Raw genomic sequence first — 57,671 nt, 5'->3', positions numbered from 1 at the left:
CCCCGCAGCCGATGCGGCGGCGAGTGTTCCGGGCATCGCTTTGGCGCAGTTGGGCGCGCTTATCGACGCGGAAGGCCTTGGCTATAGCGTTGCCGCGGCCAAGCCGGTCGCTGTCCTCGGTCATTCCCAGGGCATCATTGCCGAGCATATGGTCGACGCCATCGAAGCCGCTGGCTCGATTGATGCGGCCAGCGACGCCATCGACGAGATTCTCGCTATCGCGCGTCTGATTGGTGCCGCCGGCACCCGCCAGTCCCGTCTGCTTCCTGTTTCCACGAAATTCGGCGAGGCCACCCCGATGCTTTCCGTGCGTGGTGCTACCAAGCGTCAGATCGAGGTTTTGGTCGATCGCGTGGTCAAGCCGCGCGGCCCGATTGCGTTTGCCGTTACCAACGCCACCGATAATTACGTTCTTTCCGGTCATCCCGAGGATCTTGCGGCCTTTGCCGTCGAGGTCGGCAAGGAGCACCGTCGTCAGGCCAAGCTGCGCGCCGACAAGGTTCGCGGCGGCGAGGTCTTCGACCCGATCCTCGAATATCTCGAGGTCACCGTTCCCTTCCATTCCCCGCTGATGGCCGAGGCCGTCGAATCCACCGTCAAATGGGCGCAGGCTTGCGGCTTGGACGCCGAGCGCGCCCGCACGCTGGCCAGCGAAGTGCTGGTCAATCACGTTGATTGGGCCGCGCGTACCGACGCGTTGCTCAAGAGCAACGATCCCACCAAGCTGTGGATCGTGGACATGGGCCCGGGCAACACCGTCGGCAAGCTCGTCAGCGCTCTGGTGCAGGGCACCGGCGTCGGCGTGGTCGAGGCCGACAGCGAAGAAGCTCGCGCCGCGCTTTCCACTATGGAAGAAGACCCCACCCGTACGCAGGATTGGCGCAAGTTCGCTCCGAAGGTGATTTCCACCCCCGCAGGCGACAAGATCCGCACCAAGTTCAGCGATCTGACCGGCAAGCCGCCGGTGCTTCTGGCTGGTATGACTCCGACCACCGTTAACGCGGACATTGTTTCCGCTGCTGCGAACGCCGGTTACTGGACCGAAATGGCCGGTGGTGGCCAGGTGACCCCGGCCGTCTTCGATCGCAACGTTGCAGCTCTTGACAAGCAGCTCGAAGAGGGCCGCACCATCGAGTTCAACGCGATGTTCATGGATCGTTATCTGTGGAACATGCAGTTCGGCCCCGCCGGCATCGTCGCCAAGAAGCGCGCTTCCGGCACCCCGATCGACGGCGTGGTGATTTCCGCGGGCATCCCCGAACTTGACGAGGCCAAGCAGCTTGTCGCCAACCTCAATGAACAAGGTTTCCCCTACGTTGCCTTCAAGCCCGGCACCGTCGACCAGATTCGTCAGGTCGTGCGCATCGCCAAGGCCGTCGCCCCGGTCTCCATCATCATGGAGGTCGAAGGCGGAGCTGCTGGTGGCCACCATTCCTGGGAATCCCTTGATGTCCTTCTGATGGACACCTATGCCGACGTGCGTGCCTGCAGCAACCTCGTGCTGGTCGCCGGCGGCGGCATCGGCACTCCCGACCGCGCTGCCGACTACATTTCCGGCCAGTGGTCCCGCGTCTATGGCAAGCCTGATATGCCCGTTGACGGCGTCCTGATTGGGACCGCCGCAATGACGGCCAAGGAGGCCCACACCAACCCCGACGTCAAGCGCATGCTGGTCGCGACCCCCGGCATTTCGCCGAAGCCCGACGATTCCGACCCGTTCGCGCCTCTGGGGGAGAACTGGGTTCCGGCCGGACAGGTCGCCAAGGGCGGCGTCGCCAGTGGCCTGAGCCATCTGCATGCCGACATCTACGAGCTCGAAAACGCCTCCGCCCGTTGTGGCCGCCTGCTTGTGCGAGTCATGAAGCACCCGGAGGAGCTGGAAAGCCGTCGTAATGAAATCATCGAGGCTTTGAACAAGACCTCGCGCCCGTACTTCGGCGACCTCGACAAGATGACCTACGTCCAGTGGGTGCAGCGCTTCGCCGAGCTCACCTATCCGTGGGCCGACCCGACCTATGCCGACCGCTTCCTGCACCTCTTGCAGCGCGCCGAAGCCCGCGTCTGCGATCAGGAATCCGGCGAGTTCGCCTCCCTGTTCACTTCGCGCGCCGATGTCGAAAACGACCCGCAGGCCGCCATCGACAAGCTGCAGCGCGCCTATCCGCGTGCCGCCGAGGTCACCGTGACCCCGACCGACGTGGCCTGGTTCCCGACGCTGATCCATGAGTATCACAAGCCGATGCCCTTCGTGCCGCAGATCGACAACGACCTGCTGCGCTGGTGGGGTCAGGACCAGCTTTGGCAGTCCGAGGATCCGCGTTATTCCGCCGATTCCGTGCGTGCCATCCCTGGCCCGATTTCCGTGGCCGGCATCACCACCATCGACGAGCCCGTCGGTTCCATCCTTGGCCGCTTCGAAGCCGCCGCGCTTGAGCGCACCCGTGAGATCAATGGGGGAGTGGAACCGCAGCCAGCCTATGCCGAGCTCGATGCCGCCAGCACCGCTGAGGACTTCATCCGCAAGTCCCCGAACATCTCTTGGGTCGGCCACCTGATGACCAACCCCGCTTTCGGCACGCCGAACGGCGATAAGTATTACGAAATCCGTGAGGTGGGCCAAGAGAACGGCACCCAGATGTTCGATCTCGATATCCACCTCGACACTTTCTGGGACAACGATCCGGACGGCGGGCTTTCCAAGCACGCGGTGCGCGACATCGTCATCCCGCTGAACGTCCGTCCCTCTGAAACCGGGCTTTTCCCGGTGGTTGACCGTGAGCGTCTTCCCAAGCACGTCTACGCGATGCTCGCCGACACCGCCGGCATCGGCAACACCGCCATCACCGGTGACAAGCTCACGGCGATGCCCGAAATCGAAGAGATGAGCGATAAGGTCGCCTTCCCCTACGGCCAGGCACACACCAGCTACACCCTTTCCGCCAACCTCGGTTATGACCATGAAGCAGCCACCGCCGGCAATATGCCAGGCTCCCTGAACGCCTCGCGCATCGCTCCTGACGCCTTGGTCGGCCCGGCTTGGCCTGCGATTTATACGGCGCTTGGCTCGGTTTACGTCCATGGCTATCCGGTTATCGAAGGCCTGTTGAACGCGGTGCACCTCGATCATCAGATGGAACTCGAGGTCACCGAGGATGAGCTTCTGGCCCACACCGGCGAGAAGATTGACCTGGCCAGCTGGGCCGATGCTTACGCCGAGTCCGCTTCTGGCCGCATCGTCACGATTCACGTCACCCACACTGCCATCGACGGCACCGTTCTGGCCCACGAGGTCGAGCGTTTCGCCGTTCGCGGCCGTTCCTATTCCGACGAGCTGCCGGTCGATGTGCCCGATTACGGCGATTACCTGAGCTATCGTGAAGCTCGTACCGGCGCGGGTACGCCGTTCGACAAGGACGAAGACAAGGGCCTTGACCCGGTAGTGGCCACCCCGCGTCGCATGCTGCGTCGCGTCACGTTGACCGCCCCCAGTGAAATGACCGCGTTCGCCCGTACTTCCGGCGATTTCAACCCGATCCACACCTCGCATCGTGGGGCCGCGGTCTCGGGCCTGAAGGCCCCGCTGGTGCACGGCATGTGGCTCTCCGCCGCCGCCCAGCACGTAGTGCAGGCGCGTGACGACAAGGGTGCGCATTATGAGATTGTCGGCTGGACCTACAACATGTATGGCATGGTGCAGCTGGGCGACAAGGTCGAGATCAGTGTCGAGCGCATCGGCAAGCTGCGTCACGGCGGCATGACTCTCGAGGTCACCTGCCGTATCGATGGCAACATCGTCTCCCGTGGCACCGCGGCCGTCCGCGCCCCGCGTTCCGCCTACGTCTACCCGGGCCAGGGCATCCAGCAGCAGGGCATGGTCCTCGACGAGCGCGCCAAGTCGGCAGCCGCCCGCGAGACCTGGGAGCGGGCCGATAAGCTCACCCGCGAAAAGCTCGGCTTCTCGATTCTCGCCATTGTTCGCGATAATCCTAAGACCTTGACCGCCAACGGCGTGACCTACCATCACCCCGACGGTCTGCTGAACCTGACCCAGTTCACCCAGGTGGCGCTCGCCACCGTCGCTTATGCCCAGACCTCCCGCTTGCGCGAGGCTGGAAGCGACATCTGGCCCGCCTACTTCGCCGGCCACTCGCTGGGTGAGTACAACGCGTTGAGTTCCTTCGCCGGCATCATCCCCTTCGAGACGGTGCTTGAGCTGGTCTTCCAGCGCGGTTCCGCGATGAACAGCCTCATCGAGCGTGATGAACAGGGCCGTTCCAACTACCGCATGGCCGCCCTGCGCCCGAACCAGTTCGGCGTGGGCGACGACGGCGTGGACGACTATGTCAAGTCGGTGAGCGAGGCGAGTGGCGAGTTCCTGCAGATCGTCAACTACAACCTCTCCGGCCAGCAGTATGTCATCGCCGGAACGATCAAGGGCCTCGAGGCTCTGAAGGCTGATTCCGCACGCCGTGTCAAGGAATACGGCGGCAAGCCCGCACTCATGTATGTGCCCGGCATTGACGTGCCGTTCCACTCCATGCTGCTGCGCAAGGGTGTGCCCGACTTCCGTAACAAGCTCGACACGCTGCTTCCTCCACATATCGACTACCAGCGCTTGGTTGGCCGTTACATCCCGAATTTGGTTGCGTCCCCGTTCGAGATGACCAAGGAATTCGCGCGTAAGATTGTCGCTGTCGTGCCGTCCACTCGCGTCCAGGAAGCGCTCGATAACCCCGAGATTTGGGATTCGTACGCCGCCGACGAGCAGAAGCTTGGTCGCTTGCTCTTCACGGAGCTTCTGGCCTGGCAGTTCGCCTCCCCGGTTCGTTGGATTGAGACACAGGCCATCATGTTCGGTGACCCGGCTCAGGGTGGCCTCGGCGTTGAGAACTACGTCGAAGTCGGCCTCGGCAACCAGCCGACGCTCGCCAACCTGGCCACCAAGACTTTGCGTTTGCCTGATTTCTCAGGCAGCGAGGTTGCGGTCTACAACCTCGGTCGCGACGAGCAGCGCGTCTATATGACCGATTCGGATTCGTTGGTTCTTGACGACGATGATGACACCGAAGAAGCTTCGGCGTCGGCTCAGCCTGCAGCTGCAGCTTCGGCTCCGGTAGCGCAAGCCGCCGTTCCCGCTGCAGCTTCGGCTCCTGCCGCAGCCCCCGCAGCTCCTGCTGCTCCGGTTGCCGCTTCCGGTGAACGCCCGGCTGACCTGCCTTTCAAGGCTTCCGACGGTATCGCGATGCTTCTGGCGTACGCGGCCAAGGTGCGTCCCGACCAAATCGGCGAAAGCGACACCACCGACACCCTGACCAACGGTGTCTCCTCGCGCCGTAACCAGCTGCTGATGGACATCAGCTCCGAGCTTGGTGTGGCATCGGTCGACGGTGCCGCCGAGGCGTCGATCACCGATCTCTACGCCTTGGTCAACAAGGTGGCCCCGAACTACAAGCCGTTCGGCCCGGTGCTTTCCGACATCGTGCGCGACCGCATCCGTGGCCTCTTTGGCGCTTCCGGCGTCAAGCAGGCTCAGGTCGTCAAGCGCGTCACCGACACTTGGCAGCTGGGCCAGGGTTGGGCTGATTACGTGCTCGGCACGCTGGTCCTCGAAACCCGTGAAGGCAGCTCCTCGCGCGGTGAGGATCTCGCAAGCCTCAGCACCGCCCAGGTCTCCAACGCCAACGATGCCAATGCGCTTATCGACGCGGCCGTACAGAAGGTCGCCGCCGATCACGGCGTTGCCGTGGCGCTTCCGAGCGCCGGTGGTGCCGGAGGTTCGGTGGTTGATTCCGCTGCGCTCGATGCTTTTGCGGAAAAGGTCACCGGTGCTGACGGTGTGCTTGCCAAGACCGCACGTTTCGTGCTCGATGAGCTCGACATCAAGGCTCCCGTAGTCGCACAAGACGAGGACGAGGATGCCGCCGTAGTCGAGGCCGTTGAAGCCGAGCTCGGCAGTGATTGGGTCGATCAGGTCGCCCCTCGCTTCGACGGGCACAAGGCCCTCCTGCTTGATGACCGTTGGGCCACCGCGCGTGAGGATCTCGCCCGTCTCTATTACAACCACGATCAGAAGGTCTCCGCGCTGAGCTTCATCGGTGCAGGCCATGAGGTCGCCGATCAGGCCACTTGGTTCGCTTCCAAGGCCGCCACCGACGGCAATAGCATTCTGGCCTCCACCTTCAACCGCATCGCGGTCGAGGCTCGTAGCAATGCCAAGAATGACCCGAAGGCATCCCGCTTTGCCGGCGATGTCGCCGTGGTCACCGGCGTGGCTCCGAACTCCATCGCAGGCCAGGTCGTCGAAGGCCTGTTGGCTGGGGGAGCCACGGTTATCGCCACCTCTCACAGCTTCAAGCAGTCCGTGAAAGCTTGGGCCGAGCAGGTCTACCGCGAGCACGCGGTCGGTGACGCCAAGCTCTGGCTGGTTCCGGCCAACCTCTCCAGCTATCGCGACGTCGATGCGCTAGTCAAGTGGGTCGGCGGCGTAAGCAAGAAGACCACCGGCGCCACCACCACGATCCTGAAGCCGGCCTACGAGCCCAGTCTCTTCTTCCCGTTCGCGGCACCTCCGGTGCACGGTACCATGTCCGACTCCGGTCAGCTCTTCGAGTCGCAGGCACGTCTGATGCTCTGGGGCGTCGAGCGTGCCATCACCGGCTTCGCAGCCATCGGCGGCGACACCGACGTGCAGCACAAGCTCCACGTCGTCCTGCCCGGTTCCCCGAACCGCGGCGTCTTCGGCGGCGACGGCGCGTACGGCGAGGTCAAGGCCTCGTTCGATGCCATCGTCACCCGTGCCCACGCGGAGAAAGATTGGTCCGGCAGGGTCACCTTCGCCCACCCGCTGATCGGTTGGGTGCGTGGCACCGGTCTGATGGGCGGCAACGACCCGCTGGTCGACGTCGTCGAACGCCACGGCATCCGCACCTATTCCACCGAAGAGATCGCGCGTCAGCTTCTTAATCTGGCCGACGCCGATGCCCGCAAGCAGGCCGAAAAGGCCCCGCTTCGCGCCGATCTGACTGGTGGCTTGGGCAACGAGCCCATCGATATCTCCGCGCTTCGTGCCGAAGCCGAGGCCGACAAGGCCAATTCGGCCGCGGCAAACGCAGACGAAGATGCACAAGCTGATAGCGACAAGAGCAAGGATGGAAAGGCGACGCTCATCAAGGCGCTGCCGACCCCGAATCCGCCGCGTCAGGCCGAGGTCAACCTCGCCGACTGGCGCAACGTCACCGTCAAGCCCGAGGATGAAATCGTCATCGTCTCCATCGGTGAGTTGGGTCCGTGGGGCTCTGGCCGCACCCGCAGCGAGGCCGAGCTCGGGATCCACCCCGACGGCAGCGTCGACCTCTCCGCAGGAGCGGTGCTCGAGCTGGCTTGGAACATGGGTCTGGTCACTTGGCAGGATAGCCCGAACGCCGGCTGGTACGACACCGATGGCAACCTCGTGCCTGAAGCGGACATCGCCGAGCGTTATCACGACGAGGTCGTGGCCCGTTCTGGCCTGCGTCCCTTCGACAACGGCATGGGCAGCGGCGACTATCAGGAAGGAACCGCCAGCGGTGAGGTGGAGATCTACCTCGACCATGAGGTCACCTTCGGCGTGCCGACCGAAGAGATCGCCCAGCAGTACGTCATCATGGACGCCGAGCACACCCAGATCGTGCAGGACGAAGAATCCGGCGAGTGGAGTGTCACCCGCCAGCCCGGTTCGATGATTCGCGTGCCCAAGCGTTTCGCGATGACCCGCACCGTCGGTGGCCAGTTCCCGAAGGGCTTCGACCCGGTCAAGTGGGGCATCCCCGCTTCCATGGTCGGTGAGGTCGACGAGATTGCGCTCTGGAATATCGTCACCACCGTTGACGCTTACCTCTCTGCCGGCTTCAGCCCCTCAGAGGTCTTGCAGACGATTCATCCCTCGATGGTCGCTTCCACGCAAGGCACCGGTTTCGGCGGTATGGCCAGCATGCGCAAGCTCTATCTCGATCGCTTCCTCGGCCACGAGATTCCGACCGACATTCTGCAGGAGGCCCTGCCGAACGTCGTCGCTGCGCACGTCATGCAGTCCTATATCGGCGGCTACGGCAACATGGTTCAGCCGGTTTCGGCCTGCGCCACCGCTGCGGTTTCGCTGGAAGAGGGCGTGGACAAGATTGCCCTGCACAAGGCGGACTTCGTGGTCACCGGTGCGATCGATGACATCGGCGTGGATTCGGTGATCGGCTTCGGCAACATGGGTGCCACCGCCGACGCGAACGTGATGTATGGCAAGGGTATCTCCGACCGCTTCTTCTCCCGTTCCAACGACCGTCGCCGCGACGGCTTCGTGGAATCCGAGGGCGGCGGCACGATGCTCGTCACCCGTGGCGACATCGCGTTGAAGATGGGTCTGCCGGTCGCGGCCGTGGTTGGTTACGTCCACAGCTTCGCTGACGGTGCACATACCTCGATTCCGGCTCCAGGCTTGGGTGCGCTCGCTGCGGCTCAGGGTGGCAAGGATTCTCAGCTGGTTCGCCAGTTGGCACGTCTTGGTGTTGCCCCCGACGACATCGCCGTGGTCTCTAAGCACGACACGTCCACCAACGCCAACGATTCCAACGAATCCGAGCTACACAATTCCATCCAGCACGCCATCGGCCGCAACGATGGAAACCCGCTGTTCGTCATCTCGCAGAAGTCTCTGACCGGTCACGCGATGGGCGGCGCCGCAATCTTCCAGATTGATGGCGTCACGCAGCTCTTCAAGTCCGGCGTCATCCCGGCCAACGCGGCTCTCGACTGCGTCGACCCGAAGATGCGCAAGGACGACCACATGGTCTGGCTCAGGCAGCCGCTCAACATCGGCTCCGTCAAGGCCGGCCTGGTTACCTCGCTCGGTTTTGGCCATGTCTCTGGCTTCGTCGCTCTCGTCAATCCAGGTGCCTTCGAGGCTTCGGTGGCCAACGAGTACGGCCAGGATGCGCTCGACAAGTGGCGTAAGCGTGCCAACGAGCGTCTGGCCCGTGGCGAGCGTCGCCGCTTGATGGGCATGATGGGCGAGGCCCCGCTCTACGAGGAGATCGACAACCGTCGCTTCCACGAAGACACGAAGATTTACGATTCCCACGAGGTCGAAAAGGCGATGCTCCTCAACCCGGACGCACGCCTCGGCTCCGACGGCTACTTCGCGTAACCGATAACTCAAACAAACAAGAGATTCCGTCGCCCTTGTTAAACGAATGGTGACGAAAAGCCCGCCGCTGGTATGCAATCCAGTGGCGGGCTTCTTGCTGTTATGACCGGTATTGGTTATTGAAGACAAGGGCATGATGATGAGAACGGTGACAATTTGGTGGCGTTGAACCATGAGCTGGTTATAGAAGTTGCGAGGGTTGTTCTGAGAAAAGCAAAACCTCAAAGTGAGCAAGACAGCTATGAGCAGTTTGCAGAATTATCGATACGCAAGCTGCTGCTGACGAAAGTGTCGAGATGTATGCCAGATTTGGTTATGCTGTGAGAAAAATTAGCTGATTTGATTTTTGTGTCGAAGGTTTTTACAATTTTATTATGTTACCTTTTGTTAGTTATAATCGCATTATTAAGAAAGGACAGGGGTTCCGGAACTCTTACTCCGACAAGGGTTGTAAGACGAGATATTAAATTTCGGCCTATTTTGTTGTCCTGAGATGGTCGATTTTGTTACTTTTGGTGCTGGGAAAATCGTCGAAAACCGCGTTTTTATAGAAACGTTTGTAGTAATGCATTGTTATACTAATAATTATTACTTGGGAATATTTTCGAGCTGTGTTGTAATAGCGATGGATGAGGTTCGCCGGTTGGAATGGGAACGGCGGATGGCATAAACCGCAGGGAGAGGAAGAGAAGCAATGAAGTCTTGGAACAAAGCGATTGTCGGTATGCTTGCCGCAGCCGCGATGATTGCCACGCCATTCGCTACAGCGTCCGCCAGCGAAAGCGAGCCGCAGTCTGCCGCTGCGCCGTCTGCTCAATCCGCTGAGTCGGCCACTCAAGGCGCCGCGCCGGCAACTTCTCCAGCCCAGCAGAGCAGCAATCCGGTCCAAGCTCCGGCTGCTGGTCAGGGTGCAACCGCAGGCCAGTCTGGTGCGCAATCCGGTACGGCCACACCGTCGTCCGGTGCAACGCAGCAGGGTGCCGCAGCTGGCAAGGAGACCTCGGGCGCTGCGCAGCAAGGCAACAACAACTCGACACAGTCGAAGGCCAGCGAAACCGCGCAGTCCCCTGATCACAAGGCGCAGCCAGCCCCCGCTCCGCAAATTCAGCAAACCCCTCAGATTCCGCAGGTTCAGGATGAGACTTGCCAGGGCAACGGCTCGTGGGGTGTTTACGGTGACTCCAGAGACTCGACATATACGTTCCAGAAAGACTCCGAGGGTGCTTGCACGGTCTATATCCATGGCGGGATTTTCGGTTTCTACAACGTCGCCCCGTTCCGCGACAACGACATGGTGACCCACATCGTCTTTGATGCGCCTGTCACTCCCGCCCAGCCCGATCTTTCTTCTATGTTCGGCGGTTTGCCGACTGTCACCAAAATCGAAGGCCTGCATTACATTTCAGGCGTTACGGGTGGGGCCATGATGTTTTATAAGGATCCCAACCTGGTGAGTGTCGATGCCGCTGGTCTCGATACCTCGGGGATTAAGAATATGACGCAGATGTTCGGCGCGGATCCCAACCTGAAAACCGTCAATGCCACTGGTTGGAACACGTCCAATACCACGAGCATGGCCAGCATGTTCCAAGGAACTTCGTCGCTTCAAGAAGTCATCGGCATTAATGATTGGAACACTTCTCGCGTGACCTCATTAGACAACACGTTTGCTTCTTCGGGCCTGCAGTCCTTGGATTTGTCCAATTGGGACACGGGCAATGTTACAGACATGGAATTGACGTTCAACCGCATGCTAAATCTGGAGAGTCTGGATGTCTCCAACTGGAATGTTTCAAAAGTAGAGGCAATGAGCGTAATGTTCGGCTATGATGCGAAGTTGCGGAATATTGATGTTCATCGATGGAGTACACCTGCGCTGCAGGATATGTCTTGGCTCTTCATCGGAGATGATTTGCTGACAACTCTCGATCTGTCGAATTGGTCTACGCATAATGTCACTGGTTATGTCACTGGGGAGACGGCATTCCCGAGGACGTTGAACAAGCTTATTCTGGGTAGGAAGGCCCTGATGTACCCGGAGTATTTCAGCTATAACACCGAACCGTCCGACGCCGGTGCCACTGACGAGAACGGTTACAGCGGTCATTGGACGAAGGACGACGACAGCTGGGTGAGCGTCAGCAGGGGTGGAGACGATGAATCGTTCTCTGCGATGACCCACGCTTCCACGTTTGCCGGCGGTACTTACGTTTGGCAGGAGTTCGCCGAAGTGAGCTTCGAAGGCAACGCTCCGAGCGATGCGAACCTCACCGGCACCACTGCCACTCAGCGTGTGGAAAAGGCTGACGCGACGCGCATCAGTATTCCGATTTCGCCTTCAGGGTTCTCTTCCACCAAGTACAACTTCAAGAGCTGGAACACGGATCCGAGGGGTAGTGGTACACAATACGTAGGGGGCCAGATAGCCAGTGGCTTCACCCGTAGCAATCACAGCCTCAAGCTCTATGCCCAGTGGGAGCTCAAGTCTCAGCCGCAGACGTCTCAGCATTACGTCATTCGTTATATGGCGAACGCCCCTGAAGGTTCGACGGTCACCGGAACCGTTTCCGATGACAGCTTCAATGTCTCTCCCTCTGCCGGCGTCGATCTGAACAATTATCCGCGTGAAGTCGCGAAGAATGGATATACGATCGCTGGAGGAACTTATACGTTCACTTCTTGGCGCTCCAATCGCGGCGATTACAAGCCGGGAGACATCATCAAGGTGGCACCGGGCACGACTGTGCTCTACGCTCAGTGGAAGGCTTCTGACCCCGTTCCTGGACCTGCTCCGGCTCCGGTGATCCCGCCTGCTCAGCCGAACCCGCCGGTTACTCCTGCGCCTAAGTTGCCAGCTGCTAGGACCCCGTTGCCAGCCGCTAGGACCCCGTTGCCGTCCCCGGCTCCCGCAGCGCGTGCGGCTGCTCCCGCCCCGAGCAATAACGGTGCGGCGCCCACAGCCACTGCCCCTGCCGCTCCGGTCGAGCAGCAGCCCTTGCCGCAGCGCGCCCGTCCGAAGTGCATTCCCGATGACGTCTATCGTAAGATACAGGCTGCCAAGCGCAAAAACAACAGCAATGGCACCCAGCCCGTCGATTTGACCGATATGAGTGATGACACGGCAGATGCCGAGGCTGCGGCTTGGAAGCTCTCCGACTATAATGGTCTGTCGCGTTGTGAGGTTGAGGCTTCGGCCCCGAGCGCCATGGTACGCCACTTCAGCTTCTGGTGGTTGCTCCTCTTCCTGATTCCTCTCTTCCTGTTGCTCCTCGCTTACAGGAACGGCGGATACATCGTCGCGCGCCATCGTGATTTCGATTCCGCCACGATCAAGAAGTAGTTTCCAAAAGTAACGTGGATGGCGCATTAACCGCCTGAAAAGTTACGAAAGCAAAGTGCCTGTCACTGATTCGTTCGGTGACAGGCACTTTCGTTATCACAGTTGAAGAGAGCATTTACTGATTGCATGGCTAAAGTCATGCCCGCGTTTTCTTCACTTTTTACCAGAGGGGTCGAAGAGCGGATTATTTATATTGAGTTTGCTCGGTTTCAGCGCTAGCGTTCCCAAGACTTTCGCTGCTTTCGACGCCTTCGTCAGCATCGCTCGCACCATCGTTGTAGGTTTTGGCTTTGAAAGTAGAGAGACGTGCGTTCAGATGTTGGTTCATTCCTTCGGTGATCGCCCGCGAATAAAGCAAGATTACCAGCCAGGCACAGATATAAAGCACGATAAACAGGACGACGAAAACGAGCATCTCGTCGCTGAACAGATGCGATTTCCCGCCGGTGATATAGACCCACAACACCGAAAGCGCCAGAGTGGAGAACCCTTGCAGCGGAATGATGATGGACCAAGGCAGGTCGCTCCAAAACAGCGCCAACGTCAGCTCTCCCAAGATGACGTCGATGATGAGCATCGTGCCCATGCTCATTCGACCGATGGGCATCCATCCGGGCAGGAACAGTTCGATGACAGCCACCGTCAGTGAGCCGATCATCGGCCCCTTGATGGCGTAGTTCAAAATCATGGCAAACTTCGACTCATTGCGCGAAGGCCGCAACAAAGTGCTGAAACTACCGGCTGGGCTGTGCAATTTCTTCATCGTTATGCTCCAATCACTTCACGAAGACCCGGTACATAGCGTCGACCGACAATCTCTTCCTTGCCGCCGTCGAGGCTTGCGCTCATATTGCCGGAATAACTGAGTTTTAGGGAGCGCAGGTGGCGTATGTTAATCAGCGCCTGGCGCGATATGCGAACGAATTCGGTAGGCAGCCGCGTCATGAAATGGACGAGCGTGTCGTGGGTAGTCAGAGTGGTGATCAGCTGACCTTTTCGTGCGGTGTCGCCTTGGCTGACAAGAATCTGGATGTCGAGCATCTCGCCGTCGACCTCCACGGCGACGATGGCGGCGGTCGGTATGATTTCGTAGCTGCCGTCGGTTTCAATGGCGATGGTAGTCATGTTGCGCCGTTGCAGCGTTTTGATTGACTGCATCAGTTGGACGGTTTCCTCGGTTGCTTCGTTCGCTTCGACAATGATATTCACGCTGCCTTTAGGCAAATCAGGATTCGCGCGGAACGTGATGCTCATATGCTCCACCCAGTCTTTCTTCTGGTCAGTAGGAAGAATCAATCCGCTTATGAAAGGGCATACATTGCCATATCAAAGCTCTCACAAGTACCGTCTCTACAATAATACATAATATGTATGAATAGCTACACAATTTGTCGTAATAACATTGTTTTCACCACTTATTCAATACCGTTTAACCAATGAAACGTGTGATTGGCTTGAGACGATTGCGTGGTCCTCCGGTGTACCGTGGTATCTTTATTGATGGCATAGTTAGCAAGATCCTTGGACACGAAACGTAAGCGAAGAGGGTCTGAATAAAGGAAAGTGAGCTAGTCGAGGGAAACGATGAAGGCGTTGAAGAGGATTCTGATTGGTTTGTGCGTAGCGGCGACTATGGGTGTTGCGCCCGTCGCCGCGAACGCAGCCGTGAATTCCAACGCCGTCGATGCCTACCCGATTGTCGCTGCCGTTCAGGGCGATAGTTTGCACAACATTCCTTCAAATGATGCCGTTTTGCAGAATAATCCTTCTCAGGATGCCACTTCGAAGGTCACTACTTCGCAGCTTTCGCAACAGAATGCTCCCTCGCAGAACAATTCTGCACAGAATACTCCTTCACAGAGTGCTCCCACCACCCCGGTTCCACAAGGCCACAAGGTTCCCGTCACGCCTATCGAAGGCCCTAATGACGGCGATGCCGCGGGTGACAACGCGATTTGCGACCAGAATGAGCATATTGAGGTCCAGCAATGCACGACGGGCCAGGCTCGCAGCGCGATTTCCGCAGACACAGCCTTGCGTTTCAACTGGTCGGTGCTGGCGGTGTTTGCCGTCGTCGTTTTTGCGATTTTGGCCATGACCTACCATCACGAAACCAGCAAAGACAAGCGCAATATGTATGCGCATCATTGCAACGGCCGGTTCGTGGTCAGGTAAGCGGCCAGATTTTTTCAGTTCTTGCGGCGCATATGCTTTCTGTCACTCAAGCGTCTGTTGATGTTGCTGGCGATGAAATTGAAATAGAACAGTATGCCAGCCCAGATCACGACGTACACCACGATGAACCCGACCACGAAAAGGGTGAGCTCCTCGTGGAAGACGTGCCATTGCCAGCCGTTGATATAGATCCAGCCGATGCAGATTAGCAAGGTACAGATCAGGTGCGTGGGGATGATGACGAACAGCGGCAGGTCGGAACGCTGCAAGACGAGTGTGACGATGCCGATCAGTGCGTCGATCAGGAGCATCGTCAGCATTCCCAGCCTGGTGATCGGAATCCAGCCGGGAATGAATATCTCAATCAAGACCGCGCCCGCCGAGCCGAACAGTATGCCTTTGATGGCATAGCTCAGGATGGCGCGCGGCCATGATTCACCCCGCGTCGGCAATCGGTTGGAGTGGCTGTAATGTCCGTCGTGGTCGTTGCATTCGTTGAAATCGAAATCGATGTCGACGGATGGTTGTTTCGTACCGCTGATTCCGGTATCTCCGATATTTTTCGTATCACCATTCAAAAAGTTCTCGGCCGATTTTTCTTGGTATTGCAAGCCTATGCTCCTATTATTTTTCTCAGGTCGGCTACGTATCGTCGTCCTACGGTCTCATCTATCTCGGCGTCAAGGCTGGCTATCATATTGCCGGAATAGCTCAATTTTAATGATCGCAGATGATTGATGTTGATGACGCTCTGGCGCGAAATTCTCACGAATTCGTTGGGCAGACGCCGTAAGAAGTGGGCAAGTGTGTCGCGCGTGGCGATCGTGTTGCTCGGGGCTCGCGGATTTTGCGTCGCAGCTTTGTTCTGTATCAGCCGCAGCAGCAGCATGTCGTCATGTACTTCGACGGCGATGATTGACGCGATGGGTATGAGCTCCAACGATTCTTCGGTGTTGACCACGATTGTGGAGGTGTTCAGCCGGGTTATTTTTCTGATACCCTGCATAAGCTGCATTGCTTCGTCACTGGGCTTCGCCGCCTCGATGATGACGTTTAGTTCGTCGTCCGACAGGTCAGGATTTGCTCGGAACGTGATACTCATAAATGCCTGTTCTTTCCCCGTTATATGCCTGTGTATGAGAAGTCCCCGCTCTTGCTTTCCCCGATTCATACGTAAGACATGTTTATAAATATACACTTACCGGTTAATTAACTCATACTTTGTTTGTTTAAGTAGCCTGATAGGCAGTCCAGACATTCTTGTCATACTTGCGCAATATTTGGGGCCTAAATGCTCCATTGCTGAACAACCACTTCGTTGCTTCATTATATATGCTTTCGCCTCTGTCGGATATTTCCTTGTTGTAAATCGAGCAATAGTTCTTGAATCGTCTATCGTAATTAAAAGGATTGACATGTCTAATAAATAAGGAATCGCATACTTTGCTTATTAAAAATGATGACAGAAATGGCTTTATTGTCGGTAATCTTCGTGGTTTGGCGATGGTGTAATTCTTTTTGCTCATTGTAGTGGGAAGGATAAAGTTGCATGATGGATCTTCATTCATTCCGATACTTTTCGCCCTTATTTTTGTACCTTTTACCTGCAATTTTTGACCGTTTGGCTTGAGGATTTTTAAATACGAATCTGATTAATGTAGCGTTAAACGATGTACATGAATTTAAAGTCAGATTTATTGGCATGGTTTTAGTTTTGCCAATAAATCAGAGTCGTATCACGATGTATAAGAGAAAGAAGGAAATGATGAGATCGTGGAACAAGGCGGTGATTGGTCTGCTTGTCGCCTCGGCAATGGCTCTTGGTACCGGCGTGGTGGCATCTGCCGATGAGGCCAGCTCAAGTACTGCCGACGCACAACCGACCACTCAAGTGGTTCAAAAGTCTCAAAATGATAATGCCGGGCTTTCCACGAACAAGCCCGGTGAAGTGAATATCGAGGCGAAGCAACCGGCCGGTTCCCAGCCGGGAACGACTTCTGCGATGTCGCAGGCAAAGCAGGGCGATTCCGCGACGACGCCGCAGGCTGGCACCCAGCCTACTAAGGCGCAAACCTCGGCAAAGGCCGATACGCAGGCCAAGCAGGCTCCAGCTGTGCAAGCCAGACAGGATCCGGCTCCAGCGACGCAGGATGACCCGGATCCTTCCATTAAGATTCAAGGGGATTTCGGCGGTAACGCCGATGGCAGTCAAAAAGTGCACTGGTATGTAAAGGAAACAACGCCGAACCAGTATGTGATGCATATCGGTTCGGGTGTGCTTGGTGCTCACTATAGGGGTTCGCCTACTGACATATTGTGGTCTTATCAATCGAACAAGGTAATAAGGGACAATATCGTCCGCATTGTGTTTGATGATGCTCCCAACACGCATTTCGTGCCCGGAAGCCGATTCGACTGTGGCGGATATGATAATCTGGAGAGCATCGACAATGTCGGCGACCTTGATTTTAGCCTTCTTCAAGGGCAGACCGGTACTTTGGATTTGACCTCGTTCTTCGCTAATGATCCCAAGCTCCAGACTGTTGACCTGACCGGTTGGGGCGCTGGTCGTACCGCACCGGGTGCAGGTCTTCCTGGTGTCAAGGCTTCCAGTAAATGGAAGACTCATGTGTCCATCAATTTACGCGATTTGTTCGACGATGATACTGTATTGACTGCGGTAACCGGACTTGACGATTGGGATACCTCGGCTGTCACCGACACATCTATGATGTTTCGGACGGATACTGATTCTAATTCGAAGCTGACTTCTGTTGGCGATTTGTCTGGCTGGGATATGAGCAACAATACCAATACCCAGGATATGTTTGCATATAATTTCAAACTTACCAGTGTCGGCGATTTGTCGAATTGGAATCTCAGCAAAGACGAATGTGCGGAATGGATGTTCAGTGACACCGGCATCAGCTCTGTTGGCGATGTTTCCGGTTGGGGAATGGGCAACGTCACGAATATGCAGGGAATATTCTATGATATGCCCAATTTGACAGAATTACCAGGTCTTGAAAACTGGGACGTGAGCCAGAATAGGTGGTTTACGAGTATGTTCGACGAAGATTCTTCACTCACCTCCCTTGACCTGACCGGTTGGCATACCAATGCTGCTACGTCTATGCACTATATGTTCACTGGTGCTTATTCATTGACGGAGATCAAGGGCCTTGACGATTTCAATACCAGCAAGGTAACTGATATGACGATGATGTTCTACTCCGGTTTCAATCATTCCGGCTCGTTGAAATCTTTGGACCTGACTGGTTGGGATACCTCGAACGTCACTGGCATGAGTTACATGTTCGACGGTCAGCAGCAACTGACCGAAATCAAGGGGCTTTCACACTGGAATGTTTCCAAGGTCGCCGATATGACCTCCATGTTCAACGGTGATTTCGCTTTCACCACGATTGATCTTTCCGGTTGGGATACCCGTGCCGTAACTTCGGGCACAAATGTTTTCCCATATGGTGTGAAATCCCTGAAGCTTGGTCCGCATACCAGGATTCCGGGTTCGTCCTCCTTTGGCTTCCAGCCCGATGCTTCCGGTGCTGTTGAGGCCGACGGCTATACCAGTCGTTGGACGAAGAGCGATGGCAGCTGGGTGAGCGATTCTTCTGACGATAACGCCTCCTTGGCTGCGTTGACCCAGGCTTCTGGATTCGAAGGCGGCACCTATGTCTGGCAGGAATTCGCTGAGCTGAGCTTTGACGGAAACGCGCCTCAAGGCTCGACGCTCACTGGCTCTCTCGATACCATTCGTAAGGCTGGGCCTGATGCCTCGAAGATCGAGATCACGGCTCCTGATTCTGCATTCACTGTTGACGGATATGCCTTCAAGGGCTGGAATACCGACGCCAACGGCGGACAGAAGGCCTACAAGAAGGGCGATGTCGTCAAGGGCTTCACCCGTGGCCAGAACATCAAGCTCTATGCCCAGTGGAAGAAGTCTTCCGTCCCTGCCACCACGATTCAAAAGCAGCCGGCACATTATGGCATCCATTATGTGGCCAACGCACCCCAGGGGCTGACGGCAACGGGCTCTATGGCTGATGATGCCTTTGACGTGCAACCTGCCAATCAGGTGGGCAACTGGATTAATCAGGATCGTCAGGTTCTGGCCAGCGGCTACACGGTCGAAGGCTACACCTTTATCGGCTGGAGCACCGCTCGGGACGGTAGCCGAGGTATCTATCGGGTGGGCAACATTATCAGCGTCAAGCCTGGCAAGACCACGCTCTATGCCCAGTGGACGAAGACTCCTGCTCCTGCTCCTGCGCCCGCGCCCGCACCTGCGCCTAGCCCGGCACCGGAACCGCCAGCTCCTAGCCCGGCACCTGCTCCAGCTCCCGCACCGGCTCCAGGTCCGCAACCCGGTGGCAACAACAACGGTGGGAATAACGGAAACAATGGCAACAACGGCAATAACGGTGGAGCGGTCACTGTGCAACCCGCTGCGTTGGCTCCGCAGGCTTCTGTCGTCTACCGTTACGCTCCCTACCGTGTGACCGTAGGTGTATCCCCGAATGCAACCGCTCCGGTTCCTACCCAGCCCTCCCAGACTCCTGCACCTAAGGATCAGCAGGACAGCAAGGTGAAGACGAATGCCCCGAAGAAGGCTCGCCCGAAGTGCATGCCTGACGACGTGGCTCGTAGGCTGAACAACAAGAAGAAGAACGCCAACAAGGTCGCGTGGCTCGAGGCCGACGAGACGGCTTACGGCACGCCTGCTGAGTGGAGCGATTCGGATTACGAGGGCTTGCCGAGGTGCGCTTTCGCGAATCCTCCCGCCCCGGAGGTGAAGGCTCAGAACCATAACATCTTCAACTGGTGGTGGCTCCTGCTCCTGTTGCTTCTGATTGTGATTGTCGTCTCGACGTACATCTACGAGAAGAACAAGCGGAATGACAAGAAGAACGCCCAGTATTATAACGGCGCGACCGGCAACGGTGTCTCTGTCTGATTCGTCCTCTTCCCGGCAACGGGAAAGGCCCTGATGATTGAAGGAAGTGGCGGTTGGCATCACATTTGCCAACCGCCACTTCCTATATTTATGTGTTGCTCATGGTCGGTAGAACGGCCATGCGTTTTGTTCTCATCGCCGAGATCGATGTTTTTATACAGGTTTCATGTGATTAGCGATTTATTATAGACAAATCAAGAAACACCGTCTAATGCATTTCTTTCGATTGTGTTACAATTTGCTGCAAAGGAGAAATCTATATGGGGTGGTATATGGATATCGACCTGTTTCAAGCTGGTACCTGTAAATCTAGTTTGCCCTAAATCCATATAGGAAAGGGGAAATAGTGGAATCTTGGAACAAGGCGGCAATTGGGCTACTTGTAGCTGCCGCAATGGCACTCGGAACCGGTGTTGTGGCCTCTGCCGATAGTGCCAACACTCCTACAGGTTCGTCATCGACTGTTTCGCAAACATCCCAAAGCAGTGATGTAGCGTCGGCAGACACTAGCAAGAGTGCCGAAGCCAATACCGATCTCAAGCAGTCTGAAAGCCCGGTGGTTTCAGCGTCGTCACAGCCGGAGGCCGGGAAAGTGGCAGCGCCGAAGAAGACGGAGTCCGAGCAGGCGCAGCAGATTTCCGGAGCCAAAACCGAGCAGAAGACGCAGGCTCCTTTGACTCGTTCGCAGCAGCAGCCCGAGGCTCAGGGCGATCCTGATCCCTCGATTAAGGCCCAGGGCGATTGGGGCGGCAACGAGAATGGCACCGAAAAAGTGCATTGGTATGTTCAGGAAACCGCGCCGAATAAGGAAGTGCTGCATTTTGGTTCGGGTGTGCTCGGCTCTTATGTGAACGAGCCCTCCGTTGTGTTGGATCATAGTGAGAACGGCAAGCAATTGCACAATAATATTGTCCGTATCGTGTTTGATGACGCCACCAACACGCATTTTGTGCCCAAAACCGATTTCGACTGCCAAGGATATCCGAATCTGGAAAGCATCGACCATGTAGATGATCTTGATTTCAGCCGTCTCGAAGGCCAGACCGGCAACCTGAAGTTGGGGGCGTTCTTCGGAAGTGATCCTAAGCTGAAGAGCGTTGACCTGACAGGTTGGGGTACCAAGCGCACTGCACCGGGCGCAGGGCTGCCTGGCACCAAGGCTTCCAGCAAATGGAAGACGGGCGTATCCATCAATATGGGCGCTATGTTCGAACAAGACCTCGCGCTGACCACGATCAGCGGTCTCGACGATTGGGACACTTCAGCCGTTACTGATACTTCTTATATGTTCCGCACTGATTACCAAGGCGGTTCGGTGCTTGATTCCATCGGCGATTTGTCGCGCTGGGATATGAGCAACAACACCAATGTCCGAGATATGTTTGAAAGTAATCCCAAGCTTTTGAGCGTCGGTGATCTTTCCGGCTGGAATCTGAGCCACGCCAAGTGCGCGGAATGGATGTTCCTTGACACAGGCATCAGTTCTGTCGGCAATGTCTCTCATTGGGGTATGGGCCAGGTCACTGATATGCAGGGCATATTCGCGAACATGCCCAACTTGACGGAGGTGCCGGGTATCAAAAATTGGGACGTGAGCAAGAACACGTGGTTCACCTGCTTCTTCCAGGACGATTATGCGCTGAAGTCGCTTGACCTGACCGGTTGGAGCACCGATGCCGCCACGGATATGCTGAATATGTTCTTCGATGATTATTCTTTGACGCAGGTTTCAGGGCTTACAGGCTTCAAGACCGGCAAAGTGACCAGTATGGACGCGATGTTTTATATCGATTCCGATCATTCCGGTTTGTTGACCTCATTGGACATGTCCGGTTGGGACACCTCGAGTGTCAAAGATATGGATTCCATGTTCAGCCGCCAGGGGCAGCTGGCCCAAATCAAGGGACTCTCGGACTGGAACGTTTCCAGTGTCACCGATATAGACGATATATTCAATGGTGATTTCGCTTTCACCACGATTGATCTTTCCGGTTGGGATACCCATGCCGTGACTTCAGGCACGTACGCTTTCCCATATGGTATGAAATCGCTGAAGCTGGGACCGCGAACCAAGATCGCGGATTCGTTCTTCGGCTTCACGCCTGATGCCGGCGGTGCCACCGAGGACAACGGCTATACCGGCCGCTGGACGAAGAGCGACAACACCTGGACGAGCGACGCGAGCGACGACAACCATGCCCTGGCGGCGTTGACTCAGGATTCCGGATTCGAAGGCGGTACCTATGTCTGGCAGGAATTCGCCGAGGTGAGCTTTAGGAAGAACGCTCCGAAGCACGCGAAGGTCAGCGGGTCACCTGTCACGATTCGCAAGGTCGGGGCCAAGGCCGAGGATATCAAAATCAAGGTTCCTCGTCTGATGTTCCACGCCAAGAACTACAAGTTCCTCGGTTGGAATTCCGGCAAGCACGGCGGTCAGATGTCATTCAAGAGGGGCGACACCGTCACCAACTTCAATCGCGGCGAGAATATTCGTCTCTGGGCGCAGTGGCAGAGCAAGGGTGTGCCTTCCACGCCGCTTATTCCTTCGGCTTTGGAATACAGAATTCATTACGAAGCCAATGCACCGGAAGGTCTGACGGCTACCGGGAGTGTGCCTGATGACGTGTTCACCGTGAATCCCGCTTCAGGGGTCGACCTGCTTCATTATGGGCACCAGGTCACCAAAAAGGAGTTCAAGGTCGAGGGTTATAAGCTTCTGACCTGGGCGACGCGGAAGGATATGCATGGTGGCTTCTATGGCGCCGGCAGTACGATTAGGGTCGCGCCTGGCACGACCACGTTGTATGCGGTGTGGGCCAAAGATGCTACTGTGATTTCCACTCCGACGACATCTGCTAAGCCGGTGGCTCCTGCTACGCCGACGACTCCGACGAGTCCCGAAATGCCTACCAGGCCGACGAATCCTACGACACCGATACGTCCTACGGTTCCGACGACGCCTACGAATCCTACAACTCCAAGGGTCCCTACGGCACCAACTCAAAATCAGGCCTCGCAGAATGTCACCAATAATGGTAGGAATGCCGTCCCTCGGCAGTCTGCACTTGTTCCAGTGGTCGCGTTGCCCGTTGCCGCTCCGGCGTTTGCTCCGGCGCAGCGTGTGGCCGGTAACGCCGTGGCTCCGGCCCCTGCTGCCGGTTCTGACGGTGTGGCGTCTGTTCCGCAGCAGCAGCGTCCGCGTCCCAAGTGCATTCCCGAGGATGTCTACCAAAAGATGAAGTCCGGCAAGCGCGGCAACGAGCCCGTTTACTGGATCGAACCCGATGGCAGCGCCTATGTGCAGAGCTCTGCTTGGAGTCTTTCCGACTACAACGGTCTGCCTCAGTGCTCGATTGGAGCTTCGGCGCCCGCGCCAGGGATGCACACGAGCTTCAATTTCTGGTGGCTGCTGGTGTTCTTGGTCCCCCTGTTCCTGCTGCTGTTTGCATATAGGAATAACGACTACATTCTCGCGCGTCACCGTAACCTGGATTCAGCCAATATCTGAGCCGTAGGTTGTGGTTTGATTTCGTCTTGCGATTCTGATTGATTGCATGGCGGTTTCGGGCTCGTCCGAGCTATATCAAGAGGTTCTGCCGGAAGCATCCGTCTGGCAGGGCCTCTTTGGTTTCCAGGCAATCTGCAATCATCGAGTTCATGTCGGGCAGGTAGCATGAAACTGTGATAGACGCGAAAGTTGGCAGGGATGCGAGGCCGTATGGTTCGCTGGTGCTCGGGGTAGGGCACGACGTGGTGGATGTTGCAGCGTTTTCCGAACAGCTGCGTGAACCCGGTTCGCGTTTCAGGGCGCTGTTTTCCACGCGCGAATTGAGGCAGGCTGCGGCGCGTGCCAAAGTCAAGCATGATGATGAGGCCGCACATCTGGCCGTTCGTTGGGCTGGAAAGGAAGCAGTGCTCAAGGCGTGGTGCGAGGCGCTCGCTGATCGGCCGAACCCGTATACACTTGACGATTTTCCTTGGGGCCAGATCGAGATTCTCGACGATTCGCGCTCTCGGCCCCGTGTCGTGTTGGCCGATGTTTGCGAAGCCAGATTGAGGGAATCCTTGGGTGCGGATTTTCCGGCGTTGCGTTGGCATGTCTCATTGACTCATGATGGCCCCATCGCTTCGGCAGTGGTGTTGCTTGTCGGGTGATGAGTTCGTCCGGTGTCTTGTAGTAGATATCAGCATTCGGCTTTCGGCAAACCCCGCGAAACCGTATCATGCCATCGTTTGCAGAACAGATAAATCTGTCTGGGAACTGCATCTCATATAGATATTCAAAACCTGCCCATTTGTCTGTTATTGCGGACGACAGTTTATGCTAATATATAGCTACCTACCGGTCGGTAACTAAGTGGTTATCCTCCAATTCAGGAATGGCCGGATTGGCAATAACTGAACGGGATATAGCTATAACGCAGGACTCAGGGATGAGGTTTGCGGGAAATAAAAGAAAGGTTGCAAAATGACCAATCAGACAACAACGAGCGCCAAGGACCTTAGCGTCGAAGAGCAGGCGGCGCTGACGAGTGGCACCAACCCGTGGAGCATCGGTTCGGTGGTTGAAAAGGGACTTCCGAACTACACCATCACCGATGGCCCACACGGATTGCGTAAGGCGCAGAACCTCGAGGGTATGGACGTCGAGAAGGCCGTTCCTGCAACCTGTTTCCCGCCCGCTGCGGGCATGTCGTCAAGCTGGAACCCAGAACTGGTGAAGGAAACCGGCGAGGCAATGGGTGAGGAGTGTATCCAGGAGCAGGTCGCTGTCATTCTGGGCCCCGGTATCAACATCAAGCGCAATCCGCTGGGAGGGCGCTGCTTCGAATTCTGGAGTGAGGACCCGTATCTGGCCGGCCACGAGGCCTGCGGTGAGGTTGAGGGTATCCAGTCCAAAGGCGTCGGCACTTCGCTTAAGCACTTCGCGGCCAACAACCAGGAGACCGACCGCATGCGAGTGAGCGCCAACATGTCGCAGCGTACCTTGCGTGAAATCTATTTGCCTGGCTTCGAGCACATCGTCAAGACCGCCCAGCCCTGGACGATCATGTGCTCCTACAACAAGATCAATGGCGTTTATTCTTCGCAGAACAAGTGGCTGCTCACTGATTTGCTGCGTGGGGAGTGGGGCTTCAAGGGCATCGTCATGTCCGACTGGGGTGCTGTGCACGACCGTGCCGCTGCCTTGAACGCCGGCCTGAACCTTGAGATGCCGCCGACCGACACCGACAACAAGATTGTGCATGCCGTTCGCGACGGCGAGATCAAACCCGAACAGCTTGAGAAGATGGCGCAGGGCATGATCGATCTGGTCGCCAAGACCCGTCCGGCCATGGAAAAGGGCCAGGCCGGCTATCGCTACGACGTCGAAGCGCATGATGATGTCGCCCGCCGCGCCGCACGCGAGGCCATGGTTCTGCTGAAGAACGATGATGACTTGCTGCCGGTGAAGCCCGGCACCAAGCTGGCCGTGATCGGCGAATTCGCCCGTACCCCGCGCTATCAGGGCGCTGGCTCCTCGCTGATTAACCCGAACAAGCTCACCAGCTTCATGGATGCGCTTGAAAATCGTGGCATCAAGGCGGACTTCGCACCCGGCTTCACGCTTGAAGACAATCCGCAGGATCCGGCTCTGACCGACGAGGCTGTTGCCGCCGCCAAGGACGCCGACACCGTGTTGCTCTTCCTCGGCCTGCCTGCAGCCTATGAATCCGAAGGTTTCGACCGCACCTCGCTCAGTATCCCCGCCAAGCAGGTCGAGCTGTTGAAAGCCGTCGCTGCAGCCAACAAGAACGTCGCGGTCATCCTCTCCAACGGTTCCTCGGTCTCCATGCCGTGGGCCGGCGATGCCAAGTCCATCCTCGAAGCCTGGCTTTTGGGCCAGGCCGGCGGCGCCGCAACCGCCGATGTCGTCTTCGGTGATGTGAGTCCGTCCGGCAAGCTCGCCCAGACCATCATCAACGATTTGGACGACGATCCGACCATGATGAATTGGCCAGGGGAGGAAGGCCATGTCGACTACGGCGAAGGCGTTTTCGTCGGCTATCGCTACTATGACACCTTCCACAAGCCGGTCGTATATCCCTTCGGCTACGGACTTTCGTACACCACGTTCGAGGTCTCCGGGGCCAAGGCCGAGAAGACCGGCCCTCAGTCCGCACGCGTCACCGCGACTGTGAAGAACACCGGCTCCATGGCTGGCGCCGAGGTCGTGCAATTCTACGTCGTCCCGCCCAAGGAGTCTGTCGCGCGTCCTGTCCACGAGCTCAAGGGATTCAAGAAGGTCTATCTCGAGCCTGGCGAGTCTGCTGAGGTTTCCATCGACTTGGATTCGCGTGCATTCGCCTATTGGTCCGAGCGTTTCGAGGACTGGAAGGTCGAGGAAGGCACTTACGGCATCGAGGTCGCCACTTCGTCCCGCGACATCGTCGACACTGTCTTCGTCGATCTTGACGACGACGGCAAGGTCGCCAAGCTCACCAAGTGGTCCACTTTCAAGGAATGGAAGGACGATCCGGTCGGTGGCCCGATCGTTGAGAAGGTTGTGGCCAAGCTCAACAAGCAGTTCGGCCGCAATATCATGCCGGACAGCAGTCTGCTTGTGATGTTCGTCGACAGCTGCACCGTAGGCGGCATGGCCATGATGCTCGGCGCAGACGTTGCCGAAGAACTTACCAAGAACCTTCTGGCGGAATATGCCAAGGTTAGTAAGTAGTTCCCGATAGTCTTCAATATATTTGAATATTATTTGACACAAATCGGGCATGGAGTATTGAGAAATATATTCCATGCCCGATTTTTGTTATTGATACAGCCTTCATGTGTCGCAATGTCGCGTTGTGAAAGTGGTCAGGCTGCGCTTGACACGAAATTTGAAGGAACGTGTCGCCAATTCCGTGCCTCGTGTATACTTAAACTCGTTGTTTTACGGGACTTTCGAGTCGCGTATGAATGGCACGCGGATGTAGCTCAATGGTAGAGCCTCAGTCTTCCAAACTGATTACGCGGGTTCGATTCCCGTCATCCGCTCCACTCCGCAACGTCGCGGGTTGTGGCGGCTGCTTGGGCGTTACTGCTTTGGTGTCGGGTCTGCGTATGAAACGTTTTTATCCCAAGCTGCGGTATATGGTCTTAGCGTTCTGGTTTTCCTTTTGTTTTGTATATAAAGTCACTATATTCATTAACGTATTGCAAATTTTCTTCAATCGATATAATATAAAAAATAGTCTGATGTGTGCGGTTACGTGTGCAAAAGGTCGTGAGAATGTTGAAGAAGAAGAGCGCTAAGTTGTTGGGTGCCGTGGTTGCCACGGCGATGTTGTTCGGTCCGGTCATCGTTTTCGCGAGCGCGGATGAGACTCCAGCCCCCGAAACGCAGGAAGTGTCGCAGCATGCCCAGGTGCCGACTGGAACGCAGACGGGTTCGGCACAAGCGGGTAGTGACACATCATCGAGTGCTGAAAGCGCCAAAGACAAGCCTGTGAATCCTGGGCCCGGAACGGGTATGCCGACGCAAGCGGGTAAGAATCCGACAGCATCGGCTTCTGATACGCAAGCGGATAGCGCCGCCAACAGCGAGCGGCAAAGTGGTACACAGTCCGGAGAAACGCAAGTCCAACCCCAAGTCGGTCCGCAGGATGAAGGTCTTGAGCGCAGTTCCGAAGGCATGTGGGGCAACGCGCACTTCACTAAGGCTGTGGAAGATGGCGCCATCGTTTATAGGGTTGATGGCGGTAACGTTGGCGGTGTTGCCACTGCTCCGTGGCGTCAAGGTGTCAATCCTCCTGACTCGTACATTACCGTTCCGATGAAAATTATTTTCACGGATCCTGCGAATACGCATTTTCCTGCTGACAGCTCGAAAATATTCTGGGCTTTGGGCGGCTTGACGGAGATCGACGGCATCGGCGACGTGGACGTCAGCGGTGTCACCAATATGAGCGGCATGTTCGACAGTGATCCGAAGCTTGACGATTTGAGCTCGTTGAGCCATTGGGGCGCGAGTACCCATAACGTCACCGATATGTCGGATATGTTTTCTTCAGATATCTGGCACGATTCCTCGGATACTACAGGGCCTGGCGGTATTGCGAAAATCGGGGTCTCGGGCTGGGACACATCCAACGTCACGAATATGTACGATATGTTCCAATACGACGAGCGGGTGGAAACCCTTGACGTCGGCGGTTGGAACACTTCCAATGTGACGAATATGGGGCGTCTGTTCGTTAATTGCGTCAAACTGCGCAACCCGGACGTCTCTCATTGGAACACCTCCAAAGTCACGAACATGGAAGACATGTTCTCCAGTATGAATTCCGGGCGGCATGCCCCCGATGGCATCAACGAGGGCATCACGCGGCTCGACGTCACCAATTGGGACGTGAGCAACGTCAAGAACATGACGAATTTGTTTGCCTTTTCGGCCATCGGCAGCGTCGGTGGCGAGGGTTCTGACGTTAATATTTCGAAATGGGATGTCGGCAATGTCACCGAATTCACTGATATGTTCGGCACCATGCCGTTGGTCACCGACATCGATCTTTCCTACTGGGGTACGCGCAGCACCACAACCGGTCTGAACAAGACCCACAATGTCACGAACCTGCAGATGATGTTCTCGTTCGACCCGTTGGTGAAACATATCGACTTGCGCGGCTGGGACGTTGCCAATGTCGACGATATGCTCGGTATGTTCGATAACGAGGTCAACAACAGCACCCCAACCTCGCAATTGAAGACGATCGACGGCATCTCGGCGTGGAAGACCCCGAAACTGGGCTTCGACCTGACTTTTATGTTCGCAGGCAACGACAAGTTAGTCGGCGATCGAGCCACATCTGACGGCAAGATCGATCTTTCCGGTTGGGACACCAGCCACGTTCGCGGTATGGATGTCGTGTTCACCGGCACCAAGAGCCTAACTACAGTGGGCGATATCGGTAAGTGGGACACCAGTAACGTCAAGAAGAATGTCAACTGGACCAACGACGGCAGCATGTCTCGTATGTTCGAAAGTTCCGCCATTGAGAATCTTGACTTGAGCTATCGTACTGATGCGCAGGGCAACCGTATTCGTGGTTGGGACACTTCCGGTGTTTACGATATGAGCTATATGTTCCTGTACAACAAGGCGACGAACATCAACCTTGCTGGTTGGGACACCTCGAATGTCGAAAACATGATCGGCATGTTCTATGCTGCTTTCGATCTTTATAAGCTGGACCTTTCCGGGTGGGACCTGCGTAAGGCGACGACGGCGAACCAGATGTTCAACAGCACGGGTGCTTCATCCGGCTTGCTGCTCAACCTCAGCGATTGGAAGACATCAAGTAGCACGGATATGCGGTTCATGTTCTGTTGGAGCGGGCTGCTTTCTCTGGACCTGTCGGGGTGGACCGAGCAAAGCCTACAGGACATGTCCCCGCAATTCCCGTACACCTTGCAACGTCTGACCATCGGGCCGGACACGAAGCTTTCGACGGCCATGTTTGGTTGGAACGGAACCGTTCAAAAGACCGCTGGTGATCCCTATCAAGGCGTTATTGATGGAACCAATTGGTCTGAGGTTTATTCCGGCGAATGGGGCGAGATTACCGATGACGTGCATGCCTCGCTGACTTGCACCGTTTCCGGCGTAACCCACAGCGCCAAGGGTGAGGAGTGGAACAGCTGCGGGCGGCACGACGGCGCTTCATCGACGTCGGCTTTGGTGGCGCGTAGTAACGACTCGCATCCCGGAACCTACGTCTGGGAGTCGAAGGCCACGGTTCATTTCGCGGGTCTCAATCCCAGCGATGCGGCCAATGCCCAACCCGACGATACCACGATGCCTCCGCGGACCATCTATGGTGTGCGTGCCGATGGCAAGATCGACGGTGGAACTGAGGTCAAGCATATCAACAGCTTGCAGGCCAAAGTTCCGGCTTCGCGGCCGAACAAGGATCATAAGACCTTTGCCGGCTGGAAACTTGACGGCGAAAAGGACAGCCACGGCAAGCCGGTCAACACCGTTCACCAGCAGGGTGATTCAGTGACGCTTACCCCCGGCAGCAGCAACATCCTGCGCGGCCAGTGGAGGGATATCGATAAGTATCAGGTGACGCTTGAGCCCGGCAACCTAGGTCTCGGCGCCCATGCCACGTTGAATATTCCCAGCAATATCATCGTCGGTGGTTCCTCTGATTCCGTGCCGTTTGTGTGGTTGACGGTTCCCAAGAATGTGTATTCCGTGACCAGTGATGATTACGTCTATACTCTGACCGGTTGGAATACCAGGCCTGATGGCAGTGGCCCCAACTTCCCTGCGATGGATAGCGGAGTGGCGGTAGGATCCGGCGTCGGCCCCTACGTGGTGTATTTGTCCCAAGGCAAGCCGCAGGTAACTCTGTATGCGCAGTGGAAGCGCACGGGGAAGACCGCCTACAAGCTGTCGTTTGAAGCCAATGCAACTGATATAGATACCACGGTTTCAGGTATGCCTGGCCAGCAGGAAGTGAAGGATGCCGATAATTCGCATACATTTACGTTCGTTGGTACCAAACCCACGCGCGTGAGCAGCGACCCCGCCGATTACGAGTGGGAGTTCACTGGCTGGAGCACCGTCAGGGGTGACACGGGCGGTGATACGCCTGTGGTTTCTGGTAGCCAGCTCGCCTTCACCGTCGGTAAGGATCATCCTTCGGCCACGTTGTATGCGCACTGGAAGAAAGTTCACCAGTACACGTTGTCGTTCGACGCCAACGCACCTGCTGGTGAGATTACCGGTTCAACTTCCACAGGTGATATCAAGCAGCCCAGTGACAGCGACAATTCCTCTGTCAAAGTGCCCAACGACGCCAAGTTCGAGCGGAATGGCTATAAATTCATGGGCTGGAATGAGAAGCCCGATGGTACTGGCTCGGTCAATTACGCACCTGAGGGGAGTAATTCCTGGGTCGGCTTTGATGCCGGGGCCTCTCGTACCCGCGTCACGTTGTATGCGCAATGGTCCCGGTACCGTCACCATACACTCACATACGATTACCAAGCTGGTGGCGACTCCACGCTTGCGGCAAATTGCGAAGGCGTGACGTTGGCTCCCGGCCAGGTCTGCTCGCTGCCCACTGCTTCGGATTCCGGGGATTCTGACCTGAATGATTACACCAATGTGGCGATCACACCAATCACGCCTATGCGCAACGATTGGACGTTTATCGGCTGGACTCAGGATAAGGACGGGAAGACCCGTCTGTACAATTCCGGCGACTTGGTATCGGTGGGCTCTTCCACGAGTGATGCGGATTCCAACGTGCTGCTCTACGCGCAGTGGGTTCCCAAGGTCGATTACTCGCTGTCGTTCACGCCCGGAAAGACGGTCAACATTACCCAGGGCTTCGGGACCATGACGCAGAGGACGTCGACTGGTGGCGCAGCATTCGTCATTCCGTCAAATTACAAGTACACCGCTGAAGAGACGGGCTCTGTCTATCGCTTCGTCGGTTGGACGCAGCCTGGCGATAGTCATGTCTATCAGCCTGGCGAAACCGTCTATACCTTCCACGGGCATGAAAATATACTCATGACCGCCAAATGGCAATATACGTATAGTCTGACTTTCCAAGGCAAGAACAAGGGCATTGGCTCCAGCAAGAAAGTGGCAAAGGTCAGTCGCGGGCCGCTTGATGAGGCAAAGACCGAACTTACCGTTCCGAATGATTATAAGCTGGGCATGAAAGACGACAGCGGTAAATACCAGTTCACTGGTTGGCAGGATTCAAAGGATAAGCAGGTCTACAATCCCGGTCAAAAAGTGAAAATGGACTCCCATCGTGCAGAGATTTCGTTGGCTGCTCAATGGGCTCTTATTCCGGTAACACCGGCATCGCCTGACCAGCCCAAGCTTGCGACTGCCGGCCCTGCTCGCCTGACACCGACGCCTTCACCGGTGACTGCTGCTCCGGCGGTCTCGACGGCACAGGCCATGGCTCCGACGCCGCATGCCCGTGCTGGAGCCCCCGCTGTCGTTGGCTCGCAGCCTGCTGCTCAGGGACATGATGGTCAGGCCCCTGTCGCTGGGGCATCGCCCAAGAAGCGTATCTGGAAGTGCAACACCCGTACAGGCAAGATGGAGCCTGTTGCTTATCTGGCCGGAAATCTCGGCTACAACGTGTTCCCGGTGGCCGGTGGCCAGGGCAGGTGTGAGAGCACGGCCCAAAGTATGTCCGGTACGCAGGTTCACGCTGATTTCCCGTGGTGGATTATCCTGTTGGTGGTGGTCGCGTTGATGCTGACGTACGCACGGTATCATGACCGTTTCCAGGTCGCCCAGCATCGTGGCGAGGAAATCGACTGATTCTCGACGTTGCCTTGCAGCATCCATGAGATACCTATGGGATAGGTGTAATGAGTTTGTGCCTCATTCGTGCTTTGGTTGCTGACAGCCGAAGCCGTCATTAATGTCGCAAAGCCTGACGAGCCGGATTCGTTTTTGTTTTCGATCCAGCTCGTCTTCCTTCATCTCTCAGCCCAGCGGTAAAGTATTCACATATCTACTTTGGCAAAACGAAGGTGTGTCTGTGCATGCCTTCTAAAACCAGTGAGGCGTGGTTGATGAACGACGAAACGGAAAAGCCGGAACAGCGCAATGAAGCCGTTGAAATCGTGGAAGGCAAAGTCGAGAAAGTCAGCGTTTCCAAGCATCCCGAAGCCTCCATTCCGCAGACCGATCTTTCCTTGGCCGACATTCAGCGCAAGCAATTCCGGCCGGTGCGTTGGGTGGTGTATGTGGTCATCCTGCTGGCCGCCATCATTGTGCCGTATTGGCTCGGGCGCGTGCTCGCCGTGCAGCACACCAAGCAGATCATCAAGCTCTTGAGCCCGTTTGCCCCGCAAGGTGTGGCGCTGGTTTCGTGGGCGGTCACCGTGTTCGCGCTGGCCACGTTCGCGCTTTCCTTCGTGGAGGAACACGCGTGGCTCTGGCGCAACCTTTTCCTGCTTTTGCTGGCTTTCGAGCAGCTGATTGCCGGTGTTTCGCTCCTGAAATTCAAGTTCTGGTTTTCCACCTACGTCATGTATGGTTCCTCGTCGGCGCTGCCGAACGCGGCAAACTTGGGCATCATTGCGGCGCTGATTGCGGCCGGCGTTTATGTGATCCTCTTCGTAGGCCTCTTGATCGGCATCAAGAAGGACTCTCCGTTGAACGTCTTGACGCGCAGCTGGGCCTCGTTCCTTATGTACTTCGTCATTGAAGGCATCGCCATCTTAATCGTTCTCTTCAGCGGTCTGATCACCGCGGTGTGATGTGGCGTTCGTTGCCCATGCCGCTGTTTGGTGCGTGTACTGATTCCAGTGGGAAAAGCACCAAAATGTGCTCAAAATGGTGCTTTTCTCCTCAGTAAGTGGCATTTTCAGTGAGAAAAGCACTTTTTGAGGGTGTTTTTGGTGCTTTTCTCACTGAAAGTTGTACCCTACAACGGATGAGATTTCATTCATCCGTACCTCTTTCTATACTTAAAACTTGGCGTGTATTCGCCCGCGGATAGAGAGCGCTTCGGCATAACGCCGGCGGCACCGCGCAGCAACTATAAGGAGGATGCCGTGGCACTTACGGCTGAAGAAAAGCACGAGATCGTAACCAAGTATGCGACGCACGAAGGCGACACGGGTTCCCCCGAGGTTCAGGTTGCGCTGCTGAGCAAGCGTATCTCCGATCTGACCGAGCACCTGAAGACCCACCAGCACGATAACCACTCTCGTCGCGGCCTGCTGCTGATGGTCGGCGATCGTCGTCGTCTTCTCAACTATTTGAAGAAGGTCGACATCAACCGTTACCGCTCCTTGGTCGAGCGTCTTGGTCTTCGTCGATAGCTGTTTTATGCCCGGGCTTTGTGCTCGGGCTTTTTCAGAGGTTTGATTGGGCATAGACGGTAGATCCGTCTGTAAATGTTCGCGTGTGAAGAAAAACCGACGGCCCTAAGGTGAGGGTCGATAATTGAAATATCTGGATATGTGTTCCGGCGAGTTCGCCGCCAATGCTGCTTCAGACTGAGAAGTGAAAGTCAACGTGCCGTCCACCAGCGTTGGTGAGGCCAGGTAAGCCTTGCAAAATAACAGAGGTCGGACGTTGACAAAGCATTTTGCAGTATGTTGGAAATTAGGAATTAAACAAAGGAGGAACCCTTGGAGGGTCCCGAAATCAAGGCCGTAGAGGCCGTTATTGACAATGGTTCATTTGGTAAACGTACGTTGCGATTCGAGACGGGTCGTCTCGCGCAGCAGGCGGACGGCGCTGTAGCCGCCTACCTCGATGACGATTCGATGGTCCTTTCGACCACCACCGCCGGCTCAAGCCCGAAGGAAAATTACGATTTCTTCCCGCTCACCGTCGATGTGGAAGAGAAGATGTACGCCGCGGGCAAGATCCCGGGCTCGTTCTTCCGCCGCGAAGGCCGTCCCTCGAACGACGCCATCCTCGCCTGCCGCATCATCGATCGTCCGCTGCGTCCGCTCTTCCCGCATACGCTGCGCAACGAGGTTCAGGTCGTCGAGACCGTGCTCGCCTGCAACCCGGACGATGCCTACGACATGATTGCTTTGAACGCCGCCTCCGCGTCCACCATGATCTCCGGCCTGCCGTTTGAAGGTCCGGTCTCCGGTGTGCGTCTGGCGTTGGTCGACGGCCAGTGGGTCGCCTTCCCGCGCTGGAGCGAGCGCGACCGCGCGGTCTTCGAGATCGTCGTGGCCGGCCGCGTCATCGAAAACGGTGACGTCGCCATCGCCATGATCGAGGCCGGCGCCGGCAAGAACGCCTGGAACTTGATCTACGACGAGGGCCAGCAGAAGCCGGACGAGGAAGTCGTCGCCGGCGGCCTCGAGGCTGCCAAGCCGTTCATCAAGGTCATCTGCGAGGCTCAGAACGAGCTCAAGGAGAAGGCCGGCAAGGCCAACGACAAGGAATTCCAGCTCTTCCCGGAGTATACGGACGAGCTCTACAAGCGCATCGACGAGATTGCTCATAGCGACCTTAATGAGGCCCTGTCCATCGCTGCTAAGTTGCCGCGCCAGGAGCGCATCCACGAGATCAAGGAAGACGTCCGCGCCAAGCTCGCCGACGAATTCACCGATATGGATGACGCCGAGAAGGAAAAGGAACTCGGCAACGCCTTCAAGGAACTGCAGCGCCAGATCGTGCGTCGTCGCGTCTTGACCGAGGACTTCCGTATCGACGGTCGCGGCCTGCGCGATATCCGTACGCTTTCCGCCGAGGTCGGCATCGTGCCGCGCGTGCACGGTTCCGCACTCTTCCAGCGCGGCGAGACCCAGATCCTGGGCGTCACCACCCTCAACATGTTGAAGATGGAGCAGACGCTCGATTCCATTTCTGGCCCGCAAACCAAGCGTTACATGCACAACTATGAGATGCCGCCGTATTCCACCGGTGAGACCGGCCGCGTGGGCTCCCCGAAGCGCCGCGAAGTCGGCCACGGTGCGCTCGCCGAAAAGGCGCTCGTGCCGGTCCTGCCGAGCAAAGAAGACTTCCCTTACGCCATCCGTCAGGTCTCCGAGGCCATCGGCTCCAACGGTTCCACCTCTATGGGTTCCGTCTGCGCCTCCACGCTTTCGCTGCTCGACGCGGGCGTGCCTCTTAAGGCTCCTGTCGCGGGTATCGCGATGGGCCTTATCTCCGGTGACGTCGACGGCAAGCACATCTACAAGACCCTGACCGATATCCTGGGCGCCGAAGACGCGTTCGGCGACATGGACTTCAAAGTCGCTGGCACTTCCGAATTCATCACCGCGCTCCAGCTCGACACCAAGCTCGACGGCATCCCCGCCGACGTTCTGGCTGCCGCGCTGCAGCAGGCGAAGGAAGCCCGCACCACGATTCTCGAGGTGATCAACGAGTGCATCGACGCCCCGGCCGAGATGAGCCCGTATGCCCCGCGCATCATCACCACCTCTGTTCCTGTCGATAAGATCGGCGAGATCATCGGACCCAAGGGCAAGATGATCAACCAGATCCAGGAAGAGACCGGCGCTGACGTCAGCGTTGAGGACGATGGCACCATCTACATCGCTTCTGAAGGCGGCGAGGGCGCTGAAAAGGCCAAGGCCACCATCGACGCCATCGCGCATCCGCATGTGCCTGCTGTTGGCGAGAACTTCAACGGCAAGGTCGTCAAGACCACGAGCTTCGGCGCGTTCGTCAATTTGACCCCCGGCACCGACGGCTTGCTGCACATCTCGCAGATCCGCAACCTGACCAATGGCGAGCGCATCGACGCCGTCGAAGACGTGCTGAAGGAAGGCGACACCGTCGAGGTGACCGTCCAAGGCGTCGACGACCGCGGCAAGATTTCGCTGGCCATCCCCGGCTTCGAAGATCAGGAATCCGGCCCGCGCGGCGGTGGCCGTGGCGGACGTCGCGACCATGACGATCGTGGTGGGCGTGGCTACCGTGGCCACGGACGTGACCGCGAGGATCGTGATGACCGTCGTCGCCGTGATGACCGTGACGATCGTGATGATCGCCGTTCCAGCCGTGGACGTGAAGATCGCGAAGAACGCGACGATGTCGAGTTTGAGGATCGGCCGCGTCGCCGTCGTGAGGACCGTGAGGATCGTGACGACCGTCGTCGTTCCGAGCGTGGCGACCGTCGTGGCCATGATCGTGAGGATCGGGCCGAGCGTGATGACAACGATGATTTTGAGGATCGTCCGCGTCGCCGTCGTGATGACCGCGACGATTACCGTCGTTCCGACCGTCATGAGGGACGCCGTGGTGGCGGCTATCGGGGTGGTCGTCGCAACGACCGCAACCCGCGCTACGCGACCGACGATCACTATGATGAATATCGCGAGGACCGCGAAGAGCGCAGCGAGCGCCCGCGTCGCCGTGTCCGCCGCGACTTCGATCCGTTCGATGACTGATTGAATAGGTGATTGGTCGTTTCCATCGGCTAATCGCTAGATAATCGATAACTGGTCTGCAACCTACAAGTTTGGGTTGCAGACCAGTTTCTTTATTCAGTAGTACTCATTTTTTTAGGTAATTTTTATTCCTTTTGATGGTTTATTATTGCGTTGCGGTTATTCTTGATAATTTATGTTGATTTGAGACGCTTTTTGTGGATGAATGTGCATGGCTCGACGAGTCACCCTGCGACACGCCTCAAATGTGGATAACCCCTATCATTCGACCACAGTACCCGTTTCAGCTTGCGTTCCTGCCCTACAAGTGGATTGAATGGGTATATGGAAAATGTGCTTACGATTTCAAGACCAGGCCACGCGAATACTTCGTTCGCCAGACACAAAAGAATACTGCTTCCTGCCGAGGCGAAAGGCAGGCCAATCAGGAAGTCGCGGTCGCAGAAGCCGCCTTCCGGAATTTCAGTAGTTTCTACGATTCCGCCGCCGGCGAGGCTGCCGATGCGGTTGCCGACGTGCGTGAAACCACAGCCGCACCGGCCGCCAAGCCCGTCGCCTGTCCTCGAATTGCCGCGTTCGCCCCAAGCTTTAAATGCGCCTGACCTGCCTCTGAACGCGCCGGCGGTGCAATTGCAAGGCCGTGATTCGTTGCGGGCTTCCGACAGTATGCAGTCGGACGACCCAATGTCGCCTTCGGCTTTCAACGCCCCGATGCCGCGTCCTGCCATGACGCAGGAACTCATGGTTCGTCGACCTCAGACCACCGCGATGGCCGCATTGATGTTTACCGATCCGCCGATGCCCCAAGTGCACGTGGCGCGAGAGGCTTACGAAATCTCGGAGAAACACAAGAGAAATACCGGTCTAGCGCAGTTTGAGGAGTCGCCAAGCATTAAGGGCATGACCGCGCAAACATTCGCCAAGCATACGGCAATTTTCCTTTCGGCCAGCGGGGGAGTGGGGCTGAGCGCGCTCTGTTCACTTACCGCATTGCAGTTCGCGGATCAAGGTAGGCGAACGGCATTGGTGGATGCCGATTTCGGCGGCGGTGGACTTGACATCCTGCTTGGTCTCGAGAACGATAAAGGTCTGCGATTTGGCACATTGAACGCACCCTTGGGCAAGATCGACGGTGACGTCTTGTGCAAGCGGCTCCCGCATTGGGAAGGCATGCCCGTCCTCGCCTTTGACTCATGGAACAGCGAAGTCCCGGAATGGTGGGAGGTCAAGGCCGTGATGGCGGCCTTGGAACGTAGTGCGAGTGTGGACATGGTGTTGGTTGATGGCGCTCGTGGTCAGGTCATCGACATGGTCCCCGATCTTCGTGCAGCGCCGGTCGTCATCGTCTCCGAGCTTTCGGTGCTCGGTCTGGCCCGCGCCAAAGCCCTGCTCAATGCTCTCGCGTCAGGCCGTATCGGCTCAGCGGGCCGGCGAAACGCCGGTCTTTCGCACAATATCGGAGATTCCCCTGAATCGTCGATCCAGCTGTCCTCGCTATCCGGCAGCGATGGTTTTGAACAAGGCAGCGAGACTGAATATTCTGATTCGGAAAATCATGAAACCTCGCAACTTGCGGCGATTGTCGGCATCGAACCGAGAGGAACATCGCGGCGGCGCGGAGTCGTAAGTGTCAATGAGGCCAGCGAGTATCTGGGCCACCGTGTTCTGGGGCCGATGTGCCCCAACAGTGCGAGAGCCAGCGATGCGTTGGAAGGCCTGGGGCTCAAGCTCGCGAAAGCCGACCGAGCGGTAATGGATGAGCTGGCCCATGCCATCAGTGACGCGGTAGAAGGAGGTGAACGACATTGATGTTCGGCCCCCTTGAGGAACTGGCACATGAACCGGCATTGACCGATATCGCTGTGACCTGTGAGGGCCGGGTATGGGTCGATCGGGGTGGCAGAATGCGCGAATACCACCCCTCGGTGCCGTTCCGTTCGCCGCAGGTTGTGCGTGAATACGCCACCCAACTCTGTGCTCAGCTCGGCAAACGACTCGACGACGCCTGCCCGATTGCCGACGCCTCAAGCGTCGAAGGCATCCGCATTCATGCGGTCATCGCCCCGATTGTTCCCACCGGTGCAAGCATCTCCATACGTTTCCCAAGCCGTACGGTTCCAAGGCTGAGCGGGCTTGGCGCGGGAGGCATGTTTCCGCCCTCCTGGTTCCCTTTACTTTGCGGTTTGGTGAGCAAGCGTGCGACGATTCTCATCACTGGTGGCACTGGGGCCGGCAAAACCACATTATTGAAGGCGCTGCTTGCCCAAGCCGACCCTTCCGAACGCGTCGTCAGCGTCGAGGAAGTCCGGGAGTTGGGTACGCTCGGCCGTGGCAATCACGTTTCGCTGGTCGTCCGTGAGGCCAACGTCGAGGGTGCGGGCGCGATAGGGCTGCCGGAATTGGTGAAAGCGACGCTGCGTATGCGCCCCGACCGTATCATTCTGGGGGAGTGCCGCGGCGAGGAGATTGCCGACCTGCTGCGTGCCTTCAACTCCGGGCATCACGGCGGCATGGTCACCCTGCACGCCGACAGCGTCGACCGCGTACCCTCCCGTTTGGTATCGTTGGGATTGTTGGCCGGGCTCAACCAACCGGCTCTGACGATGCTTGCTGCCGGTGCTTTCGACGTAGTCCTGCATATCGAGCGAAGCAATGGCAAGCGACGAATCGCGCAGATTGGCCGGCTTTCCAAGGATACCGAGCATTTCGTCGGCGAGCCGATAGCGACTTGGAGCGGCTCGGGAATGCCGGTGCCGGGCCCAGGGTGGGACGGTTTTGTCAGTCGTTGGTCGGAGTGATTTCATGGATTGCTATGCGTTAATGGCCGGGCTTTTGCTGGTGGTCGCAGTACTTTGTTTCGCCTGGCCAAGCGAAACCGATAAACATGGAATGCTCGGTTCGGCTGCCGTTGCTGCTTCCGTTTCCGCTGCGAGTTCGAAGCATAAGTCGGGCATTCTTTCGTGTATCGATGCGTTGCGGGCGTCGGTAAAAGCGGGTGGTTCGCTTGAAGAGGCCTTCACCGAGCAGGCGCAGGGCGAACCGCTGTGTGAGACTGCCACCATGCCTGATCTTGCCGAATTGGAGGATATCATGCATGCGCAATTGAGCCCGAAGGAAACGCCGGCGCAGGCCGACCAAGCGGCGATTGAGCTGGATCTGGCCTGCAGGTTGAGCAAAAATCTCGGTTGTGAGGCCTCGCACTGTCTGGATGCCGTGGCTTCGTCCTATAAGCGCAATCGCATGATGAAAACCTTGAAAGACAACGCCTTCACCGTGCCGAAATCTACTGTGAAACTTCTTTCCCTGTTGCCGTTGGCCACGCTCGTTTTGGCCCAGCTGATGGGTGCTTCGCCCGTGACCTTCCTTTTCGGCAACGCTGCTGGTCGGGTCTGTTTGCTGCTGGGCGTGGGCACGTACGCATTGGGGATGATGTGGATGAAGGCGCTGATGGACGGCGTCGAGGCGGTTGAAGACAAAGTCGGCGACGAAAAGAAGTCTTGAGCCAAGAGACTGTATTTTCTGGGCAATCGGAAGTTTTGGACCGGCATTGCGGCAGGAAGGTGCAGGGAAATGACATAGGAATATCGCGTAAAACCGTTATTGGGAATGCTTCGTGAAATCGCAATGGGAGGCGCTGCGTAAAACCGTGATGGAAAGTGTCTATGGAACATCCGGTTTGAATGTATTGCAATGGCAGAGGTGATGAAAATGAATGCACTTATTTCAGGCTGTTTGGTGGCTGTTGCATGGGTTTTGTGGCGCTCGCCCGTGCAAGCGTCTTCGGGGCAGCTGCGTGCATTGGACAGAGGTTCTGCCGCTAAGCCGTCGCTTGGGGTCATTCTTGAGATGATGGCGGTGGCCATGCGCGAAGGTTCCTCAATTCCGCACGCGCTCGAGGTCATCGGCTCGATTGTGGGCGGAACGCTAGGCGGTGGGCTTTGCCGGGCTTCGCGTTCGTTGATGCTCGGATTCAGCTGGGAGGATGCGTGGTTTGCGGCTTCCCTGGCCTGTCAGAATACGGGGGAGCAGGGTAGACAGAAATCTGAGCCGAAGGGCAGGCACGTCCGAAAGCCTAAAGACAAAGACGATGATCCGCCTTCGGGTGACGTCGCTGCTGCACTCGATGCGTTGAGCGTTATCGACGGCGCTTTGAAAAGTACTTGGACTCGCGGCGTTTCACCCGTCGGCCCATTGGAAAGCGCGGTCGAACAGCTGGACGCCCGGGCCCGTGCTTCAATCGAGCAATCCGCTCAGAGGCTTTCGGTCAAGCTGCTTTTGCCTACTGGCCTTTGCTTCCTGCCTTCTTTCATGCTCATCGGTATCATTCCCGCCATAGGTTCGTTCATCGGTCATTGAGCCTGTTTCGTATATACGTATCAACGCGCTTGGGTTGCGGTCTGGAATTTTGCGCATATGGCTTTTCGTATTTCACTTTCGTATGTTTTTTGGTGTGGATAATTTTCCGACATTCCACATTTCTGTCAACATTTTTGGTGGACAAAAACCGCGACACGCCCGGGATGTGCATAACCCCGAGCATCCGACCACAGTGCCCGAAATCGTCACGGTAAACGACGAACTTCTGTCAGACTGAAGGTATCGCAATCGCAACGGTTGCGGTACCAAATTTCATAGAAATCAAAGGAGTAATCATGAGTAAAGAATTGATGACCATCGATCAGTCCGGCACCGGCGTCGTCACGAGTTTTGCCTCCCGTCTCTCCGAGCGCTCAAGGCAGATCAAAGGCCAGCTGTGCCTAATGGATGCTCGGCTGCGTACCGGGATGCTCGAACCTGATGAAGGCGCGGCGACGGCGGAATATTCGGTGGTTTTGGTCGCCGCCACAGGATTTGCAGCGGTGTTGGTTGCCCTGCTCAAATCCGGTGCCGTAAAGACATTACTGATGGACTTGGTCAAAAAGGCGCTCAAGGTGGTCTGAGTTTTCATATTTCTCGTTATGGAAACGAGAGCAATGAACGATGTGGATTGCGGAGAGGATGCAGTGCATGATGTCACTTCAAAAGATGCAATCGCATGGGCCGGCTGACCGCCGTTGCGGTGGAAGTCTCATCTCGACGGCGGCCAGTGCGGCTGGCAGCATTTCGGGTAGTACGCCGGCCAGTGTGACGACGAGCAATACGCCGTCCGGCATGTTTAGTGGCGCGTCAGTTAATGTGTCTGACAGTACAAGCTGGTCGCCGGTTACTTGGGTACGAAGCTTGTGTCAGCGGTTTCGTGGCCATGTTGCCGGTGACCGGCATCCTAGCTTCTGTCGGTTCGGCGCTCGCCGAGGGAAAGTCTGCGACGAAGGGGCTGTCACTGCCGAATTCGCCGTGGTGCTTCCCGCGGTGATGGTGATGGCTGTGCTGCTGATGATGCTGGCCCGGGCGGTCACGGTGGAGATGAACTGCCAGGATGCCGCCTCTGCCGCCGCCCGTGTGGCTGTGGTCTCCAACAGCGACGCCGAAGCTCGTCTGGCAGCGCACGATGCTGCCGGCGGCGATGCCAACGTTTCCATATCCCGTGGCTTCAAACAGGTCAAGGTGACGGTCAGTTGCCGCGTGGTGCCCGATCCCTTGCACGTGCTGCCCATGGCCGTGGTCGGCAAGGCGACAGGAGTCGTCCAATGAACGGTTGGAAGAAAAACTGCAAGACCAAGGAAAGCGCTGAATGCAACGATTCTGGCGATGACTGGCCGCGCTGGGCAAATCGTCGCCAGACCAAGGCGGGTATGGAATGCAGCGATTCTGGCGAGGCAATGCCTGGTTGGGCAAATCGTCCAATGGCTATAAAGGAATCGGGATATGCTTGTCGTGGCGGTTTTCGAGATTCCTGCCGAAAACGTAGTGGCGGGTTGATGTCACGGTGTTTCCGGCAGGTTGTGTCGAATCGGGTGAAGAGGTTTTTCGCTTCGTCCGTATTCGACAAGCCGGCTGCGACACAGGATTCAGTAATCGCGCGTCACCGGCTGCTGAAAGGCAGTACATACGATGAGGGTTCGGGAACCATGAACGGGGTTATGCTCATTGCCGTCGCGGCGATACTGATATCGGCGATTGCTCTCGGCGGCAATTTTCTGGTCTGTATCTCAGATGCACGGTCGGCCGCCGACCAGGCTGCCATCGCAGGAGCGGAGTCCGCGCGGGACGGTGATTTCGATCCATGCATCAAATCCAGGCTGGCCACCACGCTCAATAAAGCAGCGCTGGTCGCCTGCAAGGTGGATGAGGAGGACGTCACCGTCAAGGTCGCCGTGAAAACTGCGGTTCCGTTCGCGCCCATGGTCTCCCGTATGGCTCGGGCAGGTCCGGTAGAATGTTCGTAGGAGTATCAGTGTTGTTCAAGGTGCGGTCGGCATGGCTTCGGTTGTGCGCATAAGGTGAGTTGTATTACATTTTATAAACAACTCTATAGGCTCGTGTGAATGCGGTTGGTGAAAAGGCCACGGCACGGTGAGACCTATCAGTGCTCTGACTCGCGCAAAACAGTGAAAACAGAATGATTTCGCTCGTGAAACATCACTGAAAATAGTCGGGTAAAGGTAGGTTATAGAGTATGGCACTTGCATTGTATCGACGGTATCGGCCAGACACATTTGACGGCATCATCGGGCAGGATCAGGTCACCGTCCCGCTTTCCCGCGCTTTGGACGAGGGCAAGCTGACGCACGCCTACCTGTTCAGCGGGCCGCGTGGTTGCGGCAAGACCAGTTCCGCACGAATACTGGCCCGATGCATCAACTGCGCCAAAGGCCCCACTTCGCATCCGTGCGGCGAATGCGAAAGCTGCAAGGACCTGGCCACCGGCGGCCCCGGCTCGATCGACGTGGTCGAGATCGACGCGGCCAGCCACAATGGCGTCGAGGACGCGCGTGAACTGCGTGAGCGCGCTGCCTTCGCCCCGGCCCGCGACCGCTACAAGATTTTCATCCTCGACGAGGCCCACATGGTCACACAGCAGGGGTTCAATGCCCTGTTGAAGATTGTGGAGGAGCCGCCTGAGCATGTGATGTTCATCTTCGCCACCACCGAGCCGGACAAGGTCATTTCGACCATTCGTTCGCGTACCCACCACTATCCGTTCCGCCTTGTGCCTCCCGAGATTATGGGTCCCTATCTGGAAGAGGTGTGCGAAAACGAGCACATCGACCTGGAGCCGGGTGTGTTGAAACTCACCATGCGTGCCGGTGGCGGGTCCGTGCGCGACACGCTTTCCGTGCTTGACCAGCTGATGGCCGGAGCCGTTGACAACGAAGTGTCATACGATTCTGCCGTGGCCCTGCTCGGCTTCACCCCCGACGAACTGATTGGCGAGGCGATTGATGCCGTCATCGACAAGGACGGCGAGAAGCTCTACGGCGTGGTCGAAAAAGTCGTTGTCGGTGGTTTCGAACCCCGTCGGTTTGTGGAGGACCTGCTCTCTCGCGTGCGCGACCTGCTTGTGCTCACCCTTGGCGGTGAGAAGGCCGAAAGCGTATTGAGTGACGACTCTGCGGTAGAAGATATGAGCGATTTGCATCGTCAGTCCTCGGCGCTGGGGCTTGCCACGCTTACTGCGATGGCCGAGACCATCAACGACACCTTGGGCGGCATGACCGGGGCGATTTCGCCTCGTATGCGTTTGGAACTTCTGGCTGCAAAACTGTTGGCCGGGAGGGAAAACGGCTTTGCGCCAAGCTTGGCTCAGGCCAGTTCCGTTCCCGTAGGTGCGGGCTCGGCAGGGTCTGCCGCCGGCAATAATAACGGATTCCGCCAAGGTAATAATGCGGCTCGTGGTCGGGGCGGTTTCATCGGTTCCAGCAGGAATACTGCAAACCAGCGGCAGGGCAACGCTCCGGCTGGTTCTGGATTTGCGCCCACGAACCAAGATTCTGCGCCAAATGCCAACGTCCAAGCTCAGCAGGCCAGCAATAATGCCAATATGCAGGCTTCCGGCGCTCAAACGGCAGGTGGTGCCGGTGCCTTGGCTTCCAACGGGCAGACTCCACAGTCTTCTTCGAATAGTGCTGAAGCCTACGGGGCTGGTGCAAACGCCGCACAACAGCAAGCTGCTCAGGCCGCTGCGCCCGCACGGGTGAATATCGATTCGAATGCCACCGTCGAGGAAAAGTGGGACGCGGTGCTGACGTCGTTGCCTGAAAATGTGCGCGAATACGTCGCTCACAACAAGGTGCCTACGGTTTCTTTGGCGACCAATAGTGCCGGCAAATCGCGTCTGTCGATGACCTTCGATTGCGCGCTGAGCCAGCATGCCTTTGCGCTGGCGCTCGCCTCCGATGCCGAGCACAACGGCCAGAAGGCCGCAAACGTGGTACTGGATGGCGTGCGTTCCGTCTTCGGCCCGCATACGATGATTGCTCCCACCGGTGTGGCCGCGAACGGCGAAAAAGTAATCTCCACCAAGCGCATGAAACCAGAGGAACTGGCCAAAGTCAAGCGCGATATCGCGGTCGCCAAGGTATCGGCGACCGGCGGTTTGGGCATGGCTGCCGGGCCGGGTGGGCATAGCGCCTCGAGTCCCAAGGAACAGAAGAAAGCCGACGCCGATGCCGCCGGTGAATCCGATGATTCCTCCCATCGAGCCGGCCTGGCGAATCCGGCAGCATTGGTCCAAGGCTCGCAGAATCCTATGGACGACGATTACGATCCTTGGATGAATCCGTTGCCTGTCCCTGGTTCCCGAAGCGGCTCGGATGCTAAGCAGACGGCCAAACAAGCCGGCGAGAAGCAATCCGCCAATACTGTGCAGCCCGTTGGCGGCAGTGGCTCAGGTCAGCCTGCATACGTTGATACGTCCGAGAATCATCCTCCGGAACATCACAAGAAGCATATTGCTGTTCCGGATTTGAGCGACGGCATCGACCCTTGGGCCACGCCTCCGTCGCAGGAAGAGACGGCCGATTCCAGCTCTGAAGCTTCAAATGTGGGCGATAATCCGGGTACATCGCAACCGGCACGCAATAATAACGCGACGCATGGTTCGTCGTTCGCGGCCAATGTCGATAATTGGCAGACCAGACCGCCGGATTCCTCTGGCAATGGCTCTCCGGTTTCGCCAAACGCTGCCAATGGCTCCACAAATCTGGCTTCCGCAGCAGTCGGTAATTCCCAGCCGAAATCCGCAGCCACGAACGGCACTTCAGCCGTAAAACTGGATGACAGGGGAGACGTTGCCGCGCGCTTCCAGAATGTCGACATGGCCGATGAGACGGAGCAGCATCCGCAAGTGGCAGCCGAGGACGATGACTATTCCCTGAACGATCAGTCGTTGGGCGATGCCACAGCGGTAAGCATGGATGAGCTTTCGAAACTCTTCGAAGTCAAGCAGGTCGAGGACTTCAAGGCGGACGACCCGAAGAACCCGAAGAACATCAAACCGGTGGAAAAACACACGGACGAGGAGAGACGATAGCGGATGGCTTTGGCGTATGATGGCGCGATTCAGCGTCTTATCGATGGTTTTGCGCGCCTGCCGGGCATTGGCCCCAAAGGTGCCCAACGCATAGCCTTCTACCTGCTTTCGGCCAGTGACGAGGAAGCGCAGGACCTGGCCGATGCCATTCGCGAAGTCAAGGAGAAGGTGCGGTTCTGCGAGATTTGCGGCAACGTGTGCGAGACGAGTCCGTGCCCGATCTGTTCTGACCCGCGACGCGACCATTCCATCATTTGCGTGGTCGAGGAACCGAAAGACGTCATGAGCATTGAGCGCACCCGCGAATTCCATGGCGTCTACCATGTTCTCGGCGGTGCGATTAATCCGATGGCCAATGTCGGGCCCGGCGATTTGGCCATTCCGAAGCTTCTGGATCGGCTCAAAACCGACGAGGTCAAGGAAATAATCCTGGCGCTCGACCCCAATATCGAAGGCGAGGCCACGGTGACCTACCTGAGCCGTCTGCTTTCCCCGTTGGGGCTCAAAGTCACGCGGCTTGCCAGTGGTCTGCCGGTGGGCAGTGACTTGGAATACGCCGATGAAATTACTCTTGGCCGTGCCTTGGAAGGTCGTCAGGAAGCCTGAACGTTCGTTTGTGCCGATTGCCGGTAACTGGCTTAATGGGCTGGGCTTTGAGTTGCGTTTGCCGATCCAAACGTCTAGCAAGTGCAAACGTATGCCCGCATGGTGGTAAGCAGCACAGTCGGGCGCGGGACTGGCATATAATTCAATCATTACTGTCGAAAGCCGACCACAAGACCGGTTTGCGTTGTGTTGCTTCGCATCGTGTCGTCTGCCGGTCGGCGTTGAGATTTGGCTGGGTACGTTTGGAAAAATGTGCATCCGTCAGGGGAGAAAAGGAAAATCGTGGCGCTTATCGTGCAGAAGTACGGCGGGTCATCTGTGGCCGACGCCGAGTCCATCAAGCGCGTTGCCAAGCGGATTGTGGAGACGAAACGCAAGGGCAACAATGTCGCCGTCGTGGTTTCGGCGATGGGCGACACCACCGACGATCTGATCGACCAGGCCATGAGTATTGATTCCAACCCTCCGGCCCGCGAGATGGATATGCTGATGACCGCAGGCGAACGTATCTCGATGAGCCTTCTGGCCATGGCCATCCACGCGGCCGGCGAACGCGCATACTCCTTTACCGGTTCGCAGGCCGGTTTCATGACCGATGCCCAATTCGGCGCGGCGCACATCAAAGCGGTGAAGCCCGAGCGCGTGGCCCATGTCGTGCATGACGGCAAGATCGCCATCGTAGCCGGTTTCCAAGGCATCAATGCGGACGGCGATTACACCACGCTCGGCCGTGGCGGTTCCGACACTTCGGCTGTCGCGCTTGCGGTGGCGCTGGGTGCCGATATCTGCGAAATCTATACAGACGTCGATGGCATTTTCACCGCTGACCCGCGCATCGTTCCCAGTGCGCGACGTATCCCCTCCATCAGTTACGACGCCATTCTCGAAATGGCTTCCTGCGGCTCGAAGGTTCTCGCCCTGCGTTGCGTGGAATACGCTCAGCGTTTCAACATGCCATTGCATGTGCGCAGCTCGTTCTCGCACCGAATGGGCACATTGGTGGTCCCGGAAGGTGTGGATGCACGCAAGTTGCCGAACCTGGAGTGAACAAGCTGGAAGCAAGACGTCAGCACAAAATACAGAAATATAGCGGAACAGACTTGAACGTAACGAGAGCAAAGGAAACACAATGAGCAGCGATAGCACGAAAGACGATGACGTGAATCTGGCTGGAAACAGCAAAACCAGCGAGTCCGGTAAGACCGAAAACAAGTCGATGGGCGACATTTTCCCCGACCTTGGCCCGGAGACCCCGGTAATTTCCGGCGTGGCCCACGACCGTACCGAATCCCTGGTTACCGTGCGCGGCGTTCCCGACGAGCCGGGCATGGCCGCCCGCGTGTTCACCGAGCTTGCCAAAAGCGGCATCAACATCGACATGATCGTACAGGCCGGCGCGTCCACCGGCAAGGCTGACATCTCCTTCACCGTCCCCGATGCCACGGTCAAGACCGTTGAGAAGGCGCTTGACGGCAAGAAGACGAAGCTTGGTTACGACTCCTATTTCGTCAATACGAACGTCGGCAAAGTCGCCGTAGTGGGCGTGGGCATGAAAACCCATTCCGGCCTCGCCGCAAAGTTCTTCGAGGCCCTGAGCGCCGAACATATCAACGTGATGATGATTTCGACTTCCGAAATCCGCATCGCCGCCCTTGTTCCGCTCGATCAGCTCGACGACGCGGTGCGTGCGCTGCATACGGCGTACGGCCTTGACGCCGACCAGGTGGAGGCCGTGGTCTACGGCGGCACCGGCCGCTAAGTGTGGTATGAAGCCGTTTGCCGTATTTTATCGAGGTAATTACGAATGTGCCTCGCATCGTTGTCCAAGGCTAGGTGCTGGATTTCCGTGAATGACAAAAAGTCGACATGGACGGATAAGCGAGACGAGCTTATTCGGGTGAAGTACGTTCTCAGCGGTTTGGTTTGATTACTGTGATCTGTTGGCATTATGCGTTTTTAGCTTATCTCATATAGTCGCATGCTGCGGTTGGCAGTGTGGCACCTCGCGCTATGATGTGGCACATAACGTCTAGAGGCATTTGCGCGTCCAGGCGATGAACATTTTACGAGAAGCGGCGGCGCAAACAGGGATTGAACGGCCGTCAGCAAACGGGAGGGAAACAGATGACCGAATCAAATGGACAACAGCGCAAAGTCAACGTCGCGGTGCTGGGGGCCACCGGCCAGGTCGGCATGGTGATGCGTCGCGTGCTTGACGAACGGAATTTCCCCATCAATAACCTGCGTTTCCTCGCTTCCTCGCATTCCGCTGGTACCGTGCTCAAATGGCGCGACCGCGACATTGTGGTCGAGGACGTGGCCAAGGCCGACTTGAGCGGCATCGACATCGCCATCTTCTCAGCCGGCGGCGGCACCTCCAAGGTTTGGGCGCCGAAGTTCGCCGAAGCCGGAGCGTATGTCATCGACAACTCCTCGCAATGGCGTATGCATGATGATGTTCCGCTGGTCGTGGCCGAGGCCAACCCCGATGATCTCGACGACATTCCCCGTCGTATTGTTGCCAACCCGAACTGCACCACCATGGCTTGCATCCCCGTGCTCAAGGCGCTGGACACTCATTTCGGCCTGAAGCGCCTGATTGTCAGCTCCTATCAGGCGGTTTCCGGAGCCGGACGCGCCGGAGTCGAGCAGCTGATGAACGAGGCCAAGGCCGCCGTCGATCAGGGGGCCGACAAGCTCGTTTTCGACGGTTCCGCCATCGATTTCCCCAAGCCCACCAAGGTCGTGCGCACTATCGCCTTCAATGCTGTGCCGTTCATCGGTGCCATCGTCGACGACGGCAGCGAAGAGACCGACGAGGAGCAGAAGTTGCGCAACGAAAGCCGCAAGATCCTGCATCTGCCGAATCTCGCTGCCTCCTGCACCTGCGTGCGCGTCGGCGTCTTCACCGCCCACGGCATGTCGGTCAACGCTGAGTTCGAACGCGACGTCACACCCGATATGGCCCGCGAAGTACTGAAGGACGCTCCGGGTGTCGAACTCAACGACATCCCGACCCCGCAGCTGGCTGCCGGCAAGGACCCGAGCTTCGTCGGCCGCATCCGCCAGGACCAGGCTGTCGACGGCAAGAAGGGCCTCGCCTTCTTCATCGCCAACGATAACCTGCGCAAGGGTGCCGCCTTGAACGCCGTCGAGCTCGCCGAAATCGTCGCCCGCAAGCATTTCGGTGCGTGAGGCTTTCCGGCTTTCGCTTTTATTCTCTCTAATGCGGCTGCAAGCACGAAACGGAAACAGGGTTGAGCATCGTGCTTGTGGCCGCATTATCGGTTTTGCTGTGGTCGAATCCGCGCTTCATCATGAGCAGGTGACATACTGGAACCATGTCGAAGGCATCTAAAGAAGCGCAAAAACAACTGGACCGCATCGTGGCGTTGGGCTATCCCGACGTGGCCGATATGAGCGCGGCGGCGTTCCGTGCGCTCGCGCATCCGCTGATCGATGCTCTGAAAGACAGCGATTTGGGCGAGAACATTCTTCTCGTTCCCACCCACGAACTGGTGAGCCCGGAGTCGCTGATTGCCCGAACCAGCATCAACCGCATGGCCGGCTTTACCACCATGCCCCCGCGTGATGTCGCCAGTTTCCTGCCGCAAGACGGCTTCGAGCCCCCGGAAGGCCCGTTCTACTTGGTTGTCGACCCGCACACCGGCACCGCCTACGTCAACCGCGAGCCCGATGTGGCCCGCAAGCTCATCGATTCCGACGAGCGCATGCCGTTGACCCTTGAGGAAGGCCTCGCCATCGCCACCCAGCACCCTGATTGGCTGGTCAAAAAGAACGGTTTCAACCTGCTTGGTTCCCGCAGCGCCGACGGCCGCGTGCCCAGCATCTGGATGAGCCAGAATGCTCCGCGCCTCGGTTCTGTGTGGCCCACCTCCCGTCACACCTGGCTCGGCAACGCATACTGCCAGGCCCGTCGTGGCGTCTCGCTTTTCCGCTGAATTTCTTTTTTCTCGTCAAATCTTGGAATATAGGCGGTTTGAATGTGTCGAACCGTCTATCATTATCATTTATATGTTTCTGAAAGGTAATAAACCTATCGAAACATATAATATTTGGTTACTTCGCGTCGCAACCTGCGGTGCGTAATACAAAGAAAAGGAGGAGTGATGGGTCAGGATCAAGCATCATCGGTATTTGATCTCGCGGCGGTCGCCGCACAATCCAATGGAGGTAACAACGACCTGCTGCTGCCTCCACCGCGTTTCATCGGGGAACCGCAAAAGCCGAGCTCGATGCCGTATACCAAGTACGTGGCCTACGACAAGCAGATTCCGTTCGATTACCCCGAACGCACTTGGCCGTCGAAGAAGCTGCGCCGCGCCCCGCGTTGGTGCTCGGTCGATTTGCGCGACGGCAACCAGGCTCTGGTGAACCCGATGGATTCCGAGCGCAAGCTGCGTTTCTGGAACCTTTTGATTTCCATGGGCTTCAAGGAGATCGAGGTCGGCTTCCCGTCGGCTTCCGACACGGATTACGATTTCGTCCGCCTGTTGATCGAGCGTGAGCTCATTCCCGACGATGTCACCATCGTCGTGCTGACGCAGGCCCGCGAGCACCTGATTCGCAAGACCTACGAGTGCCTGCGTGGCGCCAAGCGTGCCGTGGTGCATTTCTACAATTCCGTCTCCGTCCTGCAACGCGAAGTCGTCTTCCGCAAGGACAAAGAGGGCATCAAGAAGCTGGCGACCGACGCGGCCGAGCTTTGCAAAGACCTCGAAAGCGCAGCCGGTGGCACCGACCTCTATTACGAGTATTCGCCGGAGTCCTTCACTGGAACCGAGCCGGATTATGCGGTCGAAGTCTGCAACGCCGTCATCGACGTCATCAAGCCGACGCCGGATCACAAGATGATCATCAACCTGCCGGCCACTGTCGAAATGACCACGCCGAACGTCTTTGCCGACGAGGTCGAGTACGTTTCCAACAACCTGAAAGACCGCGATTCCGTTGTCCTTTCGCTGCATCCGCACAATGACGAAGGCATGGGCGTCGCCGCCACGGAGCTGGCTGTGCTCGCCGGTGCTGACCGCGTTGAAGGCTGCCTGCTGGGCAACGGCGAACGCACCGGCAACGTTGACCTGGTCACGCTGGGTCTCAATATGCTCACGCAGGGCGTCGATCCGCAGATCGATTATTCCGATGTGCCGAAGATTCGCAAGACCGTCGAATACTGCAACCAGCTCACCATTTCCGAGCGCCACCCGTATGCAGGCAACTTCGTGTTCACCGCCTTCTCCGGCTCCCATCAGGACGCCATCAAGAAGGGTCTCGAGGCTCGTGAAGCCGCGGCCGAACGCGCTGGAGCCAACCTCGACGATTTCGTCTGGCTCGTGCCCTACCTGCCCATCGACCCGAAGGATATCGGCCGCAGCTACAAGGCCATCATCCGCGTCAACTCGCAGTCTGGCAAGGGCGGCATGGCCTACTTGCTCAAGACCAACCACAACCTCGATCTCCCGAAGCGCTTGCAGATTGAGTTCGAGAAGGTCGTTCAGGATTACGCCGACAAGACCGATAAAGAGGTCAAGGACGACGAGATCTGGCGTCTCTTCAAGGACGAGTACCTTCCGGTCGAGGAGAACGGTGCGTTCGCGGCCAGCGAGGCAGTGGGCGATGAGGGCGACGAGAACCTCGAATCGTGGGGCCGCCTGAAGCTGCTCAATGTTTCGGTGACTTCTGGCGCGGACGGTTCCGACACCGTCTTGAAGGCCAAGCTGCTCGACCGCGGCGCCGAATATGGTGCCGACCCGATTGAGCGTGAGGTTTCGGGAGCCGGCAACGGCCCGCTCGACGCCTTCCTCAATGCGCTTTCCACGATTGGCCTTACGGTCAGCGTCATGGATTATGCAGAGCACGCCATGACCGCCGGCACCGACGCAATGGCCGCCTCGTACATCGAGTGCCAGATCGGCGGCGAGGCCAACGCGAAGATCATTTGGGGCGTCGGCATCGATTCGTCGATCACCACCAGCTCGCTGAAGGCAATCATCTCCGCGATTAACCGCTCGATGCGTTAGATTTCGCGGTTTGTTTCCGGTTGTTTCCTTTCGTTTCCGCTGTTGATGAGCGGAGACGAAAGGAAAATGAAACGGCGTAAAGAACGATAACGTTAAAACAATAAAGATGTGGGCTTGCTCCTTTGAGGATACAAGCCCACATCTTTATTGCTTTGCCTAAGTAACGGCATCAATCAGCGTTCGTGATTAAACCGCCAAATCCCCTAAATCACTGCTGCCCCTGGGAGTTCTGCGGCGTCTCGGTGCCGCCGGTCGAACCCTCGGATGGTTTCTGCGCCGGCTGTGTACCACTGTTTGCATTGCCTTCGCTTGGGGTGTTTGAGCTTCCAGGATTGCTGGTCTCGCCATTGGTTGTGGTGCCGGCACCAGTGTTGCCATTGGTCTCGGTGCCGGTGCTGCCGCCGCTGGTAGTGCCGCTGCCTCCATAGTTCTCATAATTCCTGCGGGTTCCCCAGCCGGAATACGATGACCTGGCGCCCGTGCCCCACGTGCCGTCGGGACCGCCGATCTTGCCCTCGTCCTTGGCCACCGGGAACGTCTCGTTCGGTGTGTTGGCCAACGCCTGTCTCATGTATTCGGTGAAGAGATGCACCGGATAGTCGCTGCCGTTTCCGAAGTACTTGATATTCGGCATCTCCTGTGGTTTGCCGTTCTGGTCGGGGTTCCACATGGCGAATACGGTGACCGTACTTGGTGAGAACCCGGCGAAACTGCCTGCGGTCGAGTCGTTCGCGGTGCCAGATTTGCCGGCCACGGTCTTGCCGATCTTGCGCGCTTCCGTCGCGGTGCCATACTGCACGGTTCCCGTCATTGCCTTGGTGACCAGCGCCGTGTCGTTCGGGTTGAAGATACGCGTGGTGTCCGTCGGGGAGCGGTACATGTCTTTGCCGTGCGAGTCCTTCATGCTCGCCACGATGTGCAGCGTCGGCTTGTTGCCCTGGTTGGCGATGGTGGAGTAGGCCTGGGCAATGTCCTCCACGTGCACGCCGTCGTTGCCTAGCACAGTGAACGGGTTGTCGCCCGTCACGAGTTTCGGGTCCATGCCCGCGGCCTGCGCGGTCTGCGCCACTTTCTTGGCCCCCAGATGCTGCTGGAGGTCCATATAGATGGTGTTGACTGAATTTGCCGTGGCGTTGTAAAGGTTGGTATAGCCGAAGCTTTCGTTGCCGAAGTTCTGCACGGGCGCGGTGATATTGGTGAACGTTCGCGGGGAATTGCCGTTGAAGGTCGTGCTGAGGTTGACCCCGGCTTCGACCGACGCCAACAGCGCGAACGGTTTCATCGTCGACCCCGGTTCGTAGATGGCTTGGGTCGCGTTGTTGAGCGGTTTGGCAAGGTAATCGTCGCCTCCGTAAATCGAGATGATTGACCCGTCCTTCGGATTGACGCTCATACCGCCGATCTGTACGCCGGCAGGAACTAACCCGTTGCCGTCCTGTGAGGGGCTGGCGACTTTGAACATCAGATCCTGCTTGTTTTTATCGATAGTGGTGACGATGGTATAGCCGCCGGTGTCAAGGTCGTCGCGGGTGAACGCCCCACTGCCGGTCAGTTCGTCGCGCACCATCTGCAGAATATAGCCGTTCGTGCCTTTATACGAGCTTTCCTGAGATTGCGGAGGTATGGTCGACGGCATCTGCGGGTTGGCCGCCGCGTCCTTGGCGCTGATATACCCCCGCTTTTCCATGATTCCGATGACGCGGGTGTAGCGTTGCTGCGCACGTTTCGGGTTTATCGCCGGGTCCCAGGTCGAAGGAGCCGGGATGATGCCGGAAAGCAACGCCGCCTCGGGCATGGTCATGTCTTTGGCGTCTTTGTTGAAATAGGCCTTCGACGCTGCCTCAATGCCGTACGCCCCGCGGCCCAGGTAAATCGTGTTCATGTAATTGCACAGAACCTTGTCCTTGTCCTGCGACTTGGTGATTTTCATCGCGAGAATCGCTTCGCGCACTTTGCCGGAGTAGGAGTGGGTGTCGCCCATATAATAGCGTTCCGCGTATTGTTGCGTAATGGTGGACGCGCCTTGCCGCGCCCCGCCGCTCACATTGTTGAGCAGGGCTCGTGCGATGCCTTTGAAATCGACACCCGTGTCTTTGTAGAACGTCTGGTTCTCGCTGGCCACCATGGATTGTCCGATGTATTTGGGCAGGGCATCGCAGCTGATGATTTCGCGGTTTTGCGTGGCGAAATCGCCCACCGGAGTGGTGCCGTCAGCGTAATAGACCTTGGTTTTTTCGGCCATGGCGATTTTTTCCGGCTGCGGGATTTCGGTGGTGGCGTAAAGATAGGCGAATGTGCCGATGCCGGCGAGGATAAGGGCTGCAATGATGCCCAGCATCCACTTGAGAATGAGATGCTTATGTTTTTTGGGCGCCTTGCGCTGTGGACCATGTCCGTTCGGTCGGTTGTAGCCGTTTGAACGTTTGTGCGTGGTAGTCGTGCTGTGGCGCGAATGCTGGTTGCGCGGTTTCTGAGCGCTTTTATAAGCACGTTTGGGCTTGGCTCTGCCTGAGCCGCCGGAACGCGCCGAAACTGTGAGAAACTCTGTGACCATGCCAACTACCGTAACGGTTGCCCCTGAAAAACTACTGGGATTGGCGGGCAGAAATGGTTTTTATGTGTAGTTTCGGTGTTAAAAAATCGAAGAGTGATGTAATTCATATCGGATTTTCCGCAAATCCTGTTCGTCGCGGTCGCTCAATATATCGTATGGTTGATTTGTACTAGACTTATATAATTGCTGTTACATTGTTGTGTGTGCACTGCGTGTACTGATGCCCTTCTCGTTATGAGGGGCTAAACTTACAAGTGGAATTTTGCACGTGAAATAAAGGAGTCGATATGAGTATTCGCGTGGCAGTGGCAGGTATTGGTAACTGCGCCTCGTCCCTGATTCAGGGTGTCGAGTATTACAAGGACGCGAAGGACGATGAAAAGATCCCCGGCCTGATGCACAACAACTTCGGTGGCTACCGGGTTCGCGATATTGAGTTTGTGACGGCGTTCGACGTCGATGCCCTCAAGGTGGGCAAAGATATTTCCGAGGCCATCGGAGCCTCCCAGAACAACACCTACAAGTTCTGCGACGTGCCGAACAAGGGCGTCGAGGTGCTGCGTGGACCGACCTATGATGGCCTGGGCGAGTATTACCGCCAGATGATCACCGAGTCCGATGCCGAGCCGGTCGACGTGGCCCAGGTCCTGCGCGACAAGAAGGTCGACGTGCTGGTCAGCTACATGCCCGTCGGCTCGGAACAGGCCGACAAGGCTTACGCACAGGCTGCGATGGACGCCGGTTGCGCCTTCGTCAACTGCCTGCCTGTCTTCATCGCCTCCGACCCTGAGTGGGCTCAGAAGTTCCGCGATGCCGGCGTGCCGATCATCGGCGACGACATCAAGAGCCAGGTCGGTGCCACCATCACCCACCGTGTGATGGCCCGCCTCTTCGAGGATCGCGGTGTGCGTCTCGACCGCACCTATCAGCTCAATGTCGGCGGCAACATGGACTTCATGAACATGCTGCAGCGTTCGCGCCTCGAATCCAAGAAGGTCTCCAAGACCCGCGCCGTCACCTCGATCGTGCCGCACGAGATGGATCCGCACAACGTGCACATCGGTCCATCCGATTACGTGGCTTGGCTCGACGACCGCAAGCTCGCGTTCGTCCGCTTGGAAGGCACCACCTTCGGCGACGTGCCGATTAGCCTCGAATACAAGCTTGAGGATTGGGATTCCCCGAACTCCGCCGGCATCGTCATCGACGCCGTCCGTGCCGCCAAGATCGCGCTCGACCGTCACCTCTCCGGCCCGATTCTCGCGCCGAGCTCCTACTTCATGAAGTCCCCGGCCGTCCAGCACGAGGACTCCGAGGCCCGTCAGCTGGTCGAGAAGTATATCAAGGGCGAGGTCGAGGCCGACGAGTCCGAACTCGATGCCGATGTAAAGGCCGCGAAGGATAGCGGCAAGGACGTCTGGCACGCCTGATTCGCTTCAGTGCTAACTGATTGACCAATGCTTTTTAGCATCGCAATCGTAATGATGGCCGTCATCTGCAAAATGTGGATGACGGCCATCATTGTATATCTGAATTTACTGTTGGATGGCAGATTCAATTGGCAAAATGCGTTTTTTCCCGCGCTTCACACAGATTTATGCTGGAAAAGACGCATTCTGAACGTCTAAATAGGTCTTTTCCCGCATAAGTGGTGGTGTTACTGCGGGGAAAGACCTATTTTGTGTTTCCGAATACTTGTTTTCTGGCATAGGCATGCAATTGTAGTCGGTTAATGCCTTTCCAACAGTTGTCTACGCGCAGAAGGTTTTGCGGATTTGGCGGCTATCACTTTCCTAGCAGCGGGCTGACCTGCTTTTCGTAGGCGATGAGGGCGCTGTTGATGACCTGGTGCATGTCGTAGTAGGCGTAGGTGCCGAGGCGTCCACCGAAGATGACCTGCGGCTCTTGCGCCGCCAAATCCTTGTACTGCTGGTAGAGCTTCTGGTCGGCGGCGGTGTTGATGGGGTAGTAGGGTTCATCGTCGCGTCCGGCCGAGCGGCTGTATTCCTCCCAGACCACGGTCTTGTCCGGGTTTTGGGAGTCCTTGCGCTCCGGATTGAAGTTCTTGAACTCGATGGCGCGGGTGTAAGGTACGTCGGCGTCCACGAAGTTCATCACCGGGCAGCCGAAGTGGTCGCCCTCGTCGTAGCGCTGCTCCTTGAAATCGACGGTGCGCCACTTGAGGTCGCCGAGCGAGTAGTCGAAGTACTTGTCGACCGGGCCTGTGTAGACGATTGGCACGCGGCCGAGCAGCGCCTTCTTGTTCAGGGGCTGGCTTTCGTCGAAGAAGTCGGTGCTGAGGGTGACGTGGATCTTCGGGTCATCGATCATGCGCTGCATCCACGCGGTGTAGCCGTCCTTGGGCAGACCCTCCCACGTATCCTTGAAATAGTGGTTGTCATAGGTGAAGCGCACCGGAAGGCGCTTGATGATGGAAGCCGGCAGCTCGGCCGGATCGGTCTGCCACTGCTTGCCC

The 57,671-nt window shown here is 57.2% G+C and carries 33 protein-coding genes and 1 tRNA gene (2 of these 34 only partly in view); 28 read left to right on the top strand and 6 right to left on the bottom strand.

From position 1 onward, the window contains the following. Both OZX72_RS07695 and OZX72_RS07690 read left to right on the top strand, forming a co-directional pair. On the top strand, window positions 1–9,175 hold the 3' portion of the coding sequence (locus tag OZX72_RS07695) for a type I polyketide synthase (protein WP_277158117.1). Its footprint begins 248 nt before the window's first position; only the last 9,175 of its 9,423 coding nucleotides appear in the window; its start codon lies beyond the left edge, outside the window; it ends in the stop codon at window positions 9,173–9,175. A gap of 694 nt (window positions 9,176–9,869) precedes the next feature. After that, window positions 9,870–12,515, top strand: coding sequence for a BspA family leucine-rich repeat surface protein (locus OZX72_RS07690; RefSeq protein ID WP_277158116.1), 2,646 nt, complete (start codon window positions 9,870–9,872; stop codon window positions 12,513–12,515). A 184-nt stretch (window positions 12,516–12,699) separates the two neighbouring features. On the opposite strand, the gene OZX72_RS07685 is transcribed toward OZX72_RS07690, so the two are convergent. Next, window positions 12,700–13,278 carry a hypothetical protein gene (locus OZX72_RS07685; protein ID WP_277158115.1) on the bottom strand — a complete coding sequence of 193 codons (579 nt, stop codon included), beginning with the start codon at window positions 13,276–13,278 and terminating at the stop codon, window positions 12,700–12,702. A 2-nt stretch (window positions 13,279–13,280) separates the two neighbouring features. Beyond that, window positions 13,281–13,811 (bottom strand): LytTR family DNA-binding domain-containing protein, encoded by a 531-nt coding sequence (locus OZX72_RS07680; RefSeq protein WP_277158114.1) that lies wholly within the window; start codon window positions 13,809–13,811, stop codon window positions 13,281–13,283. Between the two features lie 288 nt (window positions 13,812–14,099). Between OZX72_RS07680 and OZX72_RS07675 the strand changes: the two genes are divergently transcribed. Further along, a complete protein-coding gene (locus OZX72_RS07675; protein WP_277158113.1) occupies window positions 14,100–14,690 on the top strand; it encodes a hypothetical protein in 591 nt (196 codons plus the stop codon). Window positions 14,691–14,704: 14 nt separating this feature from the next. Here OZX72_RS07675 and OZX72_RS07670 read toward each other — a convergent pair whose 3' ends face one another. Together OZX72_RS07670 and OZX72_RS07665 are read right to left on the bottom strand one after the other, a co-directional pair. Continuing rightward, window positions 14,705–15,301 (bottom strand): DUF3021 family protein, encoded by a 597-nt coding sequence (locus tag OZX72_RS07670; protein ID WP_277158112.1) that lies wholly within the window; start codon window positions 15,299–15,301, stop codon window positions 14,705–14,707. Between the two features lie 2 nt (window positions 15,302–15,303). Continuing rightward, on the bottom strand, window positions 15,304–15,792 hold the full coding sequence (locus OZX72_RS07665; protein ID WP_277158111.1) for a LytTR family DNA-binding domain-containing protein: 489 nt from the start codon (window positions 15,790–15,792) through the stop codon (window positions 15,304–15,306). Between the two features lie 663 nt (window positions 15,793–16,455). On the opposite strand from OZX72_RS07665, the gene OZX72_RS07660 reads away from it, so the two are divergent. The 24 genes from OZX72_RS07660 to leuA all read left to right on the top strand — a co-directional run bounded on the left by OZX72_RS07660 (window position 16,456) and on the right by leuA (window position 52,641). After that, complete coding sequence (locus OZX72_RS07660; protein ID WP_277158110.1) at window positions 16,456–19,668, top strand: BspA family leucine-rich repeat surface protein; 3,213 nt, start codon at window positions 16,456–16,458, stop codon at window positions 19,666–19,668. Between the two features lie 394 nt (window positions 19,669–20,062). Then, the gene (locus tag OZX72_RS07655) at window positions 20,063–23,176 is read left to right on the top strand and encodes a BspA family leucine-rich repeat surface protein (protein ID WP_277158109.1); all 3,114 of its coding nucleotides are present in this window, start codon (window positions 20,063–20,065) and stop codon (window positions 23,174–23,176) included. Window positions 23,177–23,397: 221 nt separating this feature from the next. Next, window positions 23,398–23,823, top strand: coding sequence for a holo-ACP synthase (locus tag OZX72_RS07650; protein ID WP_277159412.1), 426 nt, complete (start codon window positions 23,398–23,400; stop codon window positions 23,821–23,823). Window positions 23,824–24,136: 313 nt separating this feature from the next. Further along, complete coding sequence (locus tag OZX72_RS07645; RefSeq protein WP_277158108.1) at window positions 24,137–26,386, top strand: exo-alpha-(1->6)-L-arabinopyranosidase; 2,250 nt, start codon at window positions 24,137–24,139, stop codon at window positions 26,384–26,386. 243 nt (window positions 26,387–26,629) lie between these two features. Continuing rightward, window positions 26,630–26,703, top strand: a tRNA-Gly gene (locus OZX72_RS07640). A gap of 232 nt (window positions 26,704–26,935) precedes the next feature. Next, entirely contained in the window at window positions 26,936–32,005 is a 5,070-nt protein-coding gene (locus OZX72_RS07635) for a BspA family leucine-rich repeat surface protein (protein WP_277158107.1), read from the top strand. A 257-nt stretch (window positions 32,006–32,262) separates the two neighbouring features. Beyond that, on the top strand, window positions 32,263–32,952 hold the full coding sequence (locus tag OZX72_RS07630) for a hypothetical protein (RefSeq protein ID WP_277159411.1): 690 nt from the start codon (window positions 32,263–32,265) through the stop codon (window positions 32,950–32,952). Window positions 32,953–33,249: 297 nt separating this feature from the next. Then, entirely contained in the window at window positions 33,250–33,519 is a 270-nt protein-coding gene (rpsO, locus tag OZX72_RS07625) for a 30S ribosomal protein S15 (RefSeq protein WP_277142331.1), read from the top strand. A gap of 312 nt (window positions 33,520–33,831) precedes the next feature. Further along, window positions 33,832–36,582: a polyribonucleotide nucleotidyltransferase gene (locus OZX72_RS07620; RefSeq protein ID WP_277158106.1), complete on the top strand. Its 2,751-nt coding sequence runs from the start codon at window positions 33,832–33,834 to the stop codon at window positions 36,580–36,582. A gap of 245 nt (window positions 36,583–36,827) precedes the next feature. Beyond that, window positions 36,828–37,184 (top strand): hypothetical protein, encoded by a 357-nt coding sequence (locus OZX72_RS07615; protein WP_277158105.1) that lies wholly within the window; start codon window positions 36,828–36,830, stop codon window positions 37,182–37,184. Window positions 37,185–37,206: 22 nt separating this feature from the next. Then, a complete protein-coding gene (locus OZX72_RS07610; RefSeq protein ID WP_277158104.1) occupies window positions 37,207–38,391 on the top strand; it encodes a hypothetical protein in 1,185 nt (394 codons plus the stop codon). Further along, window positions 38,391–39,380: an ATPase, T2SS/T4P/T4SS family gene (locus OZX72_RS07605; RefSeq protein ID WP_277158103.1), complete on the top strand. Its 990-nt coding sequence runs from the start codon at window positions 38,391–38,393 to the stop codon at window positions 39,378–39,380. The genes OZX72_RS07610 and OZX72_RS07605 overlap by 1 nt, the downstream gene beginning before the upstream one ends. Then, complete coding sequence (locus tag OZX72_RS07600; protein ID WP_277158102.1) at window positions 39,358–40,083, top strand: hypothetical protein; 726 nt, start codon at window positions 39,358–39,360, stop codon at window positions 40,081–40,083. The genes OZX72_RS07605 and OZX72_RS07600 overlap by 23 nt, the downstream gene beginning before the upstream one ends. A gap of 207 nt (window positions 40,084–40,290) precedes the next feature. Then, entirely contained in the window at window positions 40,291–40,938 is a 648-nt protein-coding gene (locus OZX72_RS07595) for a hypothetical protein (RefSeq protein ID WP_277158101.1), read from the top strand. Between the two features lie 296 nt (window positions 40,939–41,234). Beyond that, entirely contained in the window at window positions 41,235–41,522 is a 288-nt protein-coding gene (locus OZX72_RS07590; protein WP_277158100.1) for a DUF4244 domain-containing protein, read from the top strand. Window positions 41,523–41,589: 67 nt separating this feature from the next. Beyond that, a complete protein-coding gene (locus OZX72_RS09515) occupies window positions 41,590–42,213 on the top strand; it encodes a TadE family type IV pilus minor pilin (RefSeq protein WP_348519665.1) in 624 nt (207 codons plus the stop codon). Beyond that, window positions 42,210–42,908 carry an Rv3654c family TadE-like protein gene (locus OZX72_RS07580; RefSeq protein WP_277158099.1) on the top strand — a complete coding sequence of 233 codons (699 nt, stop codon included), beginning with the start codon at window positions 42,210–42,212 and terminating at the stop codon, window positions 42,906–42,908. Before OZX72_RS09515 ends, OZX72_RS07580 begins: the two co-directional genes overlap by 4 nt. 230 nt (window positions 42,909–43,138) lie before the next feature. Next, window positions 43,139–45,994 carry a DNA polymerase III subunit gamma/tau gene (gene dnaX / locus OZX72_RS07575; RefSeq protein ID WP_277158098.1) on the top strand — a complete coding sequence of 952 codons (2,856 nt, stop codon included), beginning with the start codon at window positions 43,139–43,141 and terminating at the stop codon, window positions 45,992–45,994. 3 nt (window positions 45,995–45,997) lie between these two features. Beyond that, the gene (gene recR / locus OZX72_RS07570) at window positions 45,998–46,600 is read left to right on the top strand and encodes a recombination mediator RecR (protein ID WP_277150168.1); all 603 of its coding nucleotides are present in this window, start codon (window positions 45,998–46,000) and stop codon (window positions 46,598–46,600) included. Between the two features lie 282 nt (window positions 46,601–46,882). After that, window positions 46,883–47,647, top strand: coding sequence for an aspartate kinase (locus tag OZX72_RS07565; protein ID WP_277158097.1), 765 nt, complete (start codon window positions 46,883–46,885; stop codon window positions 47,645–47,647). Between the two features lie 169 nt (window positions 47,648–47,816). Further along, the gene (locus OZX72_RS07560; protein WP_277159409.1) at window positions 47,817–48,359 is read left to right on the top strand and encodes an ACT domain-containing protein; all 543 of its coding nucleotides are present in this window, start codon (window positions 47,817–47,819) and stop codon (window positions 48,357–48,359) included. Between the two features lie 365 nt (window positions 48,360–48,724). Then, a complete protein-coding gene (locus OZX72_RS07555; protein ID WP_277158096.1) occupies window positions 48,725–49,795 on the top strand; it encodes an aspartate-semialdehyde dehydrogenase in 1,071 nt (356 codons plus the stop codon). A 146-nt stretch (window positions 49,796–49,941) separates the two neighbouring features. Beyond that, window positions 49,942–50,562 (top strand): DUF5701 family protein, encoded by a 621-nt coding sequence (locus OZX72_RS07550; RefSeq protein ID WP_277158095.1) that lies wholly within the window; start codon window positions 49,942–49,944, stop codon window positions 50,560–50,562. Between the two features lie 168 nt (window positions 50,563–50,730). Next, complete coding sequence (leuA, locus tag OZX72_RS07545; RefSeq protein WP_277158094.1) at window positions 50,731–52,641, top strand: 2-isopropylmalate synthase; 1,911 nt, start codon at window positions 50,731–50,733, stop codon at window positions 52,639–52,641. 208 nt (window positions 52,642–52,849) lie between these two features. Here the strand turns inward: leuA and OZX72_RS07540 are convergent, their stop codons facing one another. Continuing rightward, entirely contained in the window at window positions 52,850–55,195 is a 2,346-nt protein-coding gene (locus OZX72_RS07540) for a transglycosylase domain-containing protein (RefSeq protein ID WP_277158093.1), read from the bottom strand. Window positions 55,196–55,482: 287 nt separating this feature from the next. Between OZX72_RS07540 and OZX72_RS07535 the strand changes: the two genes are divergently transcribed. Beyond that, on the top strand, window positions 55,483–56,625 hold the full coding sequence (locus tag OZX72_RS07535; protein ID WP_277158092.1) for an inositol-3-phosphate synthase: 1,143 nt from the start codon (window positions 55,483–55,485) through the stop codon (window positions 56,623–56,625). Window positions 56,626–56,980: 355 nt separating this feature from the next. Here OZX72_RS07535 and glf read toward each other — a convergent pair whose 3' ends face one another. Further along, on the bottom strand, window positions 56,981–57,671 hold the 3' portion of the coding sequence (glf, locus tag OZX72_RS07530; protein WP_277158091.1) for a UDP-galactopyranose mutase. Its footprint extends 488 nt past the window's final position; only the last 691 of its 1,179 coding nucleotides appear in the window; the start codon falls outside the window, past its right edge — the gene reads right to left on this strand; it ends in the stop codon at window positions 56,981–56,983.

Origin of the sequence: Bifidobacterium sp. ESL0769 (assembly GCF_029395495.1) — a bacterium.
GTDB lineage: Bacteria > Actinomycetota > Actinomycetes > Actinomycetales > Bifidobacteriaceae > Bifidobacterium.
Note: the sequence above shows the minus strand (reverse complement) of the source record. Positions and strands in the feature narration are given on the sequence as shown.

Bases quoted from the DNA above. Each gene is read 5' to 3' on its own strand.
- OZX72_RS07690 (WP_277158116.1), top strand. From the start codon at position 9,870: ATGAAGTCTTGGAACAAAGCGATTGTCGGTATGCTTGCCGCAGCCGCG.
- OZX72_RS07685 (WP_277158115.1), bottom strand. From the start codon at position 13,278: ATGAAGAAATTGCACAGCCCAGCCGGTAGTTTCAGCACTTTGTTGCGG.
- OZX72_RS07675 (WP_277158113.1), top strand. From the start codon at position 14,100: ATGAAGGCGTTGAAGAGGATTCTGATTGGTTTGTGCGTAGCGGCGACT.
- OZX72_RS07665 (WP_277158111.1), bottom strand. From the start codon at position 15,792: ATGAGTATCACGTTCCGAGCAAATCCTGACCTGTCGGACGACGAACTA.
- OZX72_RS07660 (WP_277158110.1), top strand. From the start codon at position 16,456: ATGAGATCGTGGAACAAGGCGGTGATTGGTCTGCTTGTCGCCTCGGCA.
- OZX72_RS07655 (WP_277158109.1), top strand. From the start codon at position 20,063: ATGGCACTCGGAACCGGTGTTGTGGCCTCTGCCGATAGTGCCAACACT.
- OZX72_RS07645 (WP_277158108.1), top strand. From the start codon at position 24,137: ATGACCAATCAGACAACAACGAGCGCCAAGGACCTTAGCGTCGAAGAG.
- OZX72_RS07635 (WP_277158107.1), top strand. From the start codon at position 26,936: ATGTTGAAGAAGAAGAGCGCTAAGTTGTTGGGTGCCGTGGTTGCCACG.
- OZX72_RS07630 (WP_277159411.1), top strand. From the start codon at position 32,263: ATGAACGACGAAACGGAAAAGCCGGAACAGCGCAATGAAGCCGTTGAA.
- OZX72_RS07615 (WP_277158105.1), top strand. From the start codon at position 36,828: ATGTGGATAACCCCTATCATTCGACCACAGTACCCGTTTCAGCTTGCG.
- OZX72_RS07605 (WP_277158103.1), top strand. From the start codon at position 38,391: ATGTTCGGCCCCCTTGAGGAACTGGCACATGAACCGGCATTGACCGAT.
- OZX72_RS07595 (WP_277158101.1), top strand. From the start codon at position 40,291: ATGAATGCACTTATTTCAGGCTGTTTGGTGGCTGTTGCATGGGTTTTG.
- OZX72_RS07590 (WP_277158100.1), top strand. From the start codon at position 41,235: ATGAGTAAAGAATTGATGACCATCGATCAGTCCGGCACCGGCGTCGTC.
- OZX72_RS09515 (WP_348519665.1), top strand. From the start codon at position 41,590: ATGATGTCACTTCAAAAGATGCAATCGCATGGGCCGGCTGACCGCCGT.
- OZX72_RS07580 (WP_277158099.1), top strand. From the start codon at position 42,210: ATGAACGGTTGGAAGAAAAACTGCAAGACCAAGGAAAGCGCTGAATGC.
- dnaX (WP_277158098.1), top strand. From the start codon at position 43,139: ATGGCACTTGCATTGTATCGACGGTATCGGCCAGACACATTTGACGGC.
- recR (WP_277150168.1), top strand. From the start codon at position 45,998: ATGGCTTTGGCGTATGATGGCGCGATTCAGCGTCTTATCGATGGTTTT.
- OZX72_RS07560 (WP_277159409.1), top strand. From the start codon at position 47,817: ATGGGCGACATTTTCCCCGACCTTGGCCCGGAGACCCCGGTAATTTCC.
- OZX72_RS07555 (WP_277158096.1), top strand. From the start codon at position 48,725: ATGACCGAATCAAATGGACAACAGCGCAAAGTCAACGTCGCGGTGCTG.
- OZX72_RS07550 (WP_277158095.1), top strand. From the start codon at position 49,942: ATGTCGAAGGCATCTAAAGAAGCGCAAAAACAACTGGACCGCATCGTG.
- leuA (WP_277158094.1), top strand. From the start codon at position 50,731: ATGGGTCAGGATCAAGCATCATCGGTATTTGATCTCGCGGCGGTCGCC.
- OZX72_RS07540 (WP_277158093.1), bottom strand. From the start codon at position 55,195: ATGGTCACAGAGTTTCTCACAGTTTCGGCGCGTTCCGGCGGCTCAGGC.
- OZX72_RS07535 (WP_277158092.1), top strand. From the start codon at position 55,483: ATGAGTATTCGCGTGGCAGTGGCAGGTATTGGTAACTGCGCCTCGTCC.